General features: G+C 37.0%; 48 protein-coding genes (1 of these 48 running past the window's edge). 32 read left to right on the forward strand and 16 right to left on the reverse strand.

Going from position 1 to position 57,671, the window contains the following annotated elements:
- The 4 genes from dnaA (at window position 1) to PZ898_RS00020 (ending at window position 5,029) form a co-directional block, all read left to right on the forward strand.
- Complete coding sequence (gene dnaA, locus PZ898_RS00005; protein WP_002980474.1) at window positions 1-1,455, forward strand: chromosomal replication initiator protein DnaA; 1,455 nt, start codon at window positions 1-3, stop codon at window positions 1,453-1,455.
- A gap of 100 nt (window positions 1,456-1,555) precedes the next feature.
- Complete coding sequence (locus PZ898_RS00010) at window positions 1,556-2,005, forward strand: low molecular weight protein-tyrosine-phosphatase (RefSeq protein WP_123277991.1); 450 nt, start codon at window positions 1,556-1,558, stop codon at window positions 2,003-2,005.
- 66 nt (window positions 2,006-2,071) lie between these two features.
- A complete protein-coding gene (locus tag PZ898_RS00015) occupies window positions 2,072-2,770 on the forward strand; it encodes an SAM-dependent methyltransferase (RefSeq protein WP_277694461.1) in 699 nt (232 codons plus the stop codon).
- A 456-nt stretch (window positions 2,771-3,226) separates the two neighbouring features.
- Entirely contained in the window at window positions 3,227-5,029 is a 1,803-nt protein-coding gene (locus tag PZ898_RS00020; RefSeq protein ID WP_277694462.1) for a lytic polysaccharide monooxygenase, read from the forward strand.
- Between the two features lie 135 nt (window positions 5,030-5,164).
- On the opposite strand, the gene PZ898_RS00025 is transcribed toward PZ898_RS00020, so the two are convergent.
- Window positions 5,165-6,058 (reverse strand): DUF4349 domain-containing protein, encoded by an 894-nt coding sequence (locus PZ898_RS00025; protein WP_277694463.1) that lies wholly within the window; start codon window positions 6,056-6,058, stop codon window positions 5,165-5,167.
- Window positions 6,059-6,238: 180 nt separating this feature from the next.
- On the opposite strand from PZ898_RS00025, the gene PZ898_RS00030 reads away from it, so the two are divergent.
- The gene (locus PZ898_RS00030) at window positions 6,239-7,306 is read left to right on the forward strand and encodes a DUF2891 domain-containing protein (RefSeq protein ID WP_277694464.1); all 1,068 of its coding nucleotides are present in this window, start codon (window positions 6,239-6,241) and stop codon (window positions 7,304-7,306) included.
- On the opposite strand, the gene PZ898_RS00035 is transcribed toward PZ898_RS00030, so the two are convergent.
- Window positions 7,303-7,776: an Mpo1-like protein gene (locus PZ898_RS00035; RefSeq protein ID WP_120230558.1), complete on the reverse strand. Its 474-nt coding sequence runs from the start codon at window positions 7,774-7,776 to the stop codon at window positions 7,303-7,305. The genes PZ898_RS00030 and PZ898_RS00035 overlap by 4 nt on opposite strands.
- A 74-nt stretch (window positions 7,777-7,850) precedes the next feature.
- On the opposite strand from PZ898_RS00035, the gene PZ898_RS00040 reads away from it, so the two are divergent.
- The 7 genes from PZ898_RS00040 to PZ898_RS00070 all read left to right on the forward strand — a co-directional run bounded on the left by PZ898_RS00040 (window position 7,851) and on the right by PZ898_RS00070 (window position 17,261).
- Window positions 7,851-8,696, forward strand: coding sequence for an AraC family transcriptional regulator (locus PZ898_RS00040; RefSeq protein WP_062670849.1), 846 nt, complete (start codon window positions 7,851-7,853; stop codon window positions 8,694-8,696).
- Window positions 8,697-8,785: 89 nt separating this feature from the next.
- Window positions 8,786-10,096: a TolC family protein gene (locus PZ898_RS00045; protein WP_062670847.1), complete on the forward strand. Its 1,311-nt coding sequence runs from the start codon at window positions 8,786-8,788 to the stop codon at window positions 10,094-10,096.
- Window positions 10,097-10,118: 22 nt separating this feature from the next.
- The gene (locus PZ898_RS00050; RefSeq protein ID WP_062670845.1) at window positions 10,119-11,237 is read left to right on the forward strand and encodes an HlyD family secretion protein; all 1,119 of its coding nucleotides are present in this window, start codon (window positions 10,119-10,121) and stop codon (window positions 11,235-11,237) included.
- 102 nt (window positions 11,238-11,339) lie between these two features.
- Window positions 11,340-12,932 carry an MFS transporter gene (locus tag PZ898_RS00055; protein WP_277694465.1) on the forward strand — a complete coding sequence of 531 codons (1,593 nt, stop codon included), beginning with the start codon at window positions 11,340-11,342 and terminating at the stop codon, window positions 12,930-12,932.
- A 347-nt stretch (window positions 12,933-13,279) separates the two neighbouring features.
- Window positions 13,280-15,490 (forward strand): TonB-dependent receptor, encoded by a 2,211-nt coding sequence (locus PZ898_RS00060; protein ID WP_277694466.1) that lies wholly within the window; start codon window positions 13,280-13,282, stop codon window positions 15,488-15,490.
- A 104-nt stretch (window positions 15,491-15,594) separates the two neighbouring features.
- Window positions 15,595-16,407, forward strand: coding sequence for a siderophore-interacting protein (locus tag PZ898_RS00065; protein ID WP_277694467.1), 813 nt, complete (start codon window positions 15,595-15,597; stop codon window positions 16,405-16,407).
- Between the two features lie 149 nt (window positions 16,408-16,556).
- Complete coding sequence (locus PZ898_RS00070; RefSeq protein ID WP_277694468.1) at window positions 16,557-17,261, forward strand: class I SAM-dependent methyltransferase; 705 nt, start codon at window positions 16,557-16,559, stop codon at window positions 17,259-17,261.
- On the opposite strand, the gene PZ898_RS00075 is transcribed toward PZ898_RS00070, so the two are convergent.
- Both PZ898_RS00075 and metG read right to left on the reverse strand, forming a co-directional pair.
- Window positions 17,234-17,896, reverse strand: coding sequence for a hypothetical protein (locus PZ898_RS00075; protein ID WP_277694469.1), 663 nt, complete (start codon window positions 17,894-17,896; stop codon window positions 17,234-17,236). The two genes, PZ898_RS00070 and PZ898_RS00075, sit on opposite strands and share 28 nt — an antisense overlap.
- Before the next feature lie 64 nt (window positions 17,897-17,960).
- The gene (gene metG, locus PZ898_RS00080) at window positions 17,961-19,997 is read right to left on the reverse strand and encodes a methionine--tRNA ligase (protein ID WP_123277983.1); all 2,037 of its coding nucleotides are present in this window, start codon (window positions 19,995-19,997) and stop codon (window positions 17,961-17,963) included.
- 335 nt (window positions 19,998-20,332) lie between these two features.
- On the opposite strand from metG, the gene PZ898_RS00085 reads away from it, so the two are divergent.
- From PZ898_RS00085 to PZ898_RS00100, 4 genes are all read left to right on the forward strand, one after another.
- A complete protein-coding gene (locus PZ898_RS00085; protein ID WP_062670829.1) occupies window positions 20,333-23,086 on the forward strand; it encodes a SusC/RagA family TonB-linked outer membrane protein in 2,754 nt (917 codons plus the stop codon).
- 11 nt (window positions 23,087-23,097) lie between these two features.
- Window positions 23,098-24,699 carry a RagB/SusD family nutrient uptake outer membrane protein gene (locus PZ898_RS00090; RefSeq protein ID WP_082798702.1) on the forward strand — a complete coding sequence of 534 codons (1,602 nt, stop codon included), beginning with the start codon at window positions 23,098-23,100 and terminating at the stop codon, window positions 24,697-24,699.
- Between the two features lie 18 nt (window positions 24,700-24,717).
- A complete protein-coding gene (locus PZ898_RS00095) occupies window positions 24,718-25,833 on the forward strand; it encodes a SusE domain-containing protein (RefSeq protein WP_062670827.1) in 1,116 nt (371 codons plus the stop codon).
- A gap of 80 nt (window positions 25,834-25,913) precedes the next feature.
- The gene (locus tag PZ898_RS00100) at window positions 25,914-28,070 is read left to right on the forward strand and encodes a glycoside hydrolase family 97 protein (RefSeq protein ID WP_277694470.1); all 2,157 of its coding nucleotides are present in this window, start codon (window positions 25,914-25,916) and stop codon (window positions 28,068-28,070) included.
- A 57-nt stretch (window positions 28,071-28,127) separates the two neighbouring features.
- Here PZ898_RS00100 and PZ898_RS00105 read toward each other — a convergent pair whose 3' ends face one another.
- Complete coding sequence (locus PZ898_RS00105; RefSeq protein WP_277695620.1) at window positions 28,128-29,117, reverse strand: sterol desaturase family protein; 990 nt, start codon at window positions 29,115-29,117, stop codon at window positions 28,128-28,130.
- A gap of 203 nt (window positions 29,118-29,320) precedes the next feature.
- On the opposite strand from PZ898_RS00105, the gene PZ898_RS00110 reads away from it, so the two are divergent.
- The 10 genes from PZ898_RS00110 (at window position 29,321) to guaA (ending at window position 41,555) form a co-directional block, all read left to right on the forward strand.
- Window positions 29,321-31,180, forward strand: coding sequence for a glycoside hydrolase family 13 protein (locus PZ898_RS00110; protein WP_277694471.1), 1,860 nt, complete (start codon window positions 29,321-29,323; stop codon window positions 31,178-31,180).
- A 9-nt stretch (window positions 31,181-31,189) separates the two neighbouring features.
- Window positions 31,190-31,708, forward strand: a complete 519-nt coding sequence (locus PZ898_RS00115; protein WP_277694472.1) for a nuclear transport factor 2 family protein — start codon at window positions 31,190-31,192, stop codon at window positions 31,706-31,708.
- Window positions 31,708-33,126 (forward strand): MFS transporter, encoded by a 1,419-nt coding sequence (locus PZ898_RS00120; protein WP_277694473.1) that lies wholly within the window; start codon window positions 31,708-31,710, stop codon window positions 33,124-33,126. Before PZ898_RS00115 ends, PZ898_RS00120 begins: the two co-directional genes overlap by 1 nt.
- 463 nt (window positions 33,127-33,589) lie before the next feature.
- The gene (locus tag PZ898_RS00125) at window positions 33,590-34,318 is read left to right on the forward strand and encodes a pirin family protein (protein WP_034696330.1); all 729 of its coding nucleotides are present in this window, start codon (window positions 33,590-33,592) and stop codon (window positions 34,316-34,318) included.
- Window positions 34,319-34,355: 37 nt separating this feature from the next.
- Complete coding sequence (locus PZ898_RS00130) at window positions 34,356-34,907, forward strand: NAD(P)H-dependent oxidoreductase (protein WP_277694474.1); 552 nt, start codon at window positions 34,356-34,358, stop codon at window positions 34,905-34,907.
- Between the two features lie 290 nt (window positions 34,908-35,197).
- Window positions 35,198-36,190, forward strand: coding sequence for a phosphoribosylformylglycinamidine cyclo-ligase (gene purM, locus PZ898_RS00135; RefSeq protein ID WP_062670814.1), 993 nt, complete (start codon window positions 35,198-35,200; stop codon window positions 36,188-36,190).
- Window positions 36,191-36,264: 74 nt separating this feature from the next.
- Window positions 36,265-36,831 (forward strand): phosphoribosylglycinamide formyltransferase, encoded by a 567-nt coding sequence (purN, locus tag PZ898_RS00140; RefSeq protein ID WP_120230574.1) that lies wholly within the window; start codon window positions 36,265-36,267, stop codon window positions 36,829-36,831.
- A gap of 175 nt (window positions 36,832-37,006) precedes the next feature.
- The gene (gene purH / locus PZ898_RS00145) at window positions 37,007-38,524 is read left to right on the forward strand and encodes a bifunctional phosphoribosylaminoimidazolecarboxamide formyltransferase/IMP cyclohydrolase (protein WP_277694475.1); all 1,518 of its coding nucleotides are present in this window, start codon (window positions 37,007-37,009) and stop codon (window positions 38,522-38,524) included.
- A gap of 89 nt (window positions 38,525-38,613) precedes the next feature.
- Window positions 38,614-39,852, forward strand: a complete 1,239-nt coding sequence (purD, locus tag PZ898_RS00150; RefSeq protein ID WP_062670807.1) for a phosphoribosylamine--glycine ligase — start codon at window positions 38,614-38,616, stop codon at window positions 39,850-39,852.
- Window positions 39,853-40,025: 173 nt separating this feature from the next.
- Complete coding sequence (gene guaA / locus PZ898_RS00155) at window positions 40,026-41,555, forward strand: glutamine-hydrolyzing GMP synthase (RefSeq protein WP_062670805.1); 1,530 nt, start codon at window positions 40,026-40,028, stop codon at window positions 41,553-41,555.
- A 376-nt stretch (window positions 41,556-41,931) separates the two neighbouring features.
- Here guaA and PZ898_RS00160 read toward each other — a convergent pair whose 3' ends face one another.
- Window positions 41,932-42,318: a hypothetical protein gene (locus PZ898_RS00160; protein WP_120230576.1), complete on the reverse strand. Its 387-nt coding sequence runs from the start codon at window positions 42,316-42,318 to the stop codon at window positions 41,932-41,934.
- 90 nt (window positions 42,319-42,408) lie between these two features.
- Here PZ898_RS00160 and PZ898_RS00165 point away from each other — a divergent pair, with 90 nt between their 5' ends.
- On the forward strand, window positions 42,409-43,911 hold the full coding sequence (locus PZ898_RS00165; RefSeq protein WP_062670801.1) for a carbon-nitrogen hydrolase family protein: 1,503 nt from the start codon (window positions 42,409-42,411) through the stop codon (window positions 43,909-43,911).
- 61 nt (window positions 43,912-43,972) lie between these two features.
- Here PZ898_RS00165 and PZ898_RS00170 read toward each other — a convergent pair whose 3' ends face one another.
- From PZ898_RS00170 to PZ898_RS00180, 3 genes are all read right to left on the reverse strand, one after another.
- On the reverse strand, window positions 43,973-44,617 hold the full coding sequence (locus PZ898_RS00170) for a hypothetical protein (protein ID WP_277694476.1): 645 nt from the start codon (window positions 44,615-44,617) through the stop codon (window positions 43,973-43,975).
- 146 nt (window positions 44,618-44,763) lie between these two features.
- Window positions 44,764-44,928 carry a hypothetical protein gene (locus PZ898_RS00175; protein ID WP_167497813.1) on the reverse strand — a complete coding sequence of 55 codons (165 nt, stop codon included), beginning with the start codon at window positions 44,926-44,928 and terminating at the stop codon, window positions 44,764-44,766.
- 125 nt (window positions 44,929-45,053) lie between these two features.
- Window positions 45,054-45,866, reverse strand: a complete 813-nt coding sequence (locus tag PZ898_RS00180; RefSeq protein ID WP_120230578.1) for a tetratricopeptide repeat protein — start codon at window positions 45,864-45,866, stop codon at window positions 45,054-45,056.
- 87 nt (window positions 45,867-45,953) lie between these two features.
- Between PZ898_RS00180 and PZ898_RS00185 the strand changes: the two genes are divergently transcribed.
- From PZ898_RS00185 to PZ898_RS00195, 3 genes are all read left to right on the forward strand, one after another.
- A complete protein-coding gene (locus tag PZ898_RS00185; protein WP_062670795.1) occupies window positions 45,954-47,600 on the forward strand; it encodes an AarF/UbiB family protein in 1,647 nt (548 codons plus the stop codon).
- 124 nt (window positions 47,601-47,724) lie between these two features.
- Window positions 47,725-48,237, forward strand: coding sequence for a hypothetical protein (locus PZ898_RS00190; protein WP_238590574.1), 513 nt, complete (start codon window positions 47,725-47,727; stop codon window positions 48,235-48,237).
- Between the two features lie 150 nt (window positions 48,238-48,387).
- On the forward strand, window positions 48,388-49,740 hold the full coding sequence (locus PZ898_RS00195) for a DEAD/DEAH box helicase (protein ID WP_062670791.1): 1,353 nt from the start codon (window positions 48,388-48,390) through the stop codon (window positions 49,738-49,740).
- Window positions 49,741-49,871: 131 nt separating this feature from the next.
- On the opposite strand, the gene PZ898_RS00200 is transcribed toward PZ898_RS00195, so the two are convergent.
- From PZ898_RS00200 to PZ898_RS00220, 5 genes are all read right to left on the reverse strand, one after another.
- Window positions 49,872-50,747, reverse strand: coding sequence for a tetratricopeptide repeat protein (locus PZ898_RS00200; RefSeq protein ID WP_277694477.1), 876 nt, complete (start codon window positions 50,745-50,747; stop codon window positions 49,872-49,874).
- A 10-nt stretch (window positions 50,748-50,757) separates the two neighbouring features.
- Window positions 50,758-51,414: a GDSL-type esterase/lipase family protein gene (locus PZ898_RS00205; RefSeq protein ID WP_123277973.1), complete on the reverse strand. Its 657-nt coding sequence runs from the start codon at window positions 51,412-51,414 to the stop codon at window positions 50,758-50,760.
- Between the two features lie 64 nt (window positions 51,415-51,478).
- Window positions 51,479-51,940: a lipocalin family protein gene (locus PZ898_RS00210; protein WP_062670787.1), complete on the reverse strand. Its 462-nt coding sequence runs from the start codon at window positions 51,938-51,940 to the stop codon at window positions 51,479-51,481.
- 226 nt (window positions 51,941-52,166) lie between these two features.
- Complete coding sequence (locus PZ898_RS00215; RefSeq protein ID WP_120230582.1) at window positions 52,167-53,330, reverse strand: iron-containing alcohol dehydrogenase; 1,164 nt, start codon at window positions 53,328-53,330, stop codon at window positions 52,167-52,169.
- Window positions 53,331-53,466: 136 nt separating this feature from the next.
- The gene (locus tag PZ898_RS00220) at window positions 53,467-53,886 is read right to left on the reverse strand and encodes a helix-turn-helix domain-containing protein (protein WP_277694478.1); all 420 of its coding nucleotides are present in this window, start codon (window positions 53,884-53,886) and stop codon (window positions 53,467-53,469) included.
- Window positions 53,887-53,984: 98 nt separating this feature from the next.
- Here PZ898_RS00220 and lpdA point away from each other — a divergent pair, with 98 nt between their 5' ends.
- Window positions 53,985-55,385 carry a dihydrolipoyl dehydrogenase gene (lpdA, locus tag PZ898_RS00225; RefSeq protein ID WP_277694479.1) on the forward strand — a complete coding sequence of 467 codons (1,401 nt, stop codon included), beginning with the start codon at window positions 53,985-53,987 and terminating at the stop codon, window positions 55,383-55,385.
- Between the two features lie 171 nt (window positions 55,386-55,556).
- Here lpdA and PZ898_RS00230 read toward each other — a convergent pair whose 3' ends face one another.
- Both PZ898_RS00230 and PZ898_RS00235 read right to left on the reverse strand, forming a co-directional pair.
- Window positions 55,557-56,162: a hypothetical protein gene (locus PZ898_RS00230; RefSeq protein ID WP_277694480.1), complete on the reverse strand. Its 606-nt coding sequence runs from the start codon at window positions 56,160-56,162 to the stop codon at window positions 55,557-55,559.
- A gap of 37 nt (window positions 56,163-56,199) precedes the next feature.
- Window positions 56,200-56,604: a hypothetical protein gene (locus tag PZ898_RS00235; RefSeq protein WP_062670778.1), complete on the reverse strand. Its 405-nt coding sequence runs from the start codon at window positions 56,602-56,604 to the stop codon at window positions 56,200-56,202.
- Between the two features lie 222 nt (window positions 56,605-56,826).
- On the opposite strand from PZ898_RS00235, the gene PZ898_RS00240 reads away from it, so the two are divergent.
- Window positions 56,827-57,671, forward strand: partial view of a phosphoenolpyruvate carboxylase gene (locus PZ898_RS00240; RefSeq protein ID WP_277694481.1) — the 5' portion only. The gene runs 1,690 nt beyond the window's last position; only the first 845 of its 2,535 coding nucleotides appear in the window; the start codon lies at window positions 56,827-56,829; its stop codon lies off the right edge, out of view.

A 57,671-nucleotide genomic window follows, 5' to 3' on the forward strand; every position in this document is an offset into this window, starting at 1 on the left:
ATGGATGACAATTTAATGATGATATGGCAGAAATGCCTTCAGTTTATGCGCGATAACCTGAACGCTGCTGAAGACAATTCTGACCTTAAAAAACTTGAAAAATCTTTCGATATGCTATTCGATAAGGTTCAGCCGCTTTCGTTGGTGGCCAACAACCTTACGTTGATCGTACCAAGCGATTTTTACAAGGAATATATAGAGGACAATTACCTGTCCTTACTTTCTGCTGCCCTGAAGAAAAACATTGGAAAAGGAGTGAAATTATGGTATTCTGTAATGGAAAACAGACCAAAAGGTGAAGAAAAGCCTGTTACCATGAACATCAAGGGACAAAGCGTTCCTACTCCGAAAACACAGGAAACCATGCCACAAGGTTTTTCTGCTAATATTGTAAACCCGTTTGTAGTTCCTGGTATTAGAAAAGTAAACATAGATTCTAACCTGAAGCCTGACTATTCATTTGATAGTTATGTAGAAGGAGAAAGCAATAAATTTGCAGCCACTGTAGCCAGATCCATTGCAAAAAGACCTGGAGCAACAGCATTCAACCCTTTATTTTTATATGGAGGTTATGGAGTTGGTAAAACTCACTTAGGACAGGCGGTGGGTCTTGAAGTAAAAAATCAGTTTCCTGATAAAGTAGTTCTTTATCTGTCTTCTGAAAAATTTATCCAGCAGTTTATCTCTGCGGCTAAAGCTCATAAGCAGACTGAGTTTGCGAATTTCTATCAAATGGTAGATGTACTGATTATTGATGATATTCAGTTCTTATCCGGAAAATCAGCTACACAGGACAGTTTCTTCCATATTTTTGATCACCTTCACCAGAACGGAAAACAGATTATCCTTACTTCTGATAAAGCACCTGCTGATATTATGGATATCCAGGACAGAATTGTTTCCCGTTTTAAATGGGGACTTTCTGCAGAAATCAAATCTCCGGATCTATCGACAAGAAGACAGATTATTGAAGATAAACTAAGCAGAGACGGAATTGTTCTTCCGGGAGATATGCTTGATTTCCTTGCTGCCGAAGCAAAAACGAATGTGAGAGAGCTTATCGGGGTTATCAACTCTGTGATTGCATACTCTACCGTATATAAGAGAGATCTTAGTCTTGAGTTGCTTAAGGAAACCATCAACAGAATTGCTGCGAATCAGAAGAAGGTTATTAATATCCCTTATATTCAGGAAGTGGTTTGTGATTATTTTGGAATCAAAAAAGAACAGCTGCTTTCAAAAACAAGAAAAAGAGAAATTGCATTGCCAAGACAGCTTGCCATGTACTTCTCCAAAGAATTTACCAATTCTACATTTACTAAAATTGGTGAAGAAATGGGTGGAAAAGATCACTCTACAGTAATGTATGCCTGTGATACCATCAAAGACGTTTCTAAAATAGATAAAGAAATCAAGAAATACGTAAAAGACCTTACTGAAAGAATCAAACAATAATTAAGGTTGAGCTTACATAAATTAAAATGAAGGATAGTTTTATTCTTCATTTTTTATTTAGTTTTGTCGTGACAAAAGACTTTTTTTAAATACACAGGATATGAAATTATTAATGGTTTGTCTGGGAAATATATGCAGAAGCCCATTGGCGGAAGGAATTATGAAAGCAAAACTACCGGATCATTATATGGTAGATTCTGCCGGAACTATTTCAATGCATGAAGGTGAACATCCTGATAAAAGAGCTATTAAAACGGCTGCTAATCATTATATTGATATATCCAGACAAAGATCAAGGCCCATCACCAGAAAAGATTTTGAAACCTTTGATAAAATTTACTGTATGGATATTGCTGTAATGGAAGATGTGGTTTCTAAAACTAAAAATGAAGAAGAACGTCAGAAAGTATCCTTGTTTTTAGAGGTGTTGGGAGATCACAAAAATGCTGAAGTGCCGGATCCTTATTGGGGCGATATGAAAGATTTTGAAAAGGTTTTCCAGCTTTTGGATAAAGGGTGTGAGGCTATCAAAAATCAATTATCAAAATAATAAGCATGAAAATGCAAAATATTTCCCACAACCTTCACTTAACGAAAGAACTAAAAAAATAATACAATGCTTTTTTTACTCCCTGCTTATTTATCAGAAAATACTTCTATCAATCACTTTTCCCCTGTTCTGAAGGATTATATCATGCAGACGGACTATTTCTTTGTGGAAAATGAGAAGACAGCTCGAAAAGTTGTTAAATTTTTCGCTCCCGAAAAAAAACAGGCTGATCTGAAGTTATTTCTATTGGATAAATACACAGAAAATGCAGATATTAAGGAGGCTCAGGAGCTCATGCTGAAAGGGCAGGACTTCGGATTACTGTCAGAAGCAGGACTGCCATGTATTGCAGATCCCGGAAATCTGATTGTGAAATGGTGTCATGAAAAAAATATCAGAGTAGTTCCTGTTTCAGGACCTTCATCCATTATTCTTGCCTTGATTTCCAGTGGTTTTAATGGGCAGGAATTCACCTTCCATGGTTATCTTCCTATTGATAAAGGAGAGAAAAAGAAACAGATCATGAATCTTGAAAGTCTTGTTCAGAAAACCGGATATTCACAGATTTTTATGGAAACTCCTTACAGAAATAACCAGCTTTTTGAAGATTTATGCAAGTTTTTATCACCCAATACAAAACTTTGTATTGCTGCCAATATCAACGATTCGGAACATGAATTCATCAAGACAAAAACCGTAAAAGACTGGCAGAAACAAAAGCCGGAACTTCATAAAATTCCTGCAGTCTTCGTACTTGGGAAATAACTAAGATTCTTTGTGAATATAATCTACTGGCTGAGAGAATGATCAATTCTTTCAGCTTTTTTATTAAATAGTTTTCAGTACTGCTTGCAAATTATATAACTGACATCATTTTATATTTCCATTTCCATTTCTCTCTACCCTCAGTTATCAATCAATTCATATAAAAAATATTTCAATAAAGTGTGATTAATTAAGTGGTTTTTTTGTATATTTATGTTTTAACATATTGTGATTATATGTTAAATATAAGATGTTATGAATTGTAATTTTATGTTTTAATATGAAATATTGACTACTTCATTTAGTTTAATTTGTTTTTTTATTAAAAATTATACAATTCAAATCATTTAATGAATTAAAGCTGTTTTCTTTTCTATTTCTTTAGTTATATCGAGGAAAAGGGTTTCAGAAAATAGTTTTACGGAAGATTAATCAATAACACCAAAATATTTAGTTATGAAGACAAGTAAATTTTTTTTTGCGCTATTGCTGATGCTGGCGATGCTGGTACCATCTTTAATTCATCTGTCTGCGCACGGATATGTACTGAGTCCTGCCTCCAGAGGATATCAAGGAAGCCTTGATAAGGCTGCACTAGGTTATTCTGCTGCATTTAGTATCTATGGATCTGTTATTAATGAACCAGGATCTCTTGAAGCTCCAAAAGGGTTTCCTGCGGCTGGTCCTGCAGATGGAAAGATCGCCTCTGCTAATGGAAGCATCGGTGGAGACACTACACTGGACATACAGACTGCCGACCGTTGGAAGAAAACCAATATTTCCACTGGAGTGAATGCCTTTATCTGGAAATACTCGGCGTACCATGCGACAGCGAAATGGCATTATTATATGACAAAGCAGGGTTGGAATCCCAATCAGCCGCTTTCCCGCCAGGATCTTGAACTTATAGGTACAGTTATGCATAATGGAACACCACCACAGGACAATGTTTCTCATCAGATTACAGTTCCTGCCAACCGTACGGGCTACCATATTATTCTAGCAGTCTGGGATGTAGCAGATACCACCAATGCATTCTATAATGTAATTGATGTGAACGTAACCTCCGGAACAGGAGTTTCTGCACCCGCTACACCTACAGGATTAACACAAGTAGGAGTAACAAGCTCTTCGGCTAAAATAAGCTGGAATACGCAATCAGATGCAGTGTCCTATAATGTTTTCCGCAACGGACAAAATATTCAACAGGTAAGTACACCTACTTTTCAGGATACAGGCTTAACTGCTAACACAATTTATACCTATGAAATACAGGCGAAAGGCTCTTCAGGACTTACGTCAGGAAAAAGTGCGCCACTCAATATAAAAACTAATAGTGAAGGTACTCTTGAAAAACCTACAGCACCATCAAACCTCCATTCAATGGAAGTTACTGAAAATTCAGTTTCACTCATGTGGATGGCATCTACCCATTCACAGGGCATCAAAAACTACCAGATCTTTGAAAATGGGATCAAGGTAGGAGAGACTGTACAAACAAACTTTTTACGAACAGGATTGGCACAAGACACAGAATATCGTTACACGGTTAAATCGGTTGCCATGAACGATCAGTTATCTGATGCCAGCAATGAATTAAAAATCAGAACTAAGAAAGTTACATCCGGAAATGGTCAATCTTATTGTGGAGCAGAGCAGTATAACGCTGCCAACGCATATCCTACAGCCGGAACGAAAGTCTTTTATTCCTGTAAAATCTGGAAAAACAAATGGTATGCAAATCCGGGAGAACTACCTGGAGTCAATATGGTATGGGAAGAAATAAGTACTTGTATCGAAGGTCCTGATTGTGAATCCAGTGGTCCGGTTATGTATTGTGGAGCACAGGAATATGATCCTTCAAAAACCTATCCAACGGCAGGAACAAAGGTTTTTCATGCCTGCAAAATCTGGGAAAACAAATGGTATGCAAATCCGGGAGAAGCACCGGGAAGTAACGCTGTCTGGAAAGTGGTAAATGACTGTAATGAAGGTCAAAGTTGCAAAACATCGTCTCTTGCTAACAAAGAGAATGATCTTTCAATTATTGTATCGGAACATATGATCAATTTTGCACCAGAAACTTATTATGGTAAAATAAGCAGGGTAGATGTCATCACTCCTCACGGACTTCAGATCATGACTTTCATGAATCCGGAACAGAATAGTATGAATATCAGCCGACTTCAGTCTGGAATCTATTTTGTAAAGATTCAGTATAAAGATGGACCCCGTATTACCAAAACCATCAGAAAGTAAATTTTCAAAAATATTTAACAGCTGTTAACAAGGCTATTGCATTGTTATTGATTTTAAACAAGTACTGGAAACAGGATAAATTGTTGATAATGCAGTAAAAATCCGGGCATCGAAGATGCCCGGATTTTTTATCATTTAATTTTTATTTTTCTTCCCTGATCTCCACTTTCTCCAAAGGAAAATAATAATGGGGACAAGCAGAAAGAATGGCCATAATGAAACCATTCCCAGCATAAAGCTTACAAAACTGTTCCAGCCTTCCGTCAGAGAATCCATAAAGCGGCTTCCAAAACCTATTTTTGAAGTGGCGGAACTTCTCACTTTTTCTTTGTATAAATTCAAATTCAGTGTACTGTAATTCACCCGGTCATCAATAAAACGAAGTCTGCCTTCTGCTACATCGATCTCATCTTCCAGCTCACGGATATTTTCCTGGATTTCCAGCATATCTTTCGTAGTAGCAGCCTTTTTAAGCATATCACGGTATTTTTCAAGATATATCTTTTTATTGGCCAGCTTTATTGCTACATCGGTATATTCCTCTGTGACATCATTGGATGAAATATTTTTAGATAAAACAGTTCCGACGCCATTTGAAAAAGAATTGATCAGAGCATCAAAATTTTTATGAGGTACACGGATAATCAGACTAAGGTTATCATCCATATCCGTATTTTGAAACTCTTCTTTCTGGATATAAGCATTGTTTTTTCTAATGATTTCATTAACCTGGCTCTGTGTTTTTTTAATATCACCCACCTGAATCTTCATATCTCCGTTTTTGATGATTTTTTTGGAGATTGTATCTGTTTTCTTTGAGGGGTGAACATCTTTGTTGGTTCCATTTTCATCAGAAACTACCTTTTCAGATATAGGAAGTGGTGGAGGTGGAGGCGCGGCTGCAGGAGAAGGTGCTCTATCTTCAGTTAGAACTTCCATCAGGTCGGCTTTCACTTCCTGTTTTTCACCACCTGATTTGCTGCAATTGATCAGAATAAGACCTGATAACAGTAAAATAATTTTTTTCATGGGTTAATTAGTTTTTTATGGGTATGATCAAAAAGTGTGCACAAAAATGATTATGGGTAAGATTGATTAAAAAATTAAAATGAAACAAAAAATTTAATATCAAATCAGTAAATAGAAGAAATGCTGGAAAACCAACTTGAAAAATTACGAGAACTGGTAATTTATTTCTATTTTTAATTCATGAAAAAAAGTCTTTTAGCATTTGTGTTTTCTCCATTTCTGATGTATGCCCAGGAAATTCCGAAACTTACAGACGAGATGGCGATAAAATTATCCGACAAACCTCTTCATTGTATCAATCAGGAATATCCTAATAAAACAGCGCATATCATCAATAATGCAGGCGAAGTTCCTTTAACTCCTAAAGATCTTCACCCTAGTTTTTATGGATGTTTCGACTGGCATAGCTCTGTTCACGGACATTGGATGCTGACAAGACTTTTAAAAACAAAACCTAATCTGTCCAATGCCAGAGAGATTGAAAAAATTCTGGATGAATCATTTCAGAAAGAAAAACTGCAGACAGAAGCAGATTACTTTACAAAATATCAGCTGACAGGAACTTTTGAAAGAACCTATGGCTGGGCGTGGATTTTAAAACTGGATGAAGAACTCACAACCTGGGATCATCCGAAAGCTAAAATATGGCATCAAAACCTGAAACCGTTAACAGATCAGATTCTGAAATCCTGGAAGACCTATCTTCCCAAACAAACTTATCCCAACAGAACCGGAGTTCACCCTAATACTGCATTTGCTATGGCATTTGCGATAGATTGGGCAAGGGCCAATAAAGATAAAGACTTCGAAAATCAGCTGATGGAAAAGGCTAAATACTTTTTCTTAAAAGATCAGAAAACACCTGCTTATCTGGAACCGGATGGTTCAGATTTCTTCTCGCCAAGTCTGGAAATTGCAGATCTGATGCGAAGAGTGCTTCCTCAAAAAGAATTTGTACAGTGGCTGAATGCTTTCTACGAAAAAAGAAGTCTGGAAAATATTGAAAAAATCCCTGTGGTAAGTGATCTGAGCGATTATCAGACGGTTCACCTCGTAGGATTGTCTTTTTCTAAAGCATGGTGTATGAAAGGAATTTCAAAGGCACTTCCTACCAATCATCCATTGAAAAAAGACTTCAGAAAGACAGCAGATGTATTTCTCAATAATGGATTACCTCTGCTTTTCCAGGGAAATTATGGTGGAGACCACTGGCTGGCCAGTTTTGCGGTTTATGCTTTGGAAGACTAGTATCTGATTCCTGTCTTTTTAAGAATAAAGCCTAAAAGCCATATTGGTCCTATCAGAAGAAACTGAAGGTCTTTGAGGAAAGTAGGCTTTTTTCCTTCAATTTTATGCCCTATAAACTGGAAAATCCATGTGATAATGAATACAGAAAGATAAACTATCCATGATTGTTTTCCGACACTGATATTGGTAAGATAGATGAAATGTTCCATGACCAGCATGATCACAATCATCATAATAGCGATCAGAAAAGACAGTCGTATATAGAATAAAGTGATCAGAGTAATCACCAAAAGGCTTATAATACTTGCACATCCGAAGTAGGAAGCGCAGAAATGTGGAGAGGGAATCAGGGAGGCAAAGCCCAGAATTGTCCAGAAGATTAAAGGCACACAAATCCAGTGAATGAACTTGTTGGTCGCGTTTCTATGGCTTTTACTGTATTCTGCAAATAATAGATCAACCTTTCTCATGCTGAAGGGAAATTGGATTCCTGCTAAAATAATAAAATTTTGTAATCACTGGTAAGATTGCTTACATTTGTCTTATGTCTGCCCTTGAAAAATTTGGCGTTGATATTTTTACGGAAAGAAATATTTTCGAGAGAATCGCTGTCGGTAAACCTTTCCGTCCTGAAAATCCTGCATTTATATTTATTAAATCAGGGACTATAAAACTTCGTCAGCATTTCAGTGATCTTGAAGTTTCTGCCAATATGTTTATGGTAACCGATCCGCAGACCATTTATGAAGTGGTGGGAGTAACGGATGACTTTCAGTCGAGAATGGTTTCTTACAAAAGAGAGTTTATCTCTGCCTTATCATTGAAATTTAATCGTCTGATTACTTACCGATATTTCAGACAGCAGATGAATAAAGGAGTTCCTTTTCCTGAAGACGAAATGGAAGTCGTTTGGAAAAGCGTCAATTTCCTGAAATATATCCTGGATTCTGATACTGAAATGCTCTATAAAAAAGAAATGGTAGAGCATCTTTTCTCTGTTTTTTGTTACCAGATGGCAGGAATTATTTCCAAGGAAGATAACAGTTCTTTGAATCAGATGTCCAGACAGGAAGAAATCGTATTTGTATTTCTTACCGATCTTTCGGAACATCATCTTACAGAAAGGACAGTGGAATTTTATGCCGAACGGCAATCCATTACAACCAGACATCTTTCCTCTGTGGTCAAGACCATCACAGGTAAGTCTGCAAGCCAGATTATTGCTTTAATTGTTATCAATGAGGCGAAAGTACTCTTAAACTCTTCCAGTAAACCGGTTTCGGAGATTTCTTCTATCCTCGGATTCAGCGATCAATACTCATTTTCTCATTTTTTTAAGAAGCATCTTGAGGTAAGCCCTACACAGTACAGACATCAGTTCGAAAATTAAAATCTTACATTTGAACATCTTTTTCCAAAAATCAAACATTTGATTGATTTTGTTGTTGACCTAACTTTGCATCTGTAAAACAAGGTAAAATGACAAAGAAAATAAAAACAGCACTATCTGTATTGATAGCAGCTTTTCCTGCGCTGTTTTTTTCACAACAGATTAAGCAGATGACTGCAGGTGAGGTGGCAGAACTCGCTGTTCAGAATCACCAGCAGCTCAAAGTCTCCGCACAGAATATTGATATTGCAAAGCAGAACACTAATGTGGTTAAGCTTCAGAAACTTCCTACCATTACAGCTTCTACAAGCCAGTTCTATTTAGGAGATGCAGTAGCCATTGATAAAGATTTTTCAAATTCTACAAACGTTCCGATGCCACATTACGGAAGTTCGTATGCTGTACAGGCAACACAGCTAATTTTCAAAGGAGGATTGGTGAATAAATCTATTGAAATGGCAGGGCTTCGCGAACAGCTTTCGGAACTGGATTTAGAGAAAAATAAACAGGATGTGAAATTTTTAGTGATTTCCAATTATCTGGATGTCTATAAAATCATCAATCAGGAAGAAGTATTTCAGAATAACAAAAAACTGGCTCTGGAACGTCTGAAAAATATCCAGAAGTTTTATCAGCAGGGAATGGTCACAAGAAACGAGGTAATTCGTGGCGAATTGGCCATCAAAAACCTGGACCAGGGAATTCTTACCCTTACGAATAATAAGAAAATCCTTAATTATAATCTGAATATTGCATTAGGCCTATCCTCTGATACGGAGATTATCCCTACGGAAAGCCTCGAAAATAAAGAATCCGGAATAGGTATGGAGTATTATACAGATCTTGCCCATGAAAGCAATCCGTTACTGAAATCGGCTCAAAAAAATATTGCTGTTGCAGATAAAAATATAGAGATTATAAAAACGGATAATGCGCCTACGGTGGCAGGGTTCGGAGGATATACGCTGCAAAGACCGATTACAACAAGAAACCCTGTTTTGGATATGTATTCAGGAGGCTGGCAGACCGGAGTTTCTTTGAGCTATAATATAGATACTCTTTTTAAAACAAAGGAAAAAGTGAAATTAGGTGAGCTGCAAAAGAATCAGGCGAATGACGCCATGACTCTGGTACAGCAGAATGTAGATATGGCAGTGAATGCAGCCTATACTAAATATCAGGAAGCGATTCAGCAGGCAGATATTCTGAATGATTCCAAAAGACTGGCTGAAGAAAACTACAAAATTACGGAAGCCAAATATCTTAACCAACTGGCTGTGCAGGCAGAAATGATTGATGCACAGAACCAGAAACTACAGTCAGAACTGGATTATGCAAATGCAGAAATCAATGTTCTGTATCAGTACTACAACCTTTTGAAATCTACAGGAACACTTTAATTTTTAAAACTGAAAATCAACAATGGAAAACAAGGGACAAACTACTCAAAATACAACACCAACTCCGGCAGCATCTGCTGTAGAAAATAAGAAAAAGAAAAATAAAACGAATAAAATCAGAGCCATTATCTCCAACATCATCGTTTTTCTGGTGATCGGATTCGGATTATTCTGGTTAATTCGTGAATATTTTCATATCGGAAGCAAAACCTACACGGAAGCGGCTCAGGTAGAGGAATTTATTAACCCTATCAATACGAGAGTTTCTGCTTATATCAAAGAAATTAAGTTTATCGAACATCAGCGTGTGAAAAAAGGAGATACACTGGTAATTCTTGACGAACGTGAGATTCTTACTCAATTGGGGCAGGCAGAAGCTGCTTATCAGAATGCAATGGCTCAGAAAACGGCAACAAGTTCTTCAGTGAACACGGTTTCCAACAATATCAACGTCATGCAGTCTAATATCGCAGGTGCAAAAGCGAGATTATGGAATGCTGAACAGAATTTAAATAGATATAAAAACCTTTTGGCAGCTGAAGCCGTTACCAGACAGCAGTATGATCAGGTAAAAACAGAATATGATGCTCAAAAGGCGGCTTATGAAACTTTAGTGAATCAAAAGCAATCCGCAAACCTTTCCACTACTGAAGTGAAAAGCAGATTAGGAATTAATGATGCCGAAATTAAAAGAACAAAATCTGCTCTGGATATGGCAAGGATCAATCTTTCTTATACTGTTATTACGGCACCGTATGATGGAGTGATGGGAAGAAGAACAATTTCTGAAGGTCAGTTGATCCAACCAGGACAGCAGGTGGCAACAATCGTTCTGAATGGTCAGAAGTGGGTAACTGCCAACTTCCTGGAAAGCCAGATGCCGAATATCAAAGTAGGAGAAAAAATTTTCATGACAGCCGATGCTTTGGGCGGTAAAAAATTCGAAGGAGTAGTCACAGCAGTTTCTGCAGCTACCGGTTCGAGATATTCAAATGTACCTACAGACAATTCTACCGGAAACTTTATCAAAGTACAACAGAGAATCCCTGTAAGAATAGAGTTTACCGCTTCCAACAAAAAAGAAGATCTGGATAAACTGAGTGCCGGAATGAATATGAATGTGAATATTAATAAAGACTAAAAGATGGAAGATATCAGATTTCAGACATCATGCGTATGGGAAGCTAAGGTTGAATGTCGAAAGTCTGCCATCTGATATCTGAAGTCTATTCCCTAAAAAATCATGTACAACAAAGGATTATATAGCGATTGGGTACCGAAACCCGTACAGCTGCTGCTGATTGTATTACTGCTTGCTGTGGTAATGCCCATCGGTGGGGTATATACGGGGAATATCAGTTCTCTTGTAAGCGGAACGGGTGCCATGACAGAATATTTTATGTGGGCCAATTACGCCACTACCATTGGGATGGGAGCTTGCATGCCTGTTGTCCTAAGAATCAAAATGAGATTCAAAGTAAGGGACAAGATGGTGTTGCTTCTGGTACTTTTAGGGTTGCTGAGCTACGTGAACGGGACTACTTTACAGCCAATGATTTTTATTTTTACTTCTTTAATGATTGGCTTTATGAAAATGATGGTTACCATAGAACTGTTTCTGCCATTGATGGTCATGATTGGAAATCGTGGAGTATTTTATGGAGCTTTCTATACATTCGCTCTTGTCATGAACCAGGTGGCAACCTATTATGCTGCTGAGTTTGCCCTTCTTTACAACTGGCAGCAGTTCTACCTGCTTACAGCTGTTTTATGCTTTATTTTAGCATTGATACACTGGATTTTTATGCATGACAAATATTTTGCATTAAAAGTTCCCCTGCATTATATTGACTGGCTGAGTATTTTGCTTTTCATCTCAACATTCATGTTTTCGGCTTATGTGTATTCATTTGGAAGACAGCAGGACTGGTTCAACTCCAGGAACATCATCTATGGAAGTATTGCAGCTTTTGTCAGTTTTGCACTGCTTTCTATCCGTCAGCTGACCTTAAAACGCCCGTATCTTTCATTCAAAATTTTCACCAAAAATAATGTGCAGCACGGTTTGTTCATGCTTTTCTGGCTGGGAATGTTTCTGGGAACAGCTTCTATTCAGAATACGTTTGCGGTAGGAGTTTTGGGATATGATCAATTGACCAATACCAGACTGAGTCTACTGATGATTCCAGGAATTATTTTAGCAGGAATCATAGCCATTTTCTGGTTCAAAAAAGAAAAACCTTTGAAAATGTACATTTTTTCAGGTTTTGCAGTAATGGTTGCATATGCCATTATCATGTATTTTTCTATGGTTCTGGAATTCAGTTATGACAACTGGTATCTGCCTATGTTTTTAAAGGGCTACGGAATGTGTTCATTGTTTATCTCCGTATGGTTTTATACGCTGGATAAGCTTGAAATGGATGAAATGCTGGCGGCCATCGGACTTGTATTGGTTTGGAGAACTTTTCTTGCCGTAGGAATTTTTTCAACTTTATATTCCTGGTTTCAATACCGTTTTCAGGTTACGGCAATAGGAGATCTTGCTGTTTATATGGATGGAATGACGGTGACTCCTCAGAATGTAGCAGCCAATATGAAAGCCATTCAGCTTAATGCCATTATCATCGCCACCAAGAAAATATTCGGATATATTATTTTAGTCGGATTTGGAGTATTGATTTATGTTGCGACTCATCATTTCGGAGCAAAACGATTCCAGTATTTCAGATTTGTAAGAGTTCTTGGCGGTAAATCGGTCATTGCGAGAAGAAGACTTCGCGAAAGAAAAAAATTATTAGAAGAAATAAAAGATGCTGCAGGTCCTGCAGTATAAAAGAAACCTTGTTTTTACCAGTAAAATCCTGGTCCTTAGTTGGGCTGGGATTTTACGTTTTTAAGAAGATATCAAATTTTAAACTTTTTTGAAACATTAAGATTGTAGTAAGGTATTTAGAGTATTAAGATGAGCTTCGCCTTAAGCTTAAAAAACAGAATGATTTATCTTAACTATACTTTATTCCTTAAATCCTTTTTAATGGTGTATATATATCCAGATTTAGAAAACTTTTCCGTAAAAGAGGTTTACCATCATTAAATAAGGGAAAATTTCATGTTTAGTTATTTTTATTCTTTCTAAATAAGAATTATCTTTGTAGAATTATAAAACGTTGAGTAGAAAGAATGAAAAAGCAGTATGCATTCATAGGTCTTTTAGCTTCGGGAATATTATTTTCCCAGACCGTTAAAGATTCTATTGCCTCCAAAGGTATTGAAGATGTGGTGATCGTAGCCTCCAGAAAACCAACAAAAATCTCTGAAGTTCCGGGAACAGTTTGGGTCGTACAGAAAGAAAAAATTCAGGAACAAGCCAAAAGTGGAGTTCCGATCAAAGAAATGTTATCAATTCTGATACCTTCTATGGATATCGGTCCGCAGGGAAGAACCAATTATGGTCAGAATATGAGAGGACGTTCTGCCTTGGTGATGATAGACGGCGTTTCTCTGAACAGTATTCGTGCGATCAGCCGTCAGCTGGATGCTATTGATCCTTTTAATATCGAAAGAATTGAAGTGCTTTCAGGAGCAAGTTCAATTTATGGAGGTAACGCTACCGGTGGTATTATCAATATCATTACAAAAACACCTTCCAAAAAAGGAATCAGCGGTGAAACTGAACTGGGTGTACGTACAGGATTTATGGGAAAAGATGACCATGACTTCCGTGCTGCTCAGTCTATTGCCGCAAAAGGAGATAAGTTCTTTGGAAGATTGGGAGTAGCCTATCAGCAGAATGGAGGTGTGTATGGGGCAGATCAGAAACAGCTTTTTACTGATATTACCCAGACCGATCTTCAGTATAACCAGTCTATTGATATCCTGGCTACCGGAGGATATCAGTTTAACAATAAACATAAAATAACAGCATCTGTTCAGTATTACAATTCTAAATTTAATGGAGACAGAAGTTTATTTTTAGGTGAAAATCTGAGTGCATTTACAACAAAAAATGCTTCATTACTCGAAATGAGAGATGGATTTTCATCAGATAAAAATGTAGGAACGGAACGTTATATGGCAACCGTAGCGTATAACGGAAACGGAATTTTAGGCGGCCAGGATTTATATGTGCAATTGGCTACCCGAGGTGAAAAATTAGGATTCTATCCATTCCCGGGAAATATTACCTTAAAGACGGGAAAAATACCTTATATGTCTTCTTCTCAGCAAGATACTTATTATTCCGGGATTAAAGCTTTGTTGTCAAAATCATGGAGAGGCCTAAATGTTACTTACGGAGCAGACTTCGATTTTGAAAAATTTGAAGGAACACAGTCTGTTTATGATATTGCCAAAACAATGTCCAGCGGTGGTTTAGTGAATGAAACAAAATACAGCCTTGGCAGATACCCAACCAATCACTCGCAGAGTTATGCAGGATATGTTCAGGCAAAATATAATATTCTTCCCAAATTGCAATTGAATGCCGGAATCCGCTATCAGCATATCAACGTAAAAATGGATGACTTTGTAGGCTCAGAGCAGCAGACACAGATTGCTATGGGGTATGGAAATTCAGCATCGGCAATTCCCGGAGGTGAAAGTTCTTATAATGTGACTTTAGCTAATGCAGGTTTATTATATAAATTCAATGAGCAGCATCAGGTTTGGGGAACATTTTCCCAGGGAGCAAGCTTAGCAGATCCTGCCAAATTTTATGGAATAGGACAGTACAAATTGGTAGGAACAAACTGGGATGTAGTATCCAGTATCAATGTGAAAGAACAACCGCTTCAGGCTATCAAAACCAATCAGTTTGAAGTAGGATACCGTGTGAACAGAGGAGGTCTAAGAGCTCAGATTGCAGGATTTTTGAGTAACTCAGACAAAACCGTTGCTGTAGATAAAAAGACGTTCCAGATTCTTGTGAATGATTTGAAATTAAGAAATATGGGAATTGAAGCTGAGGTTTCCTATTCTTTAAGCAATGGAGTGTATTTCGGTGCCAGCGGACTTTTGATCAAATCTGAGGTAGACAAGGAAGGAGAATGGCAGAAGCAGGAGATTTATAATGCTTCTCCATCAAAATTGGTGACGTATATCGGATATAATATTAAAAACTGGTCATTCAGATTCCAGTCGTTACAGAATTTCAAGCAGAAAGACGAGTTTAATAATGTAGTGGAAGGGTATAATACTTCAGATCTGATGATAGGATACCGTTTCAACTGGGGAAAATTCAACTTAGGAATTCAGAACCTGTTTAATACCGATTACCAGACGATCTGGAGCAAACGTTCCCAGGTTTTATATGCTACTTACGGACTTCCGGAACTGTTTAATTATAAAGGAAGAGGAAGAACATTCAACCTTTCTTACACTTTTGAATTTTAAAAAAATGATCGGGATTTAAAATACCCTGATCTGAAAACATATTGTATTTCAAATCCGGTTTCTGAATCAATCGGAAACCGGATTTTAATTTAAAAAAATCAGTTATGGCTAAAATTTCAACAGGGCAGATCGTTGCCGAAGTCACCAGAAAAGAATACATTACTGACCATTTTATCAGAGTGTATTTGTACTCACCGGAAGTTCATTTGTTCCAAAATACCATGGTGGGAGATAATAATAAGATCGCAGTTCCTCCGGCCGGACTGAATGAGGTTCATTTTCCCACACTGGATGAAAATCATCAATGGGTGTATCCACCTAAAGAAGTGGCTCCTGCAATCAGAACTTATACCCACAGAGGAATTGATCTGGAAAAAAATGAACTGATCATCGATTTTGTAGACCACGGAGATGGTGGACCTGCTTCCAGATGGGTAAGAGAAGCTAAAGCAGGCTCCAAACTGGGAGTGATGATGCGCCTGGAAGGTAAAGAGCTGTACCCTGCAGCAGATTGGTACCTGCTGGCCGGTGATGCTACGGCCATTCCGGTGATCAGTGCTATTTTGGAAACACTTCCTGAAACGGCAAAAGGTATTTGTATCATTGAAGTTCACGGAAAAGAAGACGAACAATTGCTTGAAACCAATGCTCAGATTGATTTTAAATGGTTACATAATTCACAGCCTCAGATCAGCAGTGAAATTTCAAATGCGGTAAAAAGTATTGAAATTCCGGAATCAACAAAGTTTGGTTATGTAGCCTGTGAATTCTCAAGTGTGAAAGAAATCCGTACTTATCTGAGAAAAGAGAAAAACTGGACTTCCCAGGAATTGTACGCTTATTCTTACTGGAAAGCAGGCGTAGCAGAAAACGAATCTCAGGCTGACAGACATAAGGAGAAGGATTCGATGGAGTAGAAGGCAAGGATTTAAAGTTCAAGGTTTAAGGTTTAAGGTTGTAGGAACACCGAATCTTGTACCTCGAAACTCGTGACCCGTACCTCGCAAACCCGCAACATTCAACCAAAAACTTTGAACATTGAACATTGAACTATTATCTTTGCACTATGAAAGATTTAATGGGCAGAGCGATCTGGGATTATTATCATAATGACAATCCTGAAGATCTGCAGACTGAAACGTCAATTTCTGAGCTGGATGAACTTCCGGTGGATTATTTATTCAGAGATTTTGAAGAAATGAATGATATTGAGCAGAAAGCACTGCATTTATCCAACGGAAAAGTTCTGGATATCGGGGCGGGTGCAGGTTCTCATTCTTTATACCTTCAAAATGAAAGAAATCTTGAGGTTACCGCATTGGATATTTCACCCAAATCTGTTGAAGTTTGCAAGCTGAGAGGCATAAAAAAAGCAGTTTGTGAGAATATGCTTGCTTTCTCCGGAGAAACTTTTGATACTATTTTATTGCTGATGAACGGTACCGGAGTTTTTGAAAGCCTTGCGAAAATTGATACTTATCTTCAGAAACTACATACTTTACTGAACGATGAAGGACAGGTTTTAATTGATAGTACGGATATTCTTTATATGTTCGATCGTGATAAAGATGGGGGAGTGTATATTCCGGCTGGTGGATACTACGGAGAACTGGAATATGTGGTTCATTATAAAGGGGAATCTGAAGAACAGATTACCTGGCTGTACCTTGATTTCAATACCTTGAAAAATGCTGCCACAAATAATGGTTTCAAAATAGAAAGAGTATTGAAAGATGAAGATTCTTATTTAGCGAAGCTTACTAAGAGATAACCAGAAAACCATTCAGGGTAATTGATGATAATTGCTAACATTATCAAACAAATAATACCTGGTAAGATATAAGAAGCTGCCTTATAAGGTAGCTTTTTTGGTGTAAACAAAACCCATAGTACCAGTAAAATTAAAGCACCTACAGCAGCCATGAAAAATTCTGGACTTTTTCTATAAGTAAAAAATCCTTGTGTACTTTCCTTATATATGCGAGGAACTAAAAAATTCTGAATAGGCAAAAAGACAATTCCGAAAACAAATGTTAGAATTGCTGCTCCATACTTTTTAAGCTTAACAAAATTCAGTCCTAACAATAAAGCTCCTGGAATTGTTCCCAAAAGTCCTCCAGCAAGTAAGATAAGGTCTCTCGGAAAAAGTTTAACAGCATTCGTATCTTCAGTGATATGATCTTTCCAAAGTTCACGTTCTTCTGTAAATTTTACTTCTTCAGCTTCTTGTTTACGCTGAATTAATTGCTGAACAGCTGTTTTTTCCTGCTCATTGAAAATACGCCCTCTTTCTTCCAGAATTTCAAAAGCTGCCTGAACAGCCTCCGGAACAAAGCGGTTGCCTTCTTTTAAATATCCCTCTAATTCCTGATTGGAAAGCTTTCTTAAAACATTTTTATTGACCATAAGCTGTCTATAAAAGAAAGGCTGCTTCTCGTGAAACAGCCTGTTATCTTTATAAGGATTTTAATTATCCGATCTCAATACCGTTTTCAACATTGCTGTCATCCGGTGTTACGAAAGATAATTTTCCGTCTGGTTTTGTTGTTAATAATAACATTCCCTGAGATTCAATTCCTCTGATTTTTCTTGGCGCAAGGTTCAGAAGAATCATTACCTGCTTCCCGATTACTTCTTCAGGAGTGAAACTTTCTGCAATCCCGGAAACAACAGTTCTTACATCTACTCCTGTATCTACAGTAAGTTTTAGTAATTTATCTGCTTTTTCTACTTTTTCAGCTTCTAAAATGGTTGCTGTTCTAAGGTCTATTTTAGTAAAGTCATCAAACGTGATCTCTTCTTTCATAGGGTTTGCGTTAGGGTTTGTTTTTTTATTGTTTTGTTTTGTGTTTTCCAGTTTTTGGATCTGAGCCTCGATGACATCGTCCTCAATTTTTGAGAAAAGAAGGGAAGATTCATTGATTTTGTGACCTGTCTCAATTAATACTGATTGGTTTTCAATAGAGTTCCAGTCTTTCTTCTCAACATTGAACATGTTCAATAGCTTTTCAGAGCTGAAAGGCATGAAAGGTTCGCATAACTGAGCCAGAGCAACAGCTATTTGAGCTCCAACGAATAAAGATTGAGCAGCTTTTTCCGGGTTGTCCTTGATGGTTTTCCAAGGCTCTTCCGTCTGAAGATACTGGTTTCCAAAACGCGCAAGGTTCATTAATGCAGTTAATGAATTTCTGAACTCATAATTTTCAAGGAATCCTGAGATTTCTTTTGCAGATTTACTTATTTCCTGCAGTTCAGGGCTGTTTGCATCGCCTTGTGGAACAACACCGTCATAATATTTATGAATAAGAACTGCAACTCTGTTGATAAAGTTTCCGAAGATCCCTACCAATTCAGAATTATTCTTAGTCTGGAAATCCTTCCATGTAAAGTTATTATCCTTTGTTTCCGGAGCAGATGAAAGAAGCGCATATCTTAAAACATCCTGCTGTCCGGGGAAGTCTTCCACATATTCATGAGCCCAAACTGCCCAGTTTCTTGATGTTGAGATCTTATCGTTCTCAAGGTTCAGGAATTCAAAAGCAGGAACATTAGCCGGCATGATATAATCTCCGTGTGCTTTCATCATCGAAGGGAAAATAATACAGTGGAATACAATATTATCCTTTCCGATAAAATGTACCAGATCACTTTCTGGACTCTGCCAGTAGTCTTTCCAGTCTTTTCCGTTTTTCTCTGCCCATTCTTTGGTGAAAGAGATATAACCGATAGGAGCATCAAACCATACATATAATACTTTTCCTTCAGCATTCGGAAGAGGAACCGGAACTCCCCAGTTCAGGTCTCTGGTCATGGCACGAGGCTTAAGGCCATCATTCAACCAGGACTTAACCTGTCCGTATACGTTAGGTTTCCAGTCATCTTTATGACCTTCAATGATCCATTCATTTAAAAAGTCTTCGTATTCATTTAACGGAAGATACCAGTTTTTGGTTTCTTTAAGGATAGGAACATTTCCGCTAAGCATTGATTTCGGATTGATCAGCTCAGAAGGAGAAAGGGTAGAACCACATTTCTCACACTGGTCTCCGTAAGCGTTTTCGTTACCACAATTAGGGCAAGTTCCTACAATATAACGGTCAGCAAGGAATTCTCCTGCCTGCTCATCAAAATACTGCTCAGAAATTTCTTCAGTGAATTTTCCTTTTTCGTATAAAACTTTGAAGAAATCCTGACTGGTTTCATAATGCTTTTTAGACGTTGTTCTGGAGTATTCATCAAATGAAATTCCCAGATCAGAAAAAGATTTTTTGATGATCTCGTGATATTTGTCCACGATATCCTGAGGAGTTACTCCTTCTTTTTTAGCTCTTATGGTAATAGGAATCCCGTGCTCATCTGAACCACAGATAAACGCTACATCTTTTCCTAATCTTCTCTGAAATCTTGCGTAAACATCCGCAGGAATATAAACACCTGCCAAATGTCCTATATGAACCGGCCCGTTTGCATAAGGCAAAGCTGCCGTAATCATCTTTCTGTTTGACATTTATAGTAAAGTTTTAACTGCAAAGATAAGGAATATCTGTTGAATACCGCTATTAGTGGCATTATTATGATGAAGAAAGCGATTTTGAAAGGTTGAATATGAAATTAAGTTAAACAATTGTTTAACATTTTCTTAATTTAAAACAAATATTATGTAATGCATAAGACGTTGTAAATTATTGGATTTTAAAAAACTAACTAAAATCGGTTTCGTAATATACATAATTTTAACTAAAATTATATTAAATTTATAATAATTCTAATTTTTTTTTAAATTGCGAGTCTGGCTCTGGGCCAAAATATGACTGAAAAACGAAACTATAAAAAAATAAGATTGTGAAGAATTTTACAACAGTATTAAAAATCGCGCCCGCTTTTTTACTGGCCAGTACAGTAATACATGCGCAGAAAAAAGATTCTCTTCCTCAGGAGAAGAAGATTGATGAAGTTGTACTAATTGGATATGGAAAACAGAAAAAATCTGACCTTACCGGTTCTATAACTTCTGTTACGGCTAAAGACTTCAACGGAGGAGCTACTTCTGCCGGGCAGCTGATCCAGGGTAAAACACCAGGAGTACAGATTACCAATAACAGTGGAGCTCCGGGATCGGGTACAAAAATCAGGATCAGGGGTACTTCTTCTTTAAGTGGAGAAAACTCTCCGTTGATCGTTATTGATGGAGTTCCTCAGGATTTCGTTGGAATGAATGGTGTTTCTGATCCTTTATCATTAATTAACCCGAATGATATTGAAACGTTTGATATCCTTAAGGATGCTTCCGCTACTGCGATCTATGGTAACAGAGCTTCCAATGGGGTTATTCTCATTACAACCAAGAAAGGAACAGCAGGAAAGTTTAAAGTTAATTTCTCAACAGTTACTTCGGTTTCTACTAAAATGGGAAAGGTAGATGTATTAAATGCTCAGGAGTTTAGAGATTTTGTTAATACGTATGCACCTGCAGGTTATAAAACCAAACTTGGAAATGCTGATACCGATTGGCAGGATCAGATTTATCAGGCAGCATGGGGTACCGATAATAACGTTGCCCTTTCAGGAGGGATTAAAGGTCTGCCATACCGTTTATCATTAGGATATAATGAGCAGAACGGTATTGTAAAATCAAATTCTTTCCGCAGAACTTCTGTAGGATTGAACTTAAACCCTAAATTCTTTGATAATCATTTATCAGTGAATGTAAATGCAAAGGGAACATTTACCGATAACAGATTTGTAGATGGCGGAGTGATTAAGGCGGCTACTTATTTTGATCCTACGCAACCGGTGTATTCAGGAAACTCTAATTACGGAGGGTATTATGAATGGCTGGATTCAGGATCTGCAACAGGTTATAATGTAAATGCCAATTCAAACCCACTTGGGATGATCAATGGGGTAAGAGATGTTTCCTCTGTATTAAGAGGATTGGGAAATATTCAGTTAGATTATAAGTTTCATTTTCTTCCGGACCTTCATTTCAATGTAAATGCCGGATACGATTATACAAAAAGTGACGGACATAAATTTAAAGACGCTCGTCTGAGACCAGGTTTCGAAGATAAAGGAAGCTCAAATTTCTATTCTATGGAAAAGAAAAACAAGCTTTTGGAAACCTATTTTAATTATGTAAAAAACATCAGTGCTATTAATACTGGTGTAGACATTACTGCAGGATATTCTTATCAGGATTTCAATATCTATCTTCCGGGAGCTATCACTTATAGAGGAACAGGAATTAACTCGCAAGATTTAGATTTCAAAACTCAAAATACGCTGATTTCATTTTATGGAAGAGCTATTTTTACCATTGCTAATAAATATATTATTTCAGGATCAGTTCGTAAAGATGGCTCTTCAAGATTCTTTAACGGTACCAGAGATAATGTTTGGGGTGTTTTCCCTGGAGTTTCCTTAGCCTGGAAGCTTAATGAAGAAAATTTTATCAAAAATATATCTTCCATCAGTACATTAAAACTAAGAGCGGGATGGGGTAAAACGGGCCAGCAGGAATTGCCTGCACTTAACGGTAACAAGCCTAATAATTACCCGGCTTTTGCAGCCTACAATCCAAGTTATCAGGGAGCTGGATATCAGTTTGGAAATGAATTCTACTTTATGTTCAGACCTGCTAACTATAATCCAAATCTTACCTGGGAAACTACAACCACTAAAAACTTAGGATTAGATTTTGGTTTTAATAAAAACAGAATTACCGGATCAATAGATGTATTCAGAAAGGATACGAAAGATCTTCTTGTATATGCTGACGAGCCTGCTGGAGGTTTAAGTAATGCCAGCTGGCAGAACGTAGGTGATATGAAAAATGAAGGGATTGAAGGAAGTATTACCGTAATTCCTGTTAAAAATCAGAATACCACTTGGGAAGTAAGCTTTAATGCTACTCATTACAAGCCGGTTATCACGAAGCTTAAAGACAGAGCTGACGAATCATTTAACATGGAAGTAGGAGGTATTGAAGGAGGTTCTGGAAACAGAATTCAGGCTCATGCTGTAGGATATGCACCTAATTCATTCTGGGTATACCAGCAGGTATATGATACCAACGGAAAACCTGTTGACGGAGCCTTTGTAGACAGAAACGGAGATGGAGTAATCAATACAAAAGATATGTATTATTACAAATCTACTACACCGGATGCAATTTTAGGTTTCTCTACTAAAGTTTCTCACAAAAATTGGGATTTTGCATTAAGTGCAAGAGCCGTATTAGGAAACTACGTATATAATAATGCTGCTTCAAATAGTTCACTGCAGTCAGCATCTACCAACGAATACCTTCAGAACGTATTCTCTACAGCTCCTCAGTATAAGTTTGCAGTTCCTCAGTACAAATCTGATATTTATGTTGAGAATGCTTCATTCCTGAGACTGGATAATATCAATGTTGGATACAATTTCGGAGAAATCTTCACCAAAGGAAGCAACCTGAAAGTATATGCGATGGCGCAGAATGTTTTTGTGATCACTAAATACTCTGGAGTAGATCCTGAAGTTTTTGGGGGAATAGACAACGGTTATTACCAAATGCCTAAAATTTACTCTTTAGGTTTTAATTTCCAATTTTAAATAAAAATTCAATGAAACTAAATAGAATTAAACTTAAAAATATAGTATTGCCTCTTTCAGCAGTATTTTTATTAACAGCAACTTCTTGTGTGAAAGATCTTGAAAGAGAGCCAATCACAGATGTTACTTCAGCCAGTATTTATAAGGATTTTGCTAACTATAAAAATGTTTTGGCAAAACTTTATGGAGGACTTGCAATGGGTGGCCAGGTAAGTGGAGATGGTGATCAGCCGGATAGTGATATTAACGGAATCAATGGTGGTTTTTCACAATATACCAGATTGATGTACACACTAAATGTTGTTACAACAGATGAAGCTGTGATTGGATGGAATGACGGAAATCTTCATACCATGCACAAAATGACATGGGATGCCTCCAATGAGTTTATTGCGGCTATGTACTATAGAATATATACAGAAATTGCTTTTTGTAATGAGTTCTTAAGAAATGTTACCGATGAAAAGTTAGCTTCCAATAATATTACTGGAGACAATCTTAATCAGGCAAAATTGATGAGAGCAGAAGCACGTTTCCTGAGAGCACAGTCATATTTTCATGCGATTGATATGTTTGGAAATGTTCCTTTTGTAGATGAATCATACCTGCCTGGATCTATAAACCCGCCACAAAGAATAGAAAGAAAAGCATTGTTTAATTATATCGAATCTGAATTACTTGCTATAGCAGGAGAGTTAAAAGATCCTAAAACAAATGAATATGGCAGAGCAGATAAAGCTGCTGTTTGGTCATTGTTGGCAAAATTATATTTAAATGCTGAAGTTTATACTGGAACTCAGAGAAATACAGATTGTATCACATACTGTAATAAAGTGATTGCAGCAGGATATTCTTTAAAACCGAAATATGATGATTTATTCCTTGCTGATAATAATATCAATAATCCGGAGCAGATTTTAAGCGTTAATTTTGACGGAATCAATACGCAGACTAATGGTGGGACCACTTATCTGGTACATGCTGCCATAGGTGGTGATATGAAAGCTGCTGATTTTGGAGTGAATGGAGGATGGAGTGGTTTAAGAACTACAAAAGCATTTGTAGGGTTATTCCCTAATAATGGAAGTGACAAAAGAGGAAGATTCTTTACTTCAGGGCAAAATCTAGAAATTAATGATTTAGGCTCATTTACAGATGGTTATGCTTTTATCAAGTTTAAAAATGTTAAAAGTAACGGATCTGTCGGAGCTCATACCAACTGGGTGGAGGCTGATATCCCATTGTACCGTTTGGCAGATATTTATCTGATGTATGCAGAAGCTGTATTAAGAGGAGGAACTGGCGGCAATCAGGCTACAGCAATCGGTTATATTAATCAACTGAGACAACGTGCTTATGGAGATACAAGCGGAAATGTTTCTTCTATCAATCTGAATTTCATTTTAGATGAGAGAGCCAGAGAATTATCATGGGAAATGACCAGAAGAAGTGATCTTATTCGTTTCAATAAGTTCACCACAGGGGATTATCTATGGCCATGGAAAGGAAATGTAAAAGATGGAAAAGCAGTAGAAAACTACAGAAACCTGTTCCCGATTCCTGCTAAAGATATTGTAGCGAATCCTAATTTGATTCAGAATCCTGGGTATTAATTTTAAATCCTGTTTAAAATGAAAAATTTATTCAAAATATTAGCCCTGGTTTTTACAGGTCTTATCGTTTTTTCCTGTGAAAAAGATGAAGATCAGGCGGTTATTAATGAAACATCTGCCGGTAAAATATCTGCTGATAAAAGTGCAATAGTTCTTAATGAACTTAATGCAAATGATGCCGTAATAAGCTTTACATGGACAAAACCAACATTTAATATTGCTGTAGTTCCCAATCAGAAAGTAGAATTTGGAATGAAAGGGGATGGTTTCAAAAAAAGTGCTACCATTGACTTTTCTAATGATATGACTTCAGGTTCTGCAACACATGCCGCTTTGAATGCCGCCATGTTTGCCATTGGAGCAGTTCCGGATGTTGTAAACGATATCGAAGTAAGATTGAAGACTTCAGTAGGCTCAGCAGCTTTTTATTCTAATGTAATTGCTCTTAAAGTAACTCCTTATACTCCAAACCCTGATTTGGTATATCCAAAGATCAATGTTCCTGGAGCATACGCAGGAGCAGCTGGTTATGCAAACTGGACTCCATCTAATTCACCGAATCTGTTTTCTCCTGAGAAAAATGATAAATACAGAGGATTTATTTTCATCAAAGATGCTTCAGGTGATAATGGTAAATATAAATTTGCGATCAATCAGGATTGGCCGGGAAATAAAGGGGATGATGGAACCAATAGCGGAAAACTAAAAGTTGATGGTTCAGATATAGTACCGGCAGCAGCAGGAACTTATTATATGAAAGTAGACTGGGCAGCAAATACCTATTCTGCTACATTAGCAAACTTCGGAGTTATTGGTGATGCAACGCCTACGGGATGGGGATCAGATACTGACTTTGTATACAATCCTGCAACCAAAACCTATGTTATCAATTCAATTGCTTTATCCAATACCGGAGTATTTAAATTCAGAGCCAATGATGATTGGGCAATAAAGTTCCAGCCAAAAGATGCAGAGCAGACTTTAGTTTCAGGGACAGGTGTTCAGACCTATTTAAGCTCAGAGGGAACTGTTACAGGAGATCCTGGATATAAAGTTTCACAGGCAGGTAATTATAAAATTGAACTGGATCTACACAATTCAGCATATTACAAGTTAACCATTACTAAATTGTAAATTAAACTAAACAAACTAAAATAAAGCAAAGTGCTGCTTTACCGCAGCACTTTATTTTTTTAAGTTAATAAATAGTCATTATGAAGAAAATTACAGTTGGAGCACTTTTGCTCTCAATGATGTTTACAGGTGTGAAAGCCCAATCTTTAAAATCTCCGGACGGAAAGTTCGAAATGAACTTTCAGCTGAAAGAAGGAGTACCTTACTATAACCTGAAATACAATGGGGCAGTAGTGGTGGAAGATTCTAAATTGGGATTGAGATTATTTAAAGACACAGCCATAAAATTCGCTTCTGAAATTGCCAAACCAGAAGATGCAAAATACGATCTGAACAACGGTTTTGCAAAGACAGATGAAAAAAGAGACTCCAAAAATGAAACCTGGCAGCCGGTTTTAGGAGAAAAGAAAAATTATATCAACCATTACAACGAACTGGCAGTCACCCTGAATCAGGCTTCTACAGACAGAAGTATTGTGGTAAAGTTCAGATTATTCAATGATGGATTGGGTTTCAGATATGAATTCCCACAACAGAAAAACCTTAATTATTTCGTCATCAGAGAAGAAGATTCTGAAATCGATTTCCCTACCGATATGAAGGCATGGTGGATAGTTGCAGATTATGACTCTCAGGAGTATCAGTATCAGGAAACAAAAGTATCTGAAATCCCTTCAAAATGGGATAAAGCATATGATGCCAACGCTTCACAGTCATTGGTGAAAAATGCAGTGCAGTCTCCATTGATGCTTAAAAAAGAAGGAAAAGAGCCATTGTATATTAACGTTGCAGAAGCAGCTGTATTGGATTATCCGGCTTCACACCTTGAGGTAGATGCACAGAATTTTAAATTCAAAACGCATTTGACTGCCGACAGACAGGGAGCGAAAGGATACATTCAGACTCCGTCAGTAACGCCTTGGAGGACAATTATTGTAGCTCCGAAAGCAGAGCAGGTGATGGATTCTAAAATGATCTTCAACCTTAATGAGCCTACAAAGTACACCGATACTTCTTACATTCACCCTACAAAATACATGGGAGTCTGGTGGGAAATGATTATCGGAAAATCACAATGGGCTTATTCTACCGCTGAAAATGTCCATTTAGGTAAAACAGATTTTGCAAAATTAACTCCAAACGGAAAACATGCTGCCAACAATACAAAAGTTAAAGAATATATTGACTTTGCAGCAGAAAACGGATTCCAGGGATTGTTGATCGAAGGATGGAACATCGGTTGGGAAGACTGGTTCGGACATTCAAAAGAGTTTGTTTTCGATTTCATTACTCCTTACCCGGATTTTGATATTAAAATGTTGAATGAATATGCGCATTCAAAAGGAATCAAGCTCATCATGCACCATGAAACTTCAGGTTCTGCGACAAACTATGAAAGATGGGCTGATAAAGCTTTCCAAACCATGAATAAATATGGATATGATGCTGTGAAAACAGGATATGTAGGAGATATCATTCCTAGAGGGGAACATCATTACTCTCAATGGACCATCAACCATTATTATAGAATTGCAGAAAAAGCAAACGACTATAAAATCATGGTGAATTCTCACGAATCCGTACGTCCTACAGGAGAAAGCCGTACTTATCCAAACTATATTTCTGCAGAAGCAGCACGTGGAACGGAATATGAAGCTTTCGGAGGAAATAAGCCGGATCACCAGACGGTTCTTCCGTTTACAAGATGGATGGGAGGTTCTATGGATTACACGCCGGGAATTTTCCAGACAAAACTTGACTATTATTTCCCTGGAGATAACCGTTTTGTAAAAACTACTCTGGTAAAGCAGTTAGCGCTTTATGTAACGATGTATATGCCGCTTCAGATGGCTGCGGATCTTCCCGAGAACTACAAAAAGCATATGGATGCATTCCAGTTTATTAAGGATGTTGCAGCAGATTGGGATGATACAAAAATCTTAGCTGCTGAGCCTGGTGATTATGTAGTTACAGCGAGAAAAGCAAAAGGCACTGAAAACTGGTTTGTAGGAGGTATCACGGATGAAAACAAACGTGAGTATACTGTAGACTTCTCATTCCTGGATAAAGGAAAGAAATATGAGGCAACCATCTATGAAGATGGAAAAGATGCTGATTATATCGATAACCCTCAAAGTTATAACATCTACAAAAAAGAGATTACAAGTAAGTCGAAAATTAATTTTAAAATGGTAAGAAGCGGCGGTTTCGCAATTTCAATTAAACCAGTAAAATAATTGTAAAGATACACTAAGGTGCCCCGGTTTATCGGATTTTCGATGGCCGGGGTATTTTTATTTATCCTCTGCGTGTTGAATCAGCTGGGAATATTGATTTTCAGATTCTAATAGTTGTTCCTGTACTTTAACAGGAGTTTTTATTTTCTCTTTATATTCTTTCTGATACTGTTTGACGGTTTTTCCAGTTCCGTCATGTCTCCATCCCGGCGAATAAAAAAGATATTTTAGGCGGTCTTTAAAAGAAATTCCCGGCTGTCTGATATCTTTCCCTATTCTTCTCCATTCATAGAAAAGCATCGTTGCGGGATCTTTGGATTTTATTTTCGGATAAACTCCATATTTTACAGGAACTTCAGGATCTTCTTTTTCAAAAGTCCCGAAAATTTTATCCCAGATAATCAGTCCCATTCCCATATTGCGGTCCAGATATTTGATATTGCAGGCATGATGTACCCTGTGATGAGAAGGTGTCACCAGGATATATTCTAAAAATCCCATACTTTTAATCGATTGGGTGTGTACAAACGTGCCGTAAATCTGTATAGAAGAGTAGGCTACCAGAATATGCCACGGATGAAAACCCATGAAAGCTAGTGGAGAGAAAAATAAATACCTGTACAACGGCTGAAATACAGGGCTTCTGAATCCCGTACTGATATTGAAATAATCAGAATTATGATGGGTAATATGTACCGCCCAGAAAACACGCGAATGATGATCTACATAATGATGGACATAATAAGCAAAGTCCTGAGCCAGGAATACGGCAATCCAGTACCAGATCCCCTCCTGCCAGTCGAAAAGACGGTGCTGGTAAAAAAACATCATAACAAATAAGGAGAAACTCTTCATGATGATATCTAGTCCATAATTAAGCAAGGCGAAAAGGACATTTGTTGCTACGTCTTTTGTCTCATATATTTTCTCTTTATTAAAATGACTGTAGGCCATTTCAAGGAAAATTATAGCAGCAAACACAGGAATTGTCCATGTGTAAACAACATCCGGTCCTTCAGTTTTGAACATATTGCTGAAATCCAACATTTTTTCTATAAAACTAAACATAAAAAGCATGGGAAATTAATTTTATGCATGAATTTTTTGTGAAAAATTTAATTATTCTTTATAAAAATTAAAATGAAGTCATTTAATCTGATAATCTTATAGAAATGAAGATTAAAAAAAGAGACTTTCCGCTACATTTTTGAACGTATATATGAAAATTTAATGCTAAATTGAACACTAATATGAAGACAATATATGCAGCATTCGCCCTTTCGATAGCTTCTTTTGCTTTTTCCCAGAAAAATCTGGAAAGAGTAGAGCCTGCTTTCTGGTGGAAGGGGATGAAAAATCCTGAACTTCAGATTCTTGTATACGGAAAAGAAGTGGCTAATAACGAGATTACGCTTTCAGATGGCATACAGATCAAAGACATAAGGAAAGTAGATAATCCTAACTATGTTTTTATTACAGTCAATACCAACGAAATAAGCGTTCCGAAGTTTGCTATCAATATTAAGAAAGGCAAAAAGAATATGGGTTCATACACTTATGAGCTGAAACAAAGGAATCCGGGATCTGCCGATCGTGAATCTTTTACTTCAAAAGATCTCATGTATCTGATCATGCCGGACCGTTTTGCCAATGGTGATGAGAAGAATGATTCAAGACCGGAGCTTACCGAAAAAGCAGATCGCAGTCTTCCCAACGGCAGACATGGAGGAGATCTCCGCGGGATTATCAATAATCTTGATTATATCCAGAATTTAGGAGCTACAGCAGTCTGGCTGACTCCCGTGAATGAGGATAACGAAAAAGTGTATTCCTATCACGGTTATGCTCAGACCGATCTATATAAAATTGATGCACGCTACGGTACCAACGAAGATTATAAAACATTATCCCAGGAGCTAAATAAGCGAAAGATGATGTTAGTGATGGATTATGTAACCAATCACTGGGGCGGCTCCCACTGGATGATTAAAGATCTTCCTTCCAAAGACTGGATACACTGGTTTGATGAAGGAGAAAAAGGATTTAAACGGTCAAACTATAAAACGACGACACAGTTTGATACCAATGCTTCGGATATTGATAAAAAATATGCCCTGGACGGATGGTTTGATACAACGATGCCTGATATCAACCAGAAAAATCCATTGGTCCTGAAATATCTGATCCAAAATGCTATCTGGTGGATCGAATATGCCGAGCTGGGAGGATTTCGTGTAGATACCTATCCTTACAATGATAAAGACGCCATGGCAAAATGGGCAAAGGCGATCACCGATGAATATCCGAAATTCAATATCGTAGGGGAAACATGGCTGTATACAGCAGCTCAAATTGCCGCGTGGCAGAAAAATTCGAAGATCGGGGCGATAGAAAATTACAATTCAAATTTACCATCGGTGATGGATTTTATGCTGTTTGAAAACATGCCTAAAGCCCTTAAAGAAAAAGAAAGCTGGGATAAAGGAATGATCCGTATTTACGATTCTTTTACGAGCGATTTCCTTTATCCGGATATCAATAATACCCTTGTTTTCTTTGAAAATCATGACACCGAAAGATGGAATGAAATCTTTAATGCAAATCCAGATGCCTATAAAATGGCACTCACTCTGATCTCGACAGTAAGAGGAATTCCACAGATTTATTACGGATCTGAAATAGGAATGAGAGGTGATAAAAAAACTGGTGGTGATGCGGATATCCGCAGGGATTTTCCAGGAGGCTGGAAATCTGATACACAAAACGCTTTCAATCCATCCGCTCAAACTGCGGAGCAGAAAGAATTTTTCCGGTTTACTCAGAAATTATTAAACTGGAGAAAAGGTAAAGACGTGATTCATCATGGAAAAACTAAAAATTTCGTTCCTCAGGATGGTGTTTTTGTTTATTTCAGATACAATGAAAAAGAAAGTGTAATGGTCATCATCAACAATAATGAAAAAGATCAGACGTTAGATCTGAAACGGTTTGCAGAATCACTGAATGGATTTACAAAAGGAAAAGAAATCATTTCAGACAAAGAAATTTCATTGCAAAATACAATGAGTATTCCTGCAAAAACTCCACTGATTATTGAACTGGAAAAATAATTAATACATATGAAAAAACTAACGACTGCTTATACACTAATCCTTTTTTTACTGGGATTTCCTTTACTTACAGCACAGTCGAAGACCGGATTTGAAAAAGAAAAATCGGAAATCACTACCATGCTTGATACCTTCAATACAATGGCAGCAAAGGCGGATTATGATGCCTATTTTAATCTGTTTGCAGATGAATCTACCTTTATCGGTACAGACGCTACTGAAATCTGGGACAAAAAAGCATTTATGGTATGGGCAAAACCTTATTTCGACAAAAAGAAAACCTGGAATTTTAAGGCCCTTAAAAGAAATATTTACTTCAGCAAAGACGGAAAACTGGCTTGGTTTGATGAATTACTGGATACCCAGATGAAGATCTGCAGAGGCTCGGGAGTGGTAGAGAAAATCAACGGAAACTGGAAGGTTAAGCAATATGTTCTTTCTGTGACAGTACCTAATGAGGTGGTAGATAAAGTGGTTATTGAGAAGACCCCTATCGAAGATGCATTAATTCAAAAACTAAAGTTGTAATGGCAATCATGATGGGGAAATATGATAATGGGAAGGTAGGAAAAAGGAAAAAACCAGACCTATCCATGCTCCAGATTATCAATATGAGCATGGGATTCCTGGGAATTCAAATGGCATTCGGGTTACAAAATGGAAATGCGAGCCGTATTCTGGGTAATTTAGGAGCTGATGTTCACGAATTATCCTGGTTCTGGCTGGTAGCTCCCATTACAGGTCTGATTGTCCAGCCTATTATCGGTCATATGGGAGACAATACCTGGAGTCCGCTGGGAAGAAGAAAACCTTATTTCCTGATTGGCGCTGTTTTATGCGCGATAGGATTGGTTCTCCTTCCTAATGCAGCATCCGTTACTCAGATGTTTGCCGCCAATGCACTTTTGTTAGCGGTAATATTTTTAGCCATGATGGATGCTTCAGTGAATATTGCCATGGAACCTTTCCGGGCTTTGGTGGGTGATATGCTCCCGAAACATCAGGGTACGATAGGGTTTTCTGTACAAACAATTCTGATTGGAATCGGAGCGGTATTAGGATCTTATCTGCCGGACTGGTTAACGAAAATGGGAATTTCCAATGAAGCACCAGCAGGATTTGTAGCAGATAATGTGATTTATTCTTTTTATATCGGTGCTGCATTGCTTATCATATCAATTCTATACACCATCATGACAACCAGAGAGTATTCCCCACAGGAATTTGCTGATTTTGAAGATGGAAAAGACGCAGACCAACATAACTCTAAGTTTTCAGATATTTTTAAAGACTTTGCAGCGATACCTTTGCAGATGAAAAAGCTGGGAATTGTTCAGTTTTTCTCATGGTTCGCATTGTTTACCATGTGGGTATTTACCACCAGTGCTCTGGCAACCCATCATTTTGGACTTTCCCCGGAAGATACCCATTCCAAGGCATTCAATGATGCTGGAGACCTTACCGGAAAACTTTTCGGAATGTATAATCTCTGGGCGATTCCGTTTGCGTTTCTGTTAACACCTATCGCTAAGCTGATTGGTAAAAAACAGACTCATGCTTTAGCTTTATTGTGTGGAGGTTTGGGACTGGTTTCCATGTATTTCATTAAGGATGTCAACAATTTATGGATCTCCATGATTGGATTAGGCTTTGCCTGGGCAAGTATTCTCGCAATGCCTTATGCCATGCTTATTGAGGTGATTCCACAACGGAAGATGGGGGTTTATATGGGCATATTCAACTTCTTTATTGTGATTCCTCAGATCATCAATGGTTTGTTCGGAGGTCCTATCGTAAGCGGGATTTTCGGAAAACAGGCGATGGATTATGTTGTCGTAGGAGGTGTTTGCATGCTGATCGGAGCCGTAGTAACCATGATTTTTGTGAAATCCGAAGATGAAACCCCTAAGGAAATTGAAGAGGAAATCAAGCAGGTACATTTTTAATAAGAAAATAGAGGTTAGAAATAAGTAATGTGATGTGTTTTGAAATTTAATTTAAAATAGCATCATAAAATTCAATAGGAGCGGGCTTTAGCCCGCTTTTCTTTTAAACATTCATCAATTGGCTTTAGCCAAAACTCAAAATCTATCCTTCGTATACTTATTATTTTTTTTGATCTTAAGATTGTAATAATCTCCCACAGATTTTCACAGATATCACAGATGCTTGCACTTGTTTACTCATTGGAAGAAAAAATATCCGGCATAAAAGTTTTATCGCAAATAAAATCTTTGCGCCTTAAAAACATACTGTAAATAAAAAAATCGCGTAATCAGACCTATAAAATAATCCTCACTTTCTGAGCTTTCTCAACCTTTTTAATTTCTCCAAATTTCCTTTCTTAACCTACATCAACTTTTTAAACACCTACATCCCGTACATTTGTACTATAAATAATCACAGAAAATGAAAACAGTATATCATAAAGCAGATTCAAGAGGCCATGCCAACCACGGATGGTTAAATTCTTACCATACATTCAGTTTTGCCAACTATCAAAACAGAGATAGAACCAACTTCGGAGTTTTAAGAGTATTGAACGATGACACCGTTTCGCAGGGAATGGGCTTCGGAACACACCCACACAGAGATATGGAAATTATATCCATTCCTTTGGAAGGAGATCTGGAACATAAAGACTCCATGGGAACCACAGCAGTAATCAGAAAAGGAGAAATCCAGGTGATGAGTGCCGGAACAGGTGTCATGCACAGCGAATACAATAAAAATAAAGATGAAGAAGTAAAATTCCTTCAGATCTGGGTGTTCCCAAAAGAACAGAATGTTGAACCGAGATACGATCAGAAAAGTATCAAAGAAGGAGAAAAAATCAATGGATTCCAACAGATCTTATCTCCCAATAAAAATGATGACGGAGTTTGGATTCATCAGGATGCATGGTTCAATCTGGCCAACTTTAAAAAAGGAAACGGTAAAAATTATATGCTCAACAAAAAAGGAAACGGAGTGTATGCATTTGTTTTAAAAGGTAGTGCAAAAATCGGAGACCGTGTCCTGAATGAAAGAGACGGATTAGGAATCTGGGATACACAGAGCTTTAATATTGAAGCCGTAGAAGACACCGAAGTATTATTAATGGAAGTACCTATGGAACTGCCGTCTTATCTTAAATAAAAAACTAAATTTGTAATCTTAAAAATAAACCTCACCTATGAAAATTTTAGCAATAGCAGGAAGTAACTCAGAAGCTTCAATGAACAAACAGTTGGTAGCCTATGCATCAACGTTATTTGAAAATGCAGAAGTAGAAGTAATCGATTTAAACCCTTTCGAAATGCCTATCTATAAACACGAAAGAGAATTAGCAGGCGGTGTTCCACAGGAAGCTCATGATTTCGCAGCAAAAATTGACGGTGCTGATGTATTACTGGTTTCTTTGGGAGAGCACAACGGAACGTATTCTACAGCATTCAAAAATGTGTTCGACTGGGTATCCAGAATCAAAGACAGAACAGTCTGGAATGAAGTACCTATGCTATTGATGTCTACATCTCCCGGAGGTAGAGGTGGGGCAGGTGTTTTGGAAGCAGCATCAAAGCGTTTCCCTTTCCACGGAGGAAATGTGGTGGAAACTTTTTCTCTTCCTTTCTTTAATGATAACTTTGATAAAGCCGCTCAGAAAATTTCTAATGAAGAGAAAGACAGTGAGTTAAAAGAAAAAATTAAGAAGATTGCAGCCATTGAAACAATCCTTGAAAAATAGAATTTGAATATTCATTTAAAATTACTATTTTTGCAAAAAGAAAAGAGATGAAAATTCAGACCTCCTATAAACAATGTTTTTCTCATAAAGGGAAAGTTGTGGGCTCTGAAATTCTGAGATAAAATAACGGCCGATAATCTGAAAAGATTGTCGGCTTTTTTGTTTTCTAAAATCGAGTATAAAAGTAATTGAAATATTAAAAGATAAGAAGACGCAAGACGTCAGATACAAGATAAGAATCATCTGAAATCTGAGATCTGAAATCCTAATATCTAAAAATCTAAGCAGACATGAGCAACACTTACAAATCAGCAGGAGTAGACAAAGAAGAAGGATACAAAACGGTTGACAAGATCAAAAAAGCGGTCGGTGAAACCCACAATTCCAATGTACTGAACCACTTGGGAAGTTTTGGTGCTTTCTATGAAATCGGAGGATACAAAAATCCGGTTCTTGTATCAGGAACAGATGGAGTAGGAACAAAGCTGAAAGTAGCTTTAGATACCAAAAAATACGATTCTATCGGGGTAGATTGCTTCGCAATGTGTGCCAACGATATTCTTTGCCACGGTGCTAAACCTTTATTCTTCCTGGATTATCTGGCTTGTGGAAAGCTTGATTCAGAAATCGCTGCAGAAATCGTTTTAGGAATGGTTGCCGCTTGTAAGGATAACAACTGTGCATTGATTGGTGGTGAAACTGCTGAAATGCCTGGAATGTACCAGCCCGGAGATTATGATGTTGCAGGATTCTGTGTAGGAATCGTAGAAAAAGACCAGATCATTGACGGTTCTAAGATCAAAGCAGGAAACAAAATTATTGCGTTGCCAAGCTCAGGATTCCACTCAAACGGATTCTCTTTAGTAAGAAAAGTATTCCCGGACTTTGAAGAAGAGTTTGAAGGAAAACCATTATACGAGACGCTTTTAGTTCCTACAAGACTATACTACAAAGATATCCACAAAGTATTGGAAGAAGTAAGAGTAGAAGGAATTGCCCACATCACAGGAGGTGGTCTTTACGAAAACGTTCCAAGAATTATTCCGGAAGGACTTTGTGCTTCTATTGACGAATCAAAAATCAGAATTCCTAGTGTGATGCTTGAGCTTGAAAAAAGAGGTGGAGTGGCACGTGAAGAAATGCACGGAACATTCAACATGGGTGTAGGAATGGTAATCGTTGTAGATGCTGAACATGCTGAAAAAGTATTACACCTTTTAGATGACGCTTACGAAATCGGTGAAATCACTGAAGGAGCAGAGAAAATCAATTTGAAATTTTAAATGACATCAGATTTCAGATCTTAGATATCAGATGTAAGTCTGTAATCTTTAATCTGACATCTAACATCTGAATAATGAAGAACATTGTTGTACTCGTATCCGGTTCAGGAACCAATCTGCAGAGAATCATTGATACTATTGACTCAGGAGAAATCCGGAATGCAAAAGTAACTCTGGTGGTAGCAGACAGAGAATGTTTCGGACTGGAAAGAGCAAAGAATCACAATATAGAAAACATACTCATTCCGAGAGGAAAGAACTTCAGCAGCGAATTGGCCAAAGTAATCCCTGAAAATACAGATCTGATTGTATTGGCAGGATTTTTATCCATCTTAAAATCTGAATTCTGTGAAAACTGGAATGGTAAAATAATCAATATTCACCCGGCTTTGCTTCCGAAATTCGGAGGAAAAGGAATGTGGGGAATGAACGTTCACAATGCAGTTATTGAAGCGAAAGAAATAGAGAGTGGGGCAACTGTACATTTTGTGACACCAGGGATTGACGAAGGAGAAGCTATTCTTCAAAAGTCTTTCGAAGTAACCGCTGAGGACACTCCTGAAACGCTGGCTCAGAAAGTTCACCAGATTGAATATGAAATATTTCCGATAGCGATCAATAAGGTCCTGGGAAATGAATAAATATAACAATGTATCAGTGTACCAATTTACCAATGTTGAAGGTATTGTTACATTGCTGGACTGATACATTGTTACATTAATAAAAAGAAATCTAAGTAAAATAAAAGTAAGTTCGGAGGTGAAAGACCCGGACACAGTTTGAAATAGCTGTAAAAAGTAAAAAATTGAAAGTAAAATGAGTAAAAAGAGAGTTTTAATCAGTGTTTCTGACAAAAGTGGATTAATAGAATTCGCACAGTTTTTGGAAGCTCAGAATTATGAGTTGATCTCTACAGGAGGAACGTTCAAACATTTGAAAGACGCTGGTTTAAATCCTATTCAGATTGATGAGGTTACCAATTTCCCTGAAATGTTGGATGGAAGAGTGAAAACTTTACACCCAAAAGTTCACGGTGGATTGTTGGCTGTTCGTAACAATGAAGAGCACATGAAAACCGTTCAGGAGCACGGAATTGGTCTGATTGACATGGTAATCGTAAATCTTTATCCTTTCTTTGAAAATGTAAACAAAGACATTTCTTTACATGAAAAAGTAGAGTTTATCGATATCGGTGGACCTTCAATGCTTCGTTCTGCAGCGAAAAACTTTGATTCTGTAACAGTAATCACGGATGTTGAAGACTATGCAGCAGTGAAAATTGAAATGGAGCAAAACGGTGATACGTATATCGAAACCCGTAAAAAACTTGCAGGAAAAGTATTCAACCTTACCTCTGCATATGATGCGGCTATTTCAAGAATGCTTTTAGATGAAGAATATCCTACTTATCTGAATGCTTCTTATAAAAAAGTAGCAGATCTAAGATATGGAGAAAATCCTCACCAGACAGCAGCTTACTACGTTTCTACTTTCGAAAACGGAGCGATGAAAGACTTTGAACAGCTTGGAGGTAAAGAACTTTCTTTCAACAATCTTCGTGATATGGACCTTTGCTGGAAAGTAGTCACTGAGTTCAAAGAAGAAATGGCTTGTTGTGCCGTAAAACACTCTACCCCTTGTGGCGTTGCGATCGGAACTTCAGCATTGGAAACCTATCAGAAAACATTTGAATGTGATCCGGTTTCCATCTTTGGCGGAATTGTTGCAATGAACTATAAAATTGATGCAGCAACAGCGGAAGAACTCAACAAAACTTTCCTTGAAATTGTAATGGCTCCTGAATTTGATGAAGAAGCTCTTGAAATTTTAAGAAAAAAGAAAAACCTGAGAATCATCAAAATCGTAAACCCTGTTTCTGACAAACAGACCTGGGTGAAAGTAGACGGAGGTATCCTTGTTCAGGATAATGACCTTCACTTCTCAGATGATATCAAAGTGGTAACTGAAGTACAGCCTACAGAAGAGCAGAAAAAAGCATTGCTTTTCTCTCAGAGAGTAGTAAAATATGTGAAGTCTAATGCAATCGTAGTTTCCAACGGAATTCAGGCATTCGGTATCGGTGGCGGACAGGTAAACAGAATCTGGGCAACACAGCAGGCGATCGAAAGAGCAAAAGAAAAATTCTCAGGAGATTTAGTACTGGCTTCAGATGCATTTTTCCCTTTCCGTGATGTAGTAGATTTCTGCGCTCAGGAAGGCATTAAGGCGATTATTCAGCCCGGTGGAAGTGTAAAAGATCAGGATAGTATTGAGGCAGCAAACGAGCACAGTATTCCAATGATGTTTACAGGTTTCAGACACTTTTTCCACTAATTAAAATAGAATTAAAAAATAATTAGGGATTGTATTTTTAGCATTCAAAATTATATATTTGTAAATTAAGACTAGATAATAAATAAAGTATGAGAATATTAATCATAGGTGAAGGCGGTAGAGAATCTGCTTTAGCGGCAAAGCTTCAGAATGACTCAAGAATTTCTAAAATGTTTTTTGCCAACGGGAATGCTACTACCGATGTAATAGGGAAAAATGTTCATTTATCAGAAATCAAAGAACTTAGAGATTTCGCTATTAAAGAAAAAATTGATCTTACGATCGTAGGTCCTGAAGCTCCTCTTGTAGCAGGTATCAAGGACGAATTTAAAAAGCATGATCTTAAGGTTTTCGGGCCTACTCAAAAAGTAGCGAGCCTGGAAGGAAGTAAAGCTTTCTCTAAGAAATTTATGCAGACCTATGATATCAAAACAGCTAAAGCTGTAGTATTTGATTCATATAACGAAGCTAAAGAGTATGTGCAGACACAGCAGTATCCTTTGGTAATCAAGGCAAGTGGTTTAGCTGGGGGAAAAGGTGTTGTTATTTGTGATAACCTTGAAGAAGCTGAAGCTACAATCCACGATTTCATGATCAGAAGAATCTATGGTGATGCTGGTATTCGTTTAGTTATTGAAGAATATTTACAAGGTTTTGAAGCTTCTATTATTGCTTTCTCTAACGGGGAAAAATTATTCCCTTGTGTAGCGGCAAAAGATTATAAAAAAGCTGGAAACGGAGATACAGGACCTAACACAGGAGGTATGGGTTCAGTAGCACCAAGCCCGGAATTTACTCAGGAGCACTATGCAGATTTTGAGAAAAATATCTTAGAACCTACTGTCAAAGGTCTTAAAGCTGAAGGTTTCGGATTTAAAGGAATCATCTTCTTCGGATTGATGGTAACGAAAAACGGAGCTTACCTTCTTGAATACAACATGAGATTCGGAGATCCTGAAACTCAGGTATTGATGGCGTTGATGGAAAACAATCTTCTGGATGTGATTCAGGATTGTATGGAAGGAAAAGATATTGAGCTTAAGTTTAAAGACGAAAAGGCAGTTTGTTTGGTAATGTGTTCAGGAGGATATCCGAGAAATATCGAAATAGGTTTCGAAATTACAGGAGAAGACAAACTGAAACACAGTAAACTTTTATACGCAGGAGCTGTCACCAAAGGTGATAAAGTAGTTTCCAATGGCGGTAGAGTACTGAACATTGTGGCTACAGGAGCTACTTACGAAGATGCCCGCAAGAAAGTTTACGAAGACGCAGGTCACGTACATTTCGATTACGGCTTCTATAGAGAAGACATCGGAAAGTTTTAATAAAAATCACGAAAAAAGATTTGGAGCTAATCCAAGTCTTTTTTTGTAAAACAGTTAAGTAAGCAATAAGCTTTAGGCTACAGGCAGCATGCTTATTGCGTTATAGAAAGCTTATTGCCTGAAGCCTATAGCTTAAAGCTTTTAATTTAATCATCATTTATCAATTATCAAAAATGAACAACGGTATTATTATTTTAGATTTCGGATCCCAGTACAACCAGCTTATCGGAAGAAGAATCCGTGAGATGGGTGTGTACTCTGAAATCTTGCCTTACAATACACCATTACAAGATATTTTAGCAAAACAGCCAAAAGGAATCATCCTATCCGGTGGACCAAGTTCTGTAAATGCAGAAAATGCTCACCTGGTTGAGAAAGAATTATACGAGCAGGGAGTTCCTGTATTGGGAATCTGTTACGGAATGCAGATGACGGCTCACCTTTTAGGAGGAAAAGTAAACAAAGGAGAGAAAGGAGAATACGGTAAAGCCAACTTAGAGATCGTTAAAGAAAGCTCTTTATTAAAAGGAGTTACTCAGAACTCTGTTGTTTGGATGAGCCACTTTGACGAAGTAGGAGAATTGCCTGCAGGTTTTGAATTAAATGCGAAATCAGGCGTAATTGCTTCTATCTCCAATGAAGACAAAAAAATCTTCTGCGTTCAGTTCCACCCGGAAGTTTCTCATACAGAAGAAGGAGGGAAAATGCTTGAAAATTTCGTTTTCAGCATCTGTAACTCAGAGAAAAACTGGAAACTGACTAACTATATTGAAAAAACAGTTGAGGAAATCCGTGAGAAAGTAGGAGACAACAAAGTAATCCTTGGACTTTCAGGAGGTGTAGACTCTTCTGTAGCCGCTGTTTTGATCCACAAAGCCATCGGTGATCAGTTGACTTGTATCTTCGTAGATACGGGATTATTGAGAAAGGATGAAGGGAAAAAAGTAATGGATCAGTATGGAGAGCATTTCCATATGAACATTAAAATGGTGGATGCTAAAGAAAGATTCCTTTCAAAACTAGCCGGAGTAGACGATCCTGAAGCAAAGAGAAAAATCATCGGAAACGAATTCATCCACGTATTTGACGAAGAATCTCACAAAATTGAAGGTGCTAAGTTCTTAGCTCAGGGAACCATTTATCCTGACGTTATCGAAAGCCAGTCTGTTAATGGACCATCTGCAGTAATCAAGTCACACCACAACGTTGGAGGACTTCCTGAAGATATGGAATTCGAATTATTAGAGCCATTAAGAGAGCTTTTCAAGGACGAAGTAAGAAGAGTAGGAGAAGAATTGGGTATTCCTCATCACCTGGTATACAGACACCCTTTCCCAGGTCCTGGATTAGGAATCAGAGTATTGGGAGCGGTAGATGCTGAGAAAGTAAGAATCCTTCAGGAAGCGGATGATATCTTCATCGAAGAATTATACAAAAATGACCTTTACGAAAAAGTATCTCAGGCATTTGTAGTCCTTCTTCCTGTAAAATCTGTAGGAGTAATGGGTGACGAAAGAACTTACGAATATACAGCTGTAGTTCGTTCTGCCAATACCATCGACTTTATGACGGCAACGTGGAGCAGACTTCCTTACGAGTTCCTGGATACCGTTTCCAGCAGAATCATCAACGAAGTAAGAGGAATCAACAGAGTAGCTTACGATATTTCAAGCAAACCACCTGCAACGATTGAGTGGGAATAATTTTTGACTTGAATTTAAATATAAATCCTGCCCATTTTGGGTAGGATTTTTTTGTTAAAACTGTTTCAATGAAGAAATGATCAGTAAAATATTTAAAGCAATTAACAAGCAATATATCAGCTTGAAGAGTATATGTTTATGGAAAATGACATAACTTGTTAACATAGTACCTATTAAATAGAAGTAAATAAAACTTTTTGCTTCCTGGGGTTTTATTTCAGATGCTAAAAACAAGTTTAAATTATGCGAAACATTGACTGATGTATCAGCATAAAAGATTCTTAAAATAAACATAATGGTGACGCTTATGAGTAAAATTACTGCGTATGGTTTCATCAACTAATAAAAATTTAATTTAATCGGACAAGAATGATTTTTAATTTACATTGTAAAAATAAAAATCTTCCGCAGAAAAAGCATTCAGGTTTTCTATAAAATCAAAATAAGCATTATAAATATCAGGATCTACAGTCAAATACGGATTAGATAGCGTATCGACAATAATATATTCTATATCACGAAATGTATGCAGAATATTTTTTACCTGTAAAGCATATAGCTTTTCTATAAAAATCAGAGGATAATTCAGACAGATATATCCCACAGTTTTATTTCCCAAATTTAGAATAGCAATTTTTTCTGTTTCCTTTTCTATATCAGTGCGATAAGGAAATGAAAGCGCCTCGATTACAGAACTGAAATCAGAGTGTTTCCAATAATTATTTGAGTGAACTGCTGCTTGTAAAATTTCGGTGATATCCACTGTTAAATTTTGTATAAATAGTTGGGGAAGTAGTTATCTATAAGGATTTAAGTAAAATATTTTCACTAAATTTAAGTAAAATTACATCAAATGCAAATAGAAACAAGAAACCTGACCCTTCAGGATTATGATGAACTGGCGGAAACGATGAAAAGGGCCTACCCACAGATGTCGGAGTCTATATGGTCCAAAAAAAGTATTGATAAACTGACCAAAATATTCCCTAACGGACAAATTTGTATCACGGTTGACGGAAAACTCGCTGCTGTAGCGCTTTCCATTATCGTCAATTATGAAGAATTCGGGGACGACCATACCTATAGTGATATTACAGGAAATTATACATTCAATACCCATACTTCAACGGGGAATGTTCTCTACGGAATTGAAGTTTTTGTAGATCCTGAGTTTCGGGAACTGCGTTTGGGAAGAAGATTGTACGATGCACGAAAAGAACTTTGTGAGTTATTAAACCTGAAATCGATTATTCTTGGAGGCAGAATTCCCAATTATCACAAATACAGCCACGAACTTTCTGCAAGAAATTATATCCGAAAAGTAAGAGATAAGGAGATCTATGATCCGGTATTGTCTTTCCAGCTTTCCAATAATTTTCTTCCGATAAAAATCCTGAAAAAATATCTTCCGGAAGATGAAGCTTCAAGAGAAAATGCAGTTCTTTTGCAGTGGAACAACATTTATTACAGCAGAAAGCCGAATACCATGCAGGACAGCATTATCCGTCTCGGATTGGTGCAATGGCAGATGAGGCATTTTAAAGATATTGAAGCTTTTTACGAGCAGGTAGAATTCTTTGTAAACGTAATGGGAGATTACAAATCTGATTTTGTCCTTTTCCCTGAGCTGTTCAACACGCCTTTACTGGCTCCCTTCAATAATCTTTCCGAAAGGGACAGTATGATAGAGCTGGCGAAGCTGACAGAGGAAATCAAAGAAAAAATTTCAGAGCTGGCCATCAGTTACAACGTCAATATTATTTCGGGAAGCATGCCTGTTTTTGAAAATAATGAATTGTACAACGTAAGCTATCTTCTTCACCGTGATGGACGTATGGATGAATACAGAAAAATTCATATTACTCCAAACGAAAAGAGATATTATGGAATGAAAGGCGGAAATGAAATCAAAGTTTTTGATACCGACTGCGGAAAAATAGGTCTTGTCATCTGCTATGACGTGGAATTTCCGGAGTTACCAAGAATTCTGGCCGATCAGGGGATGAAGATTCTGTTTGTTCCTTATCTTACAGACACTCAGAATGCCTACATGAGAGTACGCCACTGTGCCGCAGCAAGAGCCATTGAAAATGAATGCTACGTTGCCATTGCCGGTTGTGTAGGAAACCTTCCGAAGGTTAATAATATGGATATTCAGTTTGGACAGGCTGCTGTATTTACCCCTTCCGATTTTGCCTTCCCATCCAATGCCGTGAAAGGAGAAGCTACTCCCAACACAGAAATGACCCTGATTGTAGATGTAGATCTGAATCTGTTGAAAGATCTCCATCATAACGGTTCTGTTCAGGTAATGAAAGACCGAAGAAAAGACCTTTACGAAACCTACCTTAAATAAAAATATCTGCGGCAGCTCCAACGGAGCTGCCGCAGATATTTTACTATCCAAACGGACCGAACTATCCTTTTTTAGCAGATTCTCTGATTAAATCCTGATTGTTTTTATAAACCTCATATTGTTCCGGGCTTAATATCTTTTTAAAATCTTTATCAAGGACTTTAAAATCGCTTATAATAACCTTTTTTGCCTTATTGCTGTCAGCATCTTCAGGACTCGCATTTTTCTTGTTGAGACGCTTTCCAAAATCTTTCTGAACTTTCTGTACTCCTTTGAAGTTGATCTCGTATACCTGCTCAACCTGTCTTTCAGTCAGATCCAGAATAGGAACCATAATCAATGTTCTGAAAAGAGCAATCTTTTCTGCTCTGTCTTGCTTTACTACAGCCATCTGCTCAGGAGTAAGAATCTGCTCCATCGCCTGATGACGCTGGGCAATGATGCTTACAAATTCGTCAGCAATCATTTTATTATTCTGGGAACTGCTATTGTCACCGGCTTTGTTATCAAGAGCAATAAGAGCATCTGCTGTCATTTTATTGATCTCTGTAACCTTATTTGCCTGTGATTCTGTAAGCCCTAAATAACTTATTTCTTTTGTGGCCACTTCTGCAATAGATCTCGCTGATGCTACCTGTGCTTTTACTTGTGTTGTAAACAGAACTGCTGATAAAATAAGACCAGCTGAAATAATTTTTTTTAACATAGTGTTGTAATTATATAGTTGTATTTTTTTCTTTTCAGATGGAAATAATGTGCCAGAAATTGAGGTACATAGGCATTTTTCAGGGTAAAAAAAATACCCGAAGAATATTTCTTCGGGTACCGTATAATTCTGTATAAACTCTGGTCTTACATATACTGAGGGCATACTACAGCAGGGCAGATCAGTCCAGGACATTTTGGTCTTCCGTCTGTAGGGCAGCATTGGTTTGAGCAGTTTCCGATAATGATTCCGCTTCCTGCAATTCCTTTTAATTGTTCTCTTGAAAGTTTGTTGTTTCGTAAATTTTTCATGTTTTAATACTTTTGAATTGTTTTAATTTGTATGTTGTAAATATATTAATTTTTATAATATACCACCCGTTTTTATTAATATTGATGTATATTATCCTTTAAAATATTGATTATGTGTGAATTTTTTAATTTTTAAGCTCTGTGCATTTTGCCTGGGAAATGACATCATCAATCCCTGTATTTCCAAATTGCCTGCTTTTAAGAAAGCTTTTACATGCATTTTCCTGTTGCCCCATAGCTAGCAGCACTTCCCCACGAATATAAAGAACCGTTGGGTCGTCAGAATTATATTGCAGGGATCTTTCTAAATCTTTAAGCGCAGCATCATATTGTTTTAGCAAGGCAAAAGCCGCCCCTCTGTTTCCAAATCCTTTCTGGCTCTCTTTTAAGGACAATGATGTATTGAAATCTTCAATAGCTTCAGAATAATTATCCATTCGCATTTTTATATATCCGCGGTTCAGATAATTGCTGAAATTTTTAGGTTGTTTTTCTACTGAAATATTGGCGTCAGCCAAAGCTTCATTATACATTCCCAGTTCTGCTTTAACGCCCCCTCTTTCACTATATAAATCATAGTCTAAAGGATCTCTCTCTATCGCAATATTATAATACTCCAGTGCTTTTCCAAAATCGGCCAGAGAGGAATAATAAGTAGCGTAAAAAGAATAGACCCTGCGATTTTTGGGGTCCAGTTTAAGAACTTTATCAAAATCTTCTTTCGAATTTTTAATATCCTCCAAATATAAATAAGACATTCCTCTGTAAAGATAAGAGTCAAAAGTTTTTTCTTTTTTCTCGATGGCCTTAGTAAAAAGTGAGATTGCTTCTTTGTAATGTTCATTAATATATTCCGCATATCCAAGGTTGTAATTAGACTGCCCTGAAAGGATGGAGGAAATAATGAGGAAAAAGAACAAGAGTATAGTTTTTTTCATAGGTGAAGTTATTATTGTTTTTGTTCTCGAATTTAATAAAAAATAGGAACAATTTTTGGAGTAAATTGCACCTACTATTGATACACTATGTTTGACAAGCCTCAAAGAAAACTGAAAAGATCCGCAAGACTGATTTCCGTATTAAGTAAATATGGATTCAAAGATATTCTGGCTAGAATGAATGGAAATAAGCAGGAAGAAGCTTCTGGTCATTCAGATGAAATCATTTCAAAAGGAACCGTTTATGAAAGAATAAGACTCGCTCTAGAAGAGCTGGGACCTACCTTTGTAAAATTGGGTCAGACATTTAGTAACAGGGAAGACTTATTGCCGCCGGAATTGATCCAGGAGTTACAAAAACTTCAGGACAAAGTGGATACGGTAGATATGGATGTGGAAGAAGCGCTGGAAAGTGAATTCAATATTTCCGTCAAAGATTATTTCCGTGAAATTCAGAAAAAGCCTTTGGCTACGGCTTCCATTGCACAGGTGTACAAAGCTGTTCTGTTGGATGGCAGTCCGGTAATTTTAAAGTTGAGAAAACCTGATGTTCAGTCTGTCATTGAAGATGATTTACTGTTGATTAAAGATATTGAAAAGCTGATATCCACTTATTCGGAGATAGGAGAAAAACTCAATCTGAAACAGGCTATTTCTACCTTTGAAAGATCTTTACTCGAAGAAGTCTCTCTGATCAATGAAAAAAATAATATCCAGCAGTTCCGTCTGAATTTTAAGAACAATAAAGAAACATACGTTCCTAAAGTGTACGAAGAATTTTCCAACAACAATATTCTTTGTATGGAATTTATTGATGGAATCAAAGTAACCGATAAATCTGTTCTTTTGGCCAATGATATCGATCCTGTAAAGGTTTCAGAAACAGGATTGAGACTCTTTGTATCACAGATTTTAGACTATGGGTTTTTCCATGCCGATCCTCATGCCGGAAATATTTTAGTAAGAAAAGACGGCAGAATTGTTTTCATCGATTTCGGAGCAGTAGGGAAAATTCAGCCTAATGATAAAGAAATTCTTGAAAATCTTATTGTCAGTTTTGTCGCTAAAAATTCGCATAAAATAGTCCGTTCACTCAAAAAAATGGCCATAAGCTATGAAATTCCGGACGAAAGAAGGTTTGAAAATGATGTGGATGATATTCTGAATTTTGTTCACAGCTCGTCATTACAGGATATCAATGTACAGGTGATTATCAACAAGATGAAGGATATATTGAAAGACAACAGGCTTTATATGCCGGATTATTTCTATCTTCTGTTCAAAGGAATCAGCCTGATAGAAGGAGTGGGAAGGAGTATTAATCCTGATCTTGATATTGTTAAAAGTCTTCACCCTTACACCAAAAAGATTTTTACCAAGAAAATCAGTCCTAAAAATCTTTTGAAAACAGGGATGGACCGGATGATGAATTTCACGGATAATGTGGATGAAATTCCGAAAGAGCTCCGTTCCGTTCTTCAAAAGCTGGATGAAAATAAATTTACGGTTTCCAGTGAAATCAAAAATATAGATAAGACCAACCAACTGATCAAATCCAGTGTCATCAATCTGATTCTGGCTATGGTTTTAGGAGCAAATATCATTGCCACAGCCATTGTCTTTTCTTCCGAGTCCGGACCAAGAATCGGAGAACTTTCATTAGTAGCAGTTTTAGGCTTTATCTTTTCAATCCTTTTAGTTATAATCCTCCTGCTAAGAGTAACCAGAAAATAATACACGTATTATGTGATTTGACTTGCATAGTTGACGTTATAATGCAGGATGAAAAATTGTAAAATCTTTAACTTTTAACTTATAAATCGTAACCCGAACGCCGAAACTCGTAACTAAACCAACAATGAAAACACTTATTATAACAACAATCACCTTATTCAGCTCATATTGTATGGCTCAACAGGGACGTGAAGAGAAACTTCAGGGAGATTTTGACGGAAACGGAACAAAAGAATACGCCTATACAAAAGTCAGCGACTGTGGTGACGAATGTGAAGGAAAGTGCGAAACAACCATTTATTTCAGTGATAAAAACATAAAACCTATAACCATTACACCTGCAAACCAGGGAAGTCTGTATAATTTGGGAGATCTTAATGGTGATGGGAAGGAAGAGATCGGATTTTATCCCAATTGGTGTACCAGCTGCTGGCATCCTTTTTATGTGTATACTTTAAGTAAAACGGGCTGGAAACCATTATTGCCTTCTATTTCAACGCATTGTAATCAGTGGGAAGAGGATCAATTCCCCATCAAAAAAGATCCTAAAAAGAAAGGATATGTTATTGTTACCTCCAGTAAATGGGAAGATGATGATATTAAAATCAAAGTCAATAGTGTAAAGGTAAATGAGTAATTAATTTGTTGCTGGTTGTTATTTGTTGCTAGAAACATCAGTGTATTTGGTAGTAATTCCCTATAATCAGATAGCTACTCTCTGCAACCTGCTGTCTAATATCTGCCAACTCAAATTTTCAACTTGTAATTAAATACCTATCTTTGCAAAATGGAAAAACTCACTTTTGCGGATTTTGACCTTCCGGTTAAAATTCTTGATGTTTTAGCGGATCTGGAATTATTTGAACCTACTCCCATTCAGGAAAAGAGCTTAAAGCCTATTCTTTCGGGAAGGGATGTAATGGGAATTGCACAGACCGGAACCGGAAAAACATTGGCTTATCTTTTACCCGTTCTGAAAACATGGAAATACAGTAAGACAGGAAATCCAACTGTTTTGGTGCTTGTTCCTACAAGAGAATTGGTAGTACAGGTGACTGAAATCCTTGAAAAACTGACGGAAAATATTACTGCAAGAGTAATCGGAGTATACGGTGGAAAAAATATCAATACTCAAAAACTATTGTTCAATGATGGTTGTGATATTCTGGTAGGAACACCGGGAAGAGTGATGGACCTTTCCATAGACAATGCAATCTCTCTGAAGGAAGTTCAGAAGCTGATCATTGACGAATTTGATGAGATGCTTAACCTTGGTTTCAGACCACAGCTTACCCACATTTTTGAAATGATGAAGGAGAAAAGACAGAATATTCTTTTCTCAGCTACTATGACAGAAGCAGTAGATGATATGTTGGATGAATATTTTGCAAGTCCGGTAGAAATTTCATTGGCAAAATCAGGAACTCCACTTGAAAAAATTGAACAGACAGGGTACAAAGTTGAAAACTTTAATACTAAAATCAATTTACTTGAACATTTGCTGAAGAATGATACAGATATGTCCAAAGTATTGATTTTTAACAATAATAAAAGGCATGCTGATCTGCTCTTTACTAAAATCGATGAACTTTTCCCTGAACAGTTTGATGTGATTCACTCCAATAAATCGCAGAATTACAGACTAAAAGCGATGAAAAGGTTTGAGAATGAAGAGATCAGAGGCTTGATTACTACCGATGTCATGGCAAGAGGTCTTGATATTTCAAACATTACGCATGTCATCAATTTTGAGACCCCTGAAGTTCCTGAGCAGTATATCCATAGAATCGGTAGAACGGGTAGAGCAGATAAAGAAGGAAAAGCTTTGGTTTTTGTAACGAAAAAAGAAGAACCTTTGCTGCTTGATATCGAGCTGTTGATGGACAAAGAATTGAAATTTAATGAATTCCCTGAAGGTGTTAAGATCAATCCTAAGAAAATCGCTGCCGAAGAAGATCAGGTAGTGATGAAAAATCCTGTACAGGTAAAACTGAATGAAGGAGGCGGAGCATTTCACGAGAAAAAGGCTAAAAATACCAAAGAAAACTGGGGTGGACCTTCTAAAAGAAAAGCTCCTAAGAAGTTTGGAGCCAACAGAGCGCAGCAGAAAGCAATTTCGAAATCGAAAAGAAAGAAATAAAATAAAAAAACGATTCCTGGTATTGGAATCGTTTTTATTTTTTTAATCAAATTGAATGTTATTGTTCTTTAAAATTTCCTTGAATTTATCCATTTTGCCTTCCTCTTTCATACCCTTGTAGATACTCCCTATTACAGCTTCTGCATCAGAACGGTAAGGGGATTTCTGCTCAGTATAAATTCTGTAAGCTTTGCAGATATAATCAAGTCCTTTTTCATTTTTTTTAAATGAGCGAAGTAGATTTGTCCTATCCCATAATAAACCTCTGGATCATTGGGATATACTTTGTCAAAATCATTATAGGCATCTATAGCTTTCTGATATTCTTTTTTATAAATATAAGCTATTGCTATATTCTGTAAAGGCATTTTACCCTTTGGATCAACGGCTAATGACTGTTTGTAGGCATTAAGAGCTTTATCATATTCTCCGATCCTTCTATAAGTAATTCCCAGATTATCCCATGCATAAATAAATTTTGGATCAATCTTTACAGCCTGTTCGTAATTCTGAATGGCTTCTTTCCAATCTTCTCGTTTCCCTGCTTCAGTGGCTTTTTTATAAAAGTCAATGGCTGTATTATTTTTTGAGAACTTGTCATAATCTGTTTCAATAGTTGTAGTAGCTCTCTTTACACTTTCGCAGTTTTGCATCAGGTAGCGCTCAAGTTCATTATAGCTGTCTTTATACTGTTTTGAATTTTTACTGGTATCAAATGTCAGATTGACCTGTTTTTTTCCATTTACTTCAGGTGCATTTTCAGATTGTTTTTCAGCTCCCTTCAAAAGAGTTGAGATCTGAAGTGCTCCTGTGTATTTATCAATGCATGCATGAACATCTTTGATGATATCTTCCTTCTTTCTATTGGCTAAAGCAATAGAATCAGCACATTTACAGGCGTTTTCTGAAAGTTCCTGAAGAACAGTTTTTTCATTCGGCTTCTCCTGAGAAAATGAAAGAGAATACAGTAAAACAAAGAATAAAATGGTTATTGGTTTTTTTATCATGGGTTGTAGTTTATTTCAGATAAGGAGTGATAATCTTTGTCCAGATTCTATATCCCTCCGGTTTAAAATGAAGCATATCTTCCACAAAAATATCTTTTCTTACCTTTCCGTTGGCATCTTCCATTGCTTTGGTAACATCAATAAATTCTGCGTTTGGTTCTTTTTTCATAAAAGCAGCAATCTTTTTGTTGGCGATTTTCATCTGTGGCCAGATCACTTCTCGGCTCGGCGAATATTTGATGGAGATATAATCTACTTCAATATCAGGAAATCGCTCACGTATCTTTTTGTAGAAAGCTTTGAATCGGTCAACGACTACTTTGGCTTTTAGCTTATGATTATCAGCAAAATCATTTTCACCACAATAAATAATGATCTGTTTGGGTTGGTAAGGTGCTAGGAGATCATTTGCAAAATTATTAAGGTCTGTAAGTCTGGATCCCCCGAAACCTCTGTTGATGATTGTTTTGCCGGGAAAATAATCCGCTACATCCGTCCATTTGGTGAATGAGGAACTTCCGATAAATAAAATAGCATCCTTTTGAGGCGGATTTTGCTGGTCCAGCTTTTTAAATTCCTGGATGTCCTGCCAGAACATCGGTTTTTTTTCCTGAGAAAAGGCAATAGCAAAGTACAGCAATAGAAATGCTGATAGAATCTTCTTCATTATATTCAGTTTTAAATTAGATATAAAAGTAATAAAAAACTCCCGATTAGCGGGAGTTTATATTTTATCTTTTGTAGGTAACGTAAGGGATATCCGGAATTTTATCTCCATCCATATCAAAGATCCCTGACTGCTGGGCAAGTTTAAGATCTTTGGCTGTTAACATATCAATTCTGTAATTGACAGATCCTTCGTCGCCAAGTTTAATTCCAATAATTTTTGAATCGGCATCGTAGGTATATCTTCCTTCAGTTTTGGGAGCTGGAGTACAGTTGGCCCCTTCTCCCGTATACGCCGTGTAGCTCACATAATAATCTGTTCTTAAGAAAAGAGTATTTTTGGTTGCACATCCGGTTAACGTTTCAGTATAAAGCACTGTTTTATTATCTTTTCCGGAAATTACTTCCCTTTTAACTTCCTTCCAATCTCCTTTCATGATATCCATATCATAAGCTTCAAGATTATCATCTTTACAAGAAGTAAGCGCCAGGGCAGAAAAGGCAAATAAAAGTAGCTGTTTTTTCATTTTCACAAATTTAAGAATATGCTAAAATATAAATAAATTTGAAATATCTATAATGAAATAATGATTTTTTAAACGAATGTTTGTAAATTAAATAATTTTATGAATATTGTGATGAGAGATACAAGTTTTCAGGGTTTATATACTCAACTTTAAAATTAATATAAACACTGTCATCCGAATCTCGAAATAACATAGCTCGAACCTCGTGCCCTGTATCCCCAATCCCTTAATAACTCATTTCTACAATCTTATAAGCATCCTGCGGAGTCAGTTTTTTGTATTCTCCAAGTCCCAGCCAGTTTCTTTCTGTAAAGGCTTTTTCAACCTTTTCAGCTGTTCCTTTAAAGTCTTCCGTATATTCGGAAAGCTTGGTTTTGATGTGAAGACTGTGGAAAAATTCTTCCAGTTTTTTAATACCCAGTTCAGCTTTTTCCTCTACGCTTCCGTCTTTGATTCCCCAAACTCTTTCAGCGTACTGGGCCAGTTTTCCTTTTTTATCTTCAAAGTTGTAACGGTAATGAGAAGGAGCAATAATTGCCAGTGTTCTTGCATGATCAATACCGAAGTAAGCCGTCAGCTCGTGCCCCATTGCATGTACTGCCCAGTCTGTAATCACTCCCTTCTGGATCAGGCCGTTTAAAGCCATTGTACAGCACCACATAAAGTTTCCGGCAGCATCGTAGTTGAAATCATCAGCCAATACTTTAGGAGCAGTTTCCTGCAGGCTGATCAGAATGCTTTCTGCAATTCTTTCCTGAAGGTCTGCAGAAGAAGGAGCAGTCATATATTGTTCCAAAACGTGAGTGTAGGCATCAGTAATTCCGTTCACGATCTGGTTTTTAGGGATAGTTCTGATCACTTCCGGATCCAGAACAGAAAACTGTGGGAAAAGTCCTGGTCCTCCCGAAGATAATTTTTCATGGGTTTCTCTTCTTGAGATCACATATCCGGAATTCATTTCTGAACCTGTTGCAGGCAGTGTCAGAATGCTTCCAAAAGGCATTCCTTCTCCTTCAAATGTTCTTACCGACTTTCTCAGGATATCCCATGGCTCACCGTCATAATTGGCTGCTGCAGAAAGGAATTTTGTGCCGTCAATCACAGATCCGCCACCTACAGCGAGAAGGTAAGTAATATTTTTCTCTTTGATAAAATTTAAAGCATTGATCAGAACTTCATATTCAGGGTTGGCAGGAACTCCGCCAAACTCATATAATTCATGTCCTTTTAAAGCCTCTTTTACCTGATCGTAAACACCATTATTTTTGATGCTTCCGCCACCGTAAATCATTAATATTCTTGCATCTTGAGGAATTTCTTTGGAAATTTTAGCGATTTCACCTTTCCCGAAAAGTATTTTTGTTGGATTTTTAAACTCGAAATTAAGCATTGTTCTAAATTTATTTTAAGTCAAATTTACGGAATGAAAAAGGAAAAGTGAGTTAATGAAATTTTAAAATTGCTATTATTCATTTTTATGAAAGCTATTGCTTTGAACTTCTTTGATTAATGTTTTTTATTGCTTTCTAATCCAAATGCGATGTTTCAGGAGAAAGATAGGCTTTTGCCCTTTTTATAAAGGCTTGCTTATCTTTTTTGATCTCTTCCAGTAATTTTTTCCGGTCATCAGGGATCGTGAGATACTGATCACCCCAAAGGTTGATTTCAACGATCACGGGGATAAGATCAATCCCTTTCTGAGTTAGAAAATAAAGAATTTTCAACTTGCTGTCCGGATGGTCTTTTTTATCAATTATCCCATTGTCTAAAAGGTTTTGCAGTCTTGTGACCAGAATGTTGGTAGCTATTTTTTCATCTGCCTTAAGAAAGTCACCATAAGTACATTCCTTTTTCAGCATAAGGTCTCTAATAATAAGCAGAGACCATTTGTCACCCCACATTTCCAGTGAACAGCTGATCGGGCAGTCGGATCGTTTTTTACTCATTTTGTTAATTTTAAAATAATGCTTGCAAAATGAAAGTGTTTATTATAATTTTGCTTTTATTTTGCAAGTAAATTTAATCATAAAAATTAATAAATCAAATGGATCATTATGACATTGCCGTAATTGGCTCAGGACCCGGCGGATATGTAGCGGCGATACGAAGCGCCCAGTTGGGATACAAAACCGTGATTATAGAAAAGTATGATACATTGGGAGGAACATGTACCAATGTGGGCTGTATTCCGACTAAAGCATTATTGGACAGCACTCATCATTATGCTGAAGCACAGCATCAATTCAAGGAACATGGGATCAGGCTGGATACTATTGAACTGGATTTTTCCCAAATGTATAAAAGAAAAGCAGAGGTAGTTTCAAAAAATACAGGAGGGCTGGACTTTTTAATGAATAAAAATAAAATTACAAGGTTAAAAGGGACAGCAAGTTTCATCAATAATTCTACCCTAAAAATTATCAGTGAATCTGAAATTAAAGAGATTACTGCACAGCATTATATAATTGCTACAGGCTCAAAACCATCAACTATTCCAGGAGTAGATATTGATAAAAAAAGGATTATTACTTCCACAGAAGCCCTTTCTTTGCAGGAAAAGCCGGAATCTATGGTAATCATAGGCGGTGGAGTGATAGGAGTGGAAATGGCGTCTATTTTCAACCGCATCGGAACGAAAGTAACTATTCTGGAATATGCCGATCATCTGATTTCCACCATGGACCATGAGTTAGGAAAAAGCATGCAGAAGATTCTTAAAAAAGAAGGAATTGATATCCGTCTCAATCAATCTGTATATAAAACCCAGAATGTAGGCTCTAAGGGCAAAGTCTTTTTTAAAGATAAAAACGGAACAGAAGGTGAACTGGAAGCAGATTATATATTGGTAGCAGTGGGAAGAAGCCCTTATGTAAAAGGTTTGGGTCTTGAAAATACAGATGTACAGCTGGACGAGAGAGGTTTTATTAAAATAAATGAAAACAATCAGACTTCAGTGCCTGCTATCTATGCAATAGGAGATGTTATTGGTGGAGCAATGTTGGCTCACAAAGCGGAAGAAGAAGGTGTTTTTGTAGCGGAAACCATTAACGGACAAAAACGTCATATTCATTATAACCGCATTCCTTCAGTAGTGTACACGTGGCCGGAAGTAGCTTCAGTAGGATATACCGAAGAATATCTGAAACAAAATAATATTGCATACAATGTAGGGAAATTTCCATTTTCTGCCAGTGCAAGGGCCCGTGCTTCAATGGATATGGAAGGTTTTGCTAAAGTTTTGGTAGATCCGAAATATGGCGAAGTGCTGGGAGTTCACATCATTGGAGCCAGAGCTGCAGATTTGATTGCTCAGGGTGTTATCGCTCAGGAATATGAGGTGACTGCAGAAGATATGTTCCGTATTTCCTATGCCCATCCAACCTATTCTGAAACTTTAAAAGAGGCTTATTTGATTGCTTCAGGACAGGGAGCAATTAATATATAAAGAAGTACTATTAAATTTGAACCATTAAGATTTTTGAAGAATGTAAGAATAATTAAGATTCATCTGAGATGACAATAAAAAGCAAAGCTCAATACAATAGCTTTAGGCATTCCCTTAACTATCCTTATCAATTTAAAAAATCTTAATGGATTATTTGCGTTTTTAAAAGAATCACAAAGAATTACAGTTTTCATCCTTCGCATACACGCCATTGCTTTTTGCCTCCAGTTTTCCTGTTTTTCTGTTGATTTTAACCCAAAAAGATTCTTTCACAGCCGGACAACCCTTAGATTGCATGAGGTACATTGAAATATAGCGGTCTTCAATTTTATATGATCCGGTAAAGCGATTGCTTGTATCCACAGAATACCCATACGTTTTAGCCAGTAAAATAGCCTCCGGAAGATTGTCTACCGCTCCGATAAAATCTCTTAACTGCTGTTCACTGGAAAAGTAAACCGATCTTTCATTCTTACATGCCAGAATGTATGAGAAGCAGTTGTTCCCAATACACTTCTGGAAAAAACCTTTTTCAGGAACTGGTTCATTAATGGTCATAAAGTCAGGAGCCTGGCTTTCATAGAGTACTGATTTTTCATAGTCCGCATCATTACTCAGAACACGCCAGTAAGCATAGTCTTTATCAGGAACAATGAAAGGATAGAGATATTCTACGGTACCGAGGATATCAGGAATTTTTTTATAATCATCGGGAACCTTGATCTGACTGTAAAACAGATTGGAGAGAATCAGGGAAAATGTGATGATTATTTTCATATAGAGTAGGTTTCCGGTGCAAATGTAAGAAAGAGAATTATTCCAGTACAATTTTATAATATCCTTTTTCAGCAGTTACATCAATATCTATACCTGTAAACGTTAATTTATTAATTTGATAGCCATCACACCCTCCGTTAAATTCTGATGATTGTATTGAAAAGTCTAAGTCTTTAATATTAGAAAAGAATTTATACTTTTTTGTTCCATTATAGGCACCTACATTTTCTACAATGATCATATTGTCAGATGTTTTGGATAGTTGGACACTATTGTTATCTTCGTCCTGAACTGAATAAGTGGTCAATGTTCCATTGGCAATAAGATTTTCATCATTAGAATCCACAAACTTAAAAAGTATCGGCAGAGGTGGATTGTAACAATCTTTTTCACAAGAGATGAAAAGAAGGGCTACGAGTAAAAAAGTAAATATTTTATTCATGGATGATGGATGGTGTGAGGAGTAAAATTAATCAAAATTATATTAAATCTGAATGAGTAAAAATGGATTTCTATAATTTTAAAACCTATACAAGTATTCCATAGTTAATCGTTTGTTTACTCTGGAAAAAGTATTTATAAAATTTTTTAAAAAATAGTTTTCATCTTTTATTTTTGTCATTTGTCAATTAAATTAATTTCAAAATCGCTTACATTTGTTAGTATGATACATGACCAACGCGCAGAAAAATTCAGGCAGATTGTGGAAAATAAGTTCCAGATCTATAATTCATTATTTATGAGCCTGCCTTATGATAAAATGACGAATATCGGAATGCTGCTTCCATTTCTTTATGAGGAAAGCAGGACCGGCTATGAAGCAGGAAAAACTCCTGAAGATATCGTCGAAGAATTCTTTAAAAACCATACCGATCTTCAGAACGAAGAGCAGAAACTTGAACTGCTTTTCAAGATCATACAATATATAGAAAGACAGGTAGTTTTGTTTGACAGTATTGAGGATGCTGCATTTCCTAATCTCCATTCAGAAAGTGATAATGGAACGGTGACCAACCTCTTTGAGCGTTCTTTTCAGGATCATAAAATTGAAAAAGTACGCGAGAAATTGAAAGATTTCAGTGTTAAGGTTGTATTTACTGCGCACCCCACTCAGTTTTATCCAAGTTCGGTACAAAGAATTATTCAGGATTTGAGAGGAGCGATTACAGGTGATTCAGTGACGCAGATTGATATGCTTCTGCAGCAGCTGGGGAAGACTCCTTTTGTCAATAAAGAAAAACCTACTCCGATAGATGAAGCACTAAGCATTATTTCTTACCTGAGATATGTGTATTATGATACCATCGGTGAACTGTTTACAAAGATCAAAAAGACTTTTGGAAACGGACATTTTCACCTTCATGAAGATATTATCCAGCTTGGTTTCTGGCCGGGAGGAGACAGAGACGGAAATCCTTTTGTAACCGCAGAGGTAACGAAAAGAGTAGCGGAAGAACTTCGCTCAGCCATTCTGAAGTCTTATTACAGCCATTTGAAATTTATCAGAAG

This window comes from Chryseobacterium sp. WX (genome assembly GCF_029542485.1).
GTDB classification, from domain to species: domain Bacteria; phylum Bacteroidota; class Bacteroidia; order Flavobacteriales; family Weeksellaceae; genus Chryseobacterium; species Chryseobacterium cucumeris.

Bases quoted from the DNA above. Each gene is read 5' to 3' on its own strand.
- PZ898_RS00205 (WP_123277973.1), bottom strand. From the start codon at position 51,414: ATGAAGAAGATTCTATCAGCATTTCTATTGCTGTACTTTGCTATTGCC.
- PZ898_RS00010 (WP_123277991.1), top strand. From the start codon at position 1,556: ATGAAATTATTAATGGTTTGTCTGGGAAATATATGCAGAAGCCCATTG.
- PZ898_RS00210 (WP_062670787.1), bottom strand. From the start codon at position 51,940: ATGAAAAAACAGCTACTTTTATTTGCCTTTTCTGCCCTGGCGCTTACT.
- PZ898_RS00180 (WP_120230578.1), bottom strand. From the start codon at position 45,866: ATGAAAAAAACTATACTCTTGTTCTTTTTCCTCATTATTTCCTCCATC.
- PZ898_RS00185 (WP_062670795.1), top strand. From the start codon at position 45,954: ATGTTTGACAAGCCTCAAAGAAAACTGAAAAGATCCGCAAGACTGATT.
- guaA (WP_062670805.1), top strand. From the start codon at position 40,026: ATGAACAACGGTATTATTATTTTAGATTTCGGATCCCAGTACAACCAG.
- purN (WP_120230574.1), top strand. From the start codon at position 36,265: ATGAAGAACATTGTTGTACTCGTATCCGGTTCAGGAACCAATCTGCAG.
- PZ898_RS00030 (WP_277694464.1), top strand. From the start codon at position 6,239: ATGAAAAAAAGTCTTTTAGCATTTGTGTTTTCTCCATTTCTGATGTAT.
- PZ898_RS00190 (WP_238590574.1), top strand. From the start codon at position 47,725: ATGAAAACACTTATTATAACAACAATCACCTTATTCAGCTCATATTGT.
- PZ898_RS00235 (WP_062670778.1), bottom strand. From the start codon at position 56,604: ATGAATAAAATATTTACTTTTTTACTCGTAGCCCTTCTTTTCATCTCT.
- PZ898_RS00170 (WP_277694476.1), bottom strand. From the start codon at position 44,617: ATGTTAAAAAAAATTATTTCAGCTGGTCTTATTTTATCAGCAGTTCTG.
- PZ898_RS00165 (WP_062670801.1), top strand. From the start codon at position 42,409: ATGCAAATAGAAACAAGAAACCTGACCCTTCAGGATTATGATGAACTG.
- PZ898_RS00175 (WP_167497813.1), bottom strand. From the start codon at position 44,928: ATGAAAAATTTACGAAACAACAAACTTTCAAGAGAACAATTAAAAGGA.
- PZ898_RS00075 (WP_277694469.1), bottom strand. From the start codon at position 17,896: ATGGTCAATAAAAATGTTTTAAGAAAGCTTTCCAATCAGGAATTAGAG.
- PZ898_RS00125 (WP_034696330.1), top strand. From the start codon at position 33,590: ATGAAAACAGTATATCATAAAGCAGATTCAAGAGGCCATGCCAACCAC.
- PZ898_RS00015 (WP_277694461.1), top strand. From the start codon at position 2,072: ATGCTTTTTTTACTCCCTGCTTATTTATCAGAAAATACTTCTATCAAT.
- PZ898_RS00035 (WP_120230558.1), bottom strand. From the start codon at position 7,776: ATGAGAAAGGTTGATCTATTATTTGCAGAATACAGTAAAAGCCATAGA.
- PZ898_RS00220 (WP_277694478.1), bottom strand. From the start codon at position 53,886: ATGAGTAAAAAACGATCCGACTGCCCGATCAGCTGTTCACTGGAAATG.
- PZ898_RS00115 (WP_277694472.1), top strand. From the start codon at position 31,190: ATGAAAAAACTAACGACTGCTTATACACTAATCCTTTTTTTACTGGGA.
- PZ898_RS00200 (WP_277694477.1), bottom strand. From the start codon at position 50,747: ATGATAAAAAAACCAATAACCATTTTATTCTTTGTTTTACTGTATTCT.
- PZ898_RS00195 (WP_062670791.1), top strand. From the start codon at position 48,388: ATGGAAAAACTCACTTTTGCGGATTTTGACCTTCCGGTTAAAATTCTT.
- purD (WP_062670807.1), top strand. From the start codon at position 38,614: ATGAGAATATTAATCATAGGTGAAGGCGGTAGAGAATCTGCTTTAGCG.
- PZ898_RS00040 (WP_062670849.1), top strand. From the start codon at position 7,851: ATGTCTGCCCTTGAAAAATTTGGCGTTGATATTTTTACGGAAAGAAAT.
- PZ898_RS00050 (WP_062670845.1), top strand. From the start codon at position 10,119: ATGGAAAACAAGGGACAAACTACTCAAAATACAACACCAACTCCGGCA.
- PZ898_RS00045 (WP_062670847.1), top strand. From the start codon at position 8,786: ATGACAAAGAAAATAAAAACAGCACTATCTGTATTGATAGCAGCTTTT.
- PZ898_RS00120 (WP_277694473.1), top strand. From the start codon at position 31,708: ATGGCAATCATGATGGGGAAATATGATAATGGGAAGGTAGGAAAAAGG.
- purM (WP_062670814.1), top strand. From the start codon at position 35,198: ATGAGCAACACTTACAAATCAGCAGGAGTAGACAAAGAAGAAGGATAC.
- PZ898_RS00020 (WP_277694462.1), top strand. From the start codon at position 3,227: ATGAAGACAAGTAAATTTTTTTTTGCGCTATTGCTGATGCTGGCGATG.
- PZ898_RS00060 (WP_277694466.1), top strand. From the start codon at position 13,280: ATGAAAAAGCAGTATGCATTCATAGGTCTTTTAGCTTCGGGAATATTA.
- PZ898_RS00105 (WP_277695620.1), bottom strand. From the start codon at position 29,117: ATGTTGGATTTCAGCAATATGTTCAAAACTGAAGGACCGGATGTTGTT.
- PZ898_RS00065 (WP_277694467.1), top strand. From the start codon at position 15,595: ATGGCTAAAATTTCAACAGGGCAGATCGTTGCCGAAGTCACCAGAAAA.
- PZ898_RS00130 (WP_277694474.1), top strand. From the start codon at position 34,356: ATGAAAATTTTAGCAATAGCAGGAAGTAACTCAGAAGCTTCAATGAAC.
- purH (WP_277694475.1), top strand. From the start codon at position 37,007: ATGAGTAAAAAGAGAGTTTTAATCAGTGTTTCTGACAAAAGTGGATTA.
- PZ898_RS00100 (WP_277694470.1), top strand. From the start codon at position 25,914: ATGAAGAAAATTACAGTTGGAGCACTTTTGCTCTCAATGATGTTTACA.
- PZ898_RS00095 (WP_062670827.1), top strand. From the start codon at position 24,718: ATGAAAAATTTATTCAAAATATTAGCCCTGGTTTTTACAGGTCTTATC.
- PZ898_RS00215 (WP_120230582.1), bottom strand. From the start codon at position 53,330: ATGCTTAATTTCGAGTTTAAAAATCCAACAAAAATACTTTTCGGGAAA.
- PZ898_RS00230 (WP_277694480.1), bottom strand. From the start codon at position 56,162: ATGAAAATAATCATCACATTTTCCCTGATTCTCTCCAATCTGTTTTAC.
- lpdA (WP_277694479.1), top strand. From the start codon at position 53,985: ATGGATCATTATGACATTGCCGTAATTGGCTCAGGACCCGGCGGATAT.
- PZ898_RS00110 (WP_277694471.1), top strand. From the start codon at position 29,321: ATGAAGACAATATATGCAGCATTCGCCCTTTCGATAGCTTCTTTTGCT.
- dnaA (WP_002980474.1), top strand. From the start codon at position 1: ATGGATGACAATTTAATGATGATATGGCAGAAATGCCTTCAGTTTATG.
- PZ898_RS00090 (WP_082798702.1), top strand. From the start codon at position 23,098: ATGAAACTAAATAGAATTAAACTTAAAAATATAGTATTGCCTCTTTCA.
- PZ898_RS00070 (WP_277694468.1), top strand. From the start codon at position 16,557: ATGAAAGATTTAATGGGCAGAGCGATCTGGGATTATTATCATAATGAC.
- PZ898_RS00055 (WP_277694465.1), top strand. From the start codon at position 11,340: ATGTACAACAAAGGATTATATAGCGATTGGGTACCGAAACCCGTACAG.
- metG (WP_123277983.1), bottom strand. From the start codon at position 19,997: ATGTCAAACAGAAAGATGATTACGGCAGCTTTGCCTTATGCAAACGGG.
- PZ898_RS00025 (WP_277694463.1), bottom strand. From the start codon at position 6,058: ATGAAAAAAATTATTTTACTGTTATCAGGTCTTATTCTGATCAATTGC.